Source organism: Rhizobium sp. BK619 (assembly GCF_014195245.1).
GTDB classification, from domain to species: domain Bacteria; phylum Pseudomonadota; class Alphaproteobacteria; order Rhizobiales; family Rhizobiaceae; genus Rhizobium; species Rhizobium acidisoli.
The window spans coordinates 57,672-114,267 of sequence record NZ_JACIBH010000014.1; the positions used below are offsets into that span (position 1 = coordinate 57,672).

Here is a 56,596-nt window from a genome sequence, read left to right on the forward strand (position 1 = left end):
GTCGCCGGCCGGTGCCGACGTCGCGCAGCAGCCGGCGGAAATCGGCCGCACCGCCATCCGCAACGTCGCCAAGCTGCTCGCCGGCCAGACGCTGCCGCGCGAGACCTATGTTCCCGCCCTTCTCGCCAACAAGGCCAATGTCGGCGAAGTCACCAAGAAGCTCGGTATCGGCTGAGCTTGTCTGGTGGGCGATCCGGCCTCGCTGGATCGCCCGGGCAAGATGACCGGAGAAATCCTATGACGGCCATTTCCTTGAAGCAGCCGGTGACGGCGCGCGACGACATCATCCGCTTCGAAGGCATCGTCAAGCGCTTCGGCGGCGCGCAGGCGCTGGCCGGTGCGTCGCTGATCGTCAGGCGCGGCACCATTCACGGTCTCGTCGGCCAGAACGGCGCCGGCAAATCGACGCTGATCAAGCTGCTGGCCGGCCTGCACCAGCCGGATGATGGCCGGATCGAAATCGAAGGGCAGATATTCGACAGGCTGACGCCGCATCTTGCCGAGGAACTCGGCATCCACTTCATTCACCAGGACCGGCTGCTGGTGCCGACATTCACCGTCGGCGAAGCTCTCTTCCTCGGCCGGGAACCGCGGATATCAGGCACGCCGTTCCTCGACCGGCGGCAGATGCAGCGCCGCGCATCCGATATTCTCAACGATTATTTCGGTCTTCGTCTGCCGAACACCGCCCTGATCGGCGAATTGTCGACTGCCGAAAAGCAGATCGTGCAAATCACCCGCGCTCTCCTCAATCAGCCGAAGGTGCTGGTCGTCGACGAACCGACGGCCGCCTTGGTGGCCCGCGAGGCCGAGATCCTCTTCCGGCTGATCCGCCGTCTGCGCGACGAAGGCGTCACCATCATCTATATCTCGCACTATCTGAATGAAATCGAGGAACTCTGCGACCAGGTCACCGTGCTGCGCAACGGGCTTGATGTCGCCTCCTTGCCGATCCGAGAGACGTCGGCCGCAGCGATCGCCCGGCTGATGGTCGAGCGCGATATCAAGGAAATGTTTCCGAAGCCTGAGGTGACGCCCGGTGAGGAGATCCTCAAGGTCGAGCAGCTGTCGGCGCCGGGAAAATACAGCGACATCAGCTTCACGCTTCGCCGCGGCGAGGTGCTCGGCCTCACCGGCCTGCTCGGCTCCGGCGCAAAGGAGCTGGTTCGCACCCTCTTCGGGCTGGAGACACCCATTTCCGGCCGCATCGAAATCAACGGCAAGCCTGCCCGTTTCGCCAATCCAACGCAGGCGGCCGGCCGCGAAATCGCGCTGGTGCCGGAAGATCGCCGCCGCCACGGGGTGGCGCTCGACCTCAGCGTCGCGGAAAATATCAGCCTTTCCAGCCTTGGCCGCTTCACGCGTTTCGGTTTTCTCGATCGCAGACGTGAGCAAAGCGAGGTCGAGATGCTGATTGCGCGGCTCCAGGTGAAAACCAATGGCCGCGATGCTTTGCTGCGCACGCTTTCGGGCGGCAACCAGCAGAAGATCGCCATCGCAAAATGGCTGAGCCGCCGCTCCGAGGTCTATCTCCTCGACGAGCCGACGGTCGGCGTCGATATCGGCTCCAAGGTCGAGATCTACAGGCTGATCGGCGAACTCACGGCGCGCGGCGCCGGCGTGATCGTGCTGTCTTCGGATCTGCCCGAACTCGTCGGCATCACCGATCGCATCCTCGTGCTTTTCCGCGGCCGCGTGGTGCGCGAATTCATCTCGTCAGAAACCAGCGCGGATGCCGTGCTGGCGCAATCGACCGGATCATCTAAGGGACAGCGCCATGTCGGCTGAAGTGGAATTCACGCCTTCCGGCTTTGCCGCTGCCGAGCCGCCTGCCCGGCCGGCCGGCAATCTTGCGGCAGCGGCTTTGCGCTTCGGATCGCTCATCGCTTTTGCCGCCATCCTGGTGATCTTCTCGCTGACCGCGCCCTATTTCCTCAGCATCGGCAATATCGGCAACGTGCTTGGCCAGTCGGCCATCTCGGGCGTGCTTGCCATCGGACTGACGGTCGTGCTGATCGCCGGCGGCTCCAATGTCGTCACCGGCGGCATCGACCTGTCGCTGGCGGCCAATATGGGCCTCAGCGCCGCCGTTTATGCCAGCCTGACGCAACTTGGCTATGGCGATGCGACAGCGATCGCGGCATCGCTCCTCACCGGCGCGCTGATCGGCTCGGTCAATGCCATTGCCGTCGTCTATGCCGGCATCGTGCCGCTGCTCGCAACGCTTGCCGTCATGAATATCGTCGCTGGCCTGGAACTGGTGCTGACGGGCAATACCGTCCTGCCGGCCTCGACGCCCTTCCTACCGGCGCTTTCGGCTTCGGATCCTTTCGGCATACCGGTTCTTGCCTATGTGCTCCTCGGCTTCACGGCGATTGCGGCGGCGATCGTGCAATATACGCCGCTCGGCCTGCGTCTCTATGCCGTCGGTGAGTTTCCGGATGCGGCACGTGCCGCCGGCCTGCCGCTTCGCCGCCTGCTCGCCGGCGCCTTCGTCGCCAGCGGCCTCTGCGGCGGCATCGCCGGCATCCTGTCCGTTTCCTATCTGAGCGGCAGCACCACCGGCGCCGGCGAAATGCTGCTGCCTGTTGTCGTGACGGCCCTGCTCGGCGCGGTGTTTTCGCGCCGGCTGGTTCCGACGGTCACAGGAACGCTGCTTTCGGCGCTGCTTCTCGGCTTCCTCACCAACGGCTTCCAGCTGCTGAACATATCGAGCACGCTCGTCAGCGGCGTCCAGGGCGTACTCATTCTCATCGTCGTTTCCGCGACCACGCTGCTGCGCCGGCAGGAGGCCTGACCATGTCGCTCCAAACCCCTACCCCCGCCACGACGACAGGCCTGCCGCGCCTTATCACCGGCGGCCTGCTGCGCTATGGGCTGATCCTGGCGCTGATTGCGGTCTTTGCCGCCTTTTCCGCGGCAACGCCGACATTCCTGACGCTTGCGAACCTGCAAAGCATCCTGGTCAACAATTTTACGCTGCTTGTCATCGTCTCGATTGCCATGACCTTCGCGGTCGCGTCGGGCGGCATCGATCTTTCGGTGGGCACGGCGATGGATTTTGCGAGCTTCGCCTTCGTCTCACTCGTGCTTGCCGGACAGCCGGTGGCGATCGCCGCGATCGCGGGGCTGGCGGCTGGGGCGTTCGTCGGCGCCTTCAACGCATTTCTGATCTCCGGGATCGGCGTGTCGCCGTTCCTGGCAACGCTCGGCACATTGTTCATCGGCCGCAGCGTCCAGCAATTGCTGACCAATGGCGGCAATCCGGTCTATCTGCCGCCGAACGGCGTGCCGGAAGCCTTCCGCTTCCTCGGCCACGGTGCGATCGGCGGCTTTCCCACGCCGCTTGCCATTGCCATTGTCGTCATCGCGGCCGCCGCGGTGGTTTTTGCCCGTACACGGTTCGGTCGCGTCATTCTGTCGATCGGCATCCAGCCGGACGTCGTGCGTTATTCCGGCATCGCGGCACCGGCCCATGTCGCGGTGACCTTCATTCTGGTCGGGATGATCGCGGCAATCGCCGGCCTGATCCTGACCGCGACCGTCACCACCTACATCCCCTCCTCGGGCAATGCCTTCCTGCTGAACGCCATCGGCGCGACCTTCATCGGCACGACGCTCAGCCCGCTCGGCCGGCCGAATGTCGGCGGCACCGTTCTCGGCGCATTGCTGCTCGGGATCGTCGCCAACGGCCTGCTGCTGACCGATCTGAATTTTTACTGGCAGCAGGTCGGCACGGGAACGCTGATCTTCGCCGTGCTGGCTCTCAGCTTCATCAACAGGAAAGCCGCCGGCAGCGTATAAGAGAAGTGTCACCCCACTGAGGCGTCCGAGATCATCCGCGAGACGGCATTCTTCCAGCCGATGATCTTGGCCTGCCGTTCGCCCTCCTCCATCGAGGGGTTGAAGCGGCGGTCGCAGGCCCAGGCCTGTGCAAAATCCCGTCTGCCGGGCCAGATGCCGGCTTTCGAGCCGGCAAGCCAGGCGGCACCCAGCGCCGTCGTCTCTCGGATCGCCGAGCGGTCGACGGGATTTCCGGTCATGTCGGCCAGGCACTGCATCGTCCAGTCCGAAGCCGCCATGCCGCCATCGACGCGCAGCACGGTTTCAAGCTGGTTGACGCCCCAGTCCTTCTTCATCGCCACCAGCAGGTCGAGTGTCTGGTAGGCGACGGATTCGAGCACGGCGCGGGCAAATTCCGCCGGTCCGCTGTTTCGCGTCAGGCCGAAGATCGCGCCGCGAGCGGCCGGATCCCAATAGGGCGCACCGAGGCCGGTGAAGGCGGGGACGATATAGACCTGCTGCCCAGGATCGGCCTTGGCCGCAAGCACGCCAGCCTCCGATGCCTGATCGATAATGCCGAGGCCATCTCGCAGCCATTGCACGGCGGCGCCAGCGATGAAGATCGAGCCTTCGAGCGCATAGGTCGTCTCGCCGTCCAGCCTGTAGGCGATCGTCGTCAGCATCCGGTTGGAGGAGGAAACGCGATCCCTGCCGGTGTTCAGCAGGGCAAAGCAGCCGGTACCATAAGTGGATTTCATCATGCCGGGTTCGAAGCAGGCATTGCCCACGGCCGCCGCCTGCTGGTCGCCGGCGACGCCGAGGATCGGAAGCTCCGCACCGAACAGCGCCTGGTCGACGCGGCCGAAATCGTCGGCGCATTCCCGGACTTCGGGAAGCATCGCGGCCGGGATGCCGAGAATGCCCAGAAGCTCCTCGTCCCAAACACCGTCGTCGATATTATAAAGCAGTGTTCGCGACGCGTTGGTCGCATCGGTGGCGTGCACACGCCCGCCCGTCAGATTGTAGATCAGCCAGCTGTCGATCGTGCCGAAGCAGACGTCGCCCGCCTCCGCCTTCCCCCGCAGGCCGTCGACATTATCGAGCAGCCAGCGCAGCTTGGTTCCGGAGAAATAGGGGTCGAGCAGCAGGCCGGTCTTGGCGCTGAACAGCTTCTCATATCCGTCGGCCTTCAGGCTCTCGCACATTTCGGCCGTGCGCCTGTCCTGCCAGACGATCGCCCGGTGAAGCGGCGCGCCCGACCGTCGGTCCCAGACGACCGCCGTCTCGCGCTGGTTGGTGATGCCGATCGCGGCAATGGCGGTGGCTTCAAGACCGGCATCGGCAATTGCCTTGCGCACGGTATCGATGACGGACTGCCAGATCTCAGTGGCGTCATGCTCCACCCAACCGGGCTGCGGGTAATATTGGGTGATCTCCGCCTGGGCCGAGCCGGCCATTTTCATGCGGCCATCGAAGATGATCGCGCGCGACGACGTCGTGCCCTGGTCGATTGAAAGAATATAGCCGCTCATATCCGTCTCCGGCTCGCACGAAACCGCGCCGCCCGGCAAAGAGGGCGGATGCGGAGATTTCATGAGAGAAAGATTGTGGGTGCCACCGGCCGTGGCCGGTGGCTAGATGTGATGGCCGGAAGCCTCGTCGCCTCCGGCCGAGGTCCGCCTTACTTCGACTGCCAGCTCTTGACGAGTTCGTCGTAGTTGACGGTGACCGGCTTTTCCTTCTCGTTCTCGATCTTCAGCTGCGGTGCAAGGTTGCCCTTCTTCACCGCATCCGCGTTCCAATAGGCGAGATCATGCTCTTCGGCCAGTTTCGGGCCGATATCGCCCTGGACGCCGGATTTCTCGATACGGCCCATGACCTTCTCCTGCTCGCCGCAAAGAGAATCCATGGCTTCCTGCGGTGTCTTCGCACCGGAAGACGCATCACCGATTGCCTGCCACCAAAGCTGAGCCAGCTTCGGATAGTCGGGAACGTTGGTGCCGGTTGGCGACCACTGAACACGCGCAGGCGAACGATAGAACTCGATCAGACCGCCGAGCTTCGGAGCACGCTCCGTAAAGCTCTTATCGCGAATGGTGGATTCACGAATGAAGGTGAGACCGAGCTGGCTCTTCTTCACGTCAATCGTCTTCGAGGTCACGAACTGTGCATAGAGCCAGGCGGCCTTCGCACGGTCCGTCGGGGTCGATTTCATCAGCGTCCAGGAGCCGACGTCCTGATAACCGAGCTTCATGCCGTCTTTCCAGTAAACGCCATGCGGGCTCGGTGCCATGCGCCATTTCGGCGTACCGTCTTCGTTCATGACAGGCAGGCCAGGCTTGACCATGTCTGCGGTAAAGGCCGTGTACCAGAAGATCTGCTGCGCGACGTTACCCTGTGCCGGAACCGGACCGGATTCCGAGAAGGTCATGCCCTGAGCTTCCGGCGGTGCGTAGGCCTTCAACCAATCGAGATACTTCTGGATCGAGTAGACGGACGCCGGGCCGTTGGTATCACCGCCGCGCGCGACGCATGAGCCGACGGGACGCGACTTTTCGTCGACCTTGATACCCCATTCGTCGACCGGAAGACCGTTCGGCAGACCCTTGTCACCGTTGCCGGCCATGGAAAGCCAGGCATCGGTGAAGCGCCAGCCGAGCGACGGGTCCTTCTTGCCGTAGTCCATGTGGCCGAAGACCTTCTTGCCGTTCTCGTCACGGCCGGTAAAGAATTCGGCGATGTCCTCATAGGCCGACCAGTTGACCGGAACGCCGAGGTCGTAGCCGTACTTCGCCTTGAAGTCGGCCTTGTTCTTCTCGTCGTTGAACCAGTCGTAGCGGAACCAATAGAGGTTGGCGAACTGCTGGTCGGGAAGCTGGTAGAGCTTCTTGTCAGGCGCGGTCGTGAACTTGGTGCCGATGAAGTCGTCGATATCGAGGCCGGGGTTGGTAACGTCCTTGCCTTCGCCGGCCATCCAGTCGGTCAGGTTGCGCACCTGCTGATAGCGCCAATGCGTACCGATCAAGTCGGAGTCATTGACCCAGCCGTCATAAAGGTTCTGACCGGTCTGCATCTGAGTCTGGATCTTCTCGACAACGTCACCCTCTTGAATGACGTCGTGAGTGACCTTGATGCCGGTGATCGCAGTAAAGGCCGGAGCCAGAACCTGGGACTCATACTGGTGAGTGGTCAAGGTTTCCGAAACGACCTTGATCTCCATGCCGGCGAAGGGCTTCGCAGCATCGACGAACCACTGCATTTCCTTTTCCTGGTCGGCGCGAGAGAGCGTCGACATGTCGCCGACCTCTTTATCCAGGAAAGTCTTTGCCTCGTCCATGCCGGCATAGGCCGACCCGGTCATGGCCAGCAGTACCGCTGCTGTCGTCGTCAATAAATGCCTTCGCATAATATCCTCCCAGGGTTTGCGATTGCAGTCTTCACGTCTCAGGCGGCCAGAAAAATCCCCCGGCCGTCTGCATCAGTTTGCCTCACACGTAACGGAATACGCCGACGGCGTAGACGACGGAGAGAGCGAGAGCCCACCAGAGGCTTGATCCCGCGAGACCAAGCCAGGCAAGATGGATAAAGGCGCTGCCGAGCAGCGAAAGGAAAAGCCGGTCACCGCGCGTCGTCTCGAAGCGCAGGATTCCGATCCGCGGGTTGCCGCCCGGCACGGCATATTCCCAGACACCCATGCCGATCAGCAGCAATACGATGACGATGAAGAAAGCGGCCGTCGGCCAGGTCCATGCCATCCATGAAAAATCGGGAAGCGAAAAGCTCATCAAACCCTCCCCAGGGCGAAGCCCTTGGCGATGTAATTGCGCACAAACCAGATCACCAGCGCCCCCGGGATCAAGGTCAGAACACCCGCGGCGGCGAGCAGGCCCCAATCCATGCCTGAGGCAGAGACGGTGCGGGTCATGGTGGCGGCGATCGGCTTTGCGTCGGTCGTCGTCAGCGTTCGTGCAATCAGCAGCTCGACCCAAGAGAACATGAAGCAGAAGAAACAGGCGACACCGATGCCGCTCGCAATCAGCGGCGTGAAGATCTTCAGGAAGAACCGCGGGAAGGAGTAGCCATCGATATAGGCCGTCTCGTCGATTTCCTTCGGCACGCCGGACATGAAGCCTTCAAGGATCCAGACCGCCAGCGGGACGTTGAAGAGGCAATGCGCCAATGCCACGGCGATATGCGTATCGATCAGCCCGAAGGCCGAGTAGAGCTGGAAGAATGGCAGGGCAAAGACTGCCGGCGGCGCCATCCGGTTGGTCAGCAACCAGAAGAACAGATGCTTGTCGCCGAGGAACCGATATCGGGAGAAGGCATAGGCTGCCGGCAGCGCGGCTGCCACCGAGATCACCATGTTCATGACGACATAGCTGATCGAATTGATATAGCCGGAATACCACGCCTTCTCGGTGAAGATCGTCACGTAATTGGCGATCGTCGGGTTATGAGGATAAAGCGTCAGAGAATTGACGATTTCCGCATTGGTCTTGAAGCTCATGTTGACGAGCCAATAGATCGGCAGCAGCAGCACGATGATATAGATGGTCGGAACCAGCCACCACCAGCGCGATTCCTCGCCGCGCCGGCGCATCAGACGGCTGACCTCATCGGCGGAGAGCCCGCTTGCGACACTGGTAACGCCTGGGACGTTTCGGCTCGCTGTCGTTTCGTTGGAGGCGCTCATATCAATTCTCCGCGTCGTGGCTGGTCATGACGGTGTAGAACACCCACGAAAGCAGCAGGATGATCAGGAAATAGATCAGCGACATGGCAGCTGCCGGACCGAGGTCAAACTGTCCCAGGGCGGTCTTGACCAGATCGATCGACAGGAAAGTGGTCGAATTGCCCGGACCGCCGCCCGTGACGACAAAAGGCTCGGTGTAGATCATGAAACTATCCATGAAACGCAGCAGCACGGCGATCAGAAGAACGCGCTTCATCTTCGGCAGCTGGATATAGCGGAACACTGCCCAACGGGACGCACCGTCGATCTTGGCTGCCTGATAGAAAGCATCCGGGATGGAAACGAGGCCGGCATAGCAGAGCAAAACGACCAGGCTCGTCCAGTGCCAGACATCCATGATGATGATCGTCACCCAGGCATCGAGCGGATCCTGCACATAGTTGTAATCGATGCCGAGGGCGTTGACGTAATAGCCGAACAAACCAATGTCGTTGCGGCCGAACACCTGCCAGATTGTGCCGACCACGTTCCACGGGATCAACAGCGGCAGTGCCATCAGAACCAGGCATACCGGCACGCCGATGCCTGATTTCGGCATGTTGAGCGCAATGAAGATACCGAGCGGAATCTCCAGAGCGAGGATGATCAGCGAAAAAATCAGGTTTCGCTGCAGGGCGGCCCAGAAACGGTCGGAATGCAGGATTTCGATAAACCAGTCGGTTCCGTTCCAGAAGAACTGGTTGTTTCCGAACGTGTCCTGGACGGAATAGTTCACAACCGTCATCAGAGGAATGACAGCCGAGAAAGCCACCAGCACGAGGACCGGCAGAACCAGAAACCAGGCTTTGTTGTTCCAGGTTTTTTCCATGATCAAGCCTCCCGTCCGGCGCGCCAAGAGTCGGCATAGATACTGATGCCCGATGGCTCGAAGGTCACTCGGGGATCAGCCGGAATTTCCTCGTCCTCAGGAACGACGATCGCGATCGGCTGGCCGGCAAACTGTGCGCGGACGATCTTCTGCCGGCCGATATCTTCCACCTTGCTGACCGTCACAGGCATGCCCTCGCGGCCGACCCGAATAAATTCGGGCCGGATTCCAAGCTCTACCTTGGCCGCTGACGAAATCTTTGGCGCATAGTCGAGCGTCAGCGCGTGCTCGCCGACCCGAACCGTACTGCCCTCCACCTTGGCCGGCATGAAGTTCATGCCCGGGGAACCGATGAAGTAGCCGACGAAGGTATGGCTCGGACGCTCGAAGAGTTCGGCCGGCGTGCCGATCTGCACGATCTCGCCGTCATACATCACCACGACTTTGTCGGCGAAGGTCAGCGCCTCCGTCTGGTCATGCGTGACATAGACCATGGTAAAACCAAACTGCTTATGCAGCCGCTTCAGCTGCGATCGCAGCACCCATTTCATATGCGGATCGATAACGGTGAGCGGCTCGTCAAAGAGAATGGCGTTCACATCCGAGCGAACGAGGCCGCGGCCGAGTGAAATCTTCTGCTTTTGGTCCGCCGTCAAGCCGCGCGCGCGCCGCTTGGCCCAGCCGGAAAGGTCGATCATTTCGAGGATTTCGCGGACACGCCGGTCGACATCCGCCTCGGCCACGCCGCGGTTGCGCAGGGGAAAGGCGAGGTTATCGTAGACCGTCATCGTGTCGTAGATGACCGGAAACTGGAAGACCTGCGCGATATTTCGCTGCTGCGTCGGCAGGTTCGTAACGTCCTGTCCGTCGAAGAGAATTCGCCCTTCGGACGGCTGAATGAGGCCCGAAATGATATTGAGCAGCGAGGTCTTTCCGCAGCCCGAAGGTCCGAGCAGCGCATAGGCGCCGCCGTCGTTCCACTCGTGATGCACTTCCTTGAGAGCGTAGTCCTTCTCGCTCTTCGGGTTCGGCCCATAGGCATGGCGAATATGATCGAGGGTGATACGTGCCATGATTTTCTCCTAGCCCCCTTGCCTGGCGGTGGTGATCGCCCGGCCGTCCGCGCCGAATGCCATCAGGTGGCGCGTATCGATGAAAACGGAGATGTCCGTGTCCGGCTCGATATTGTGGATGCCGTGCGCAAGCATCACCCAGCGGGTGTCGGCAAATTGCAGGTGGACAAAACTTTCCGACCCGGTGATCTCCGAAACCTGTGTTCGCGCCGTCATCCGCGCCGAACCAGCCGTCTGGGCGGTCGGTGCAAGATGATGCGGGTGAAACGCTATGGTTGCCGGCCCGTCCGGCACATTCTGAAGATGCGGCGGCACGGCAAATATCAGGGCGCCGTCGCGCAGGAAATTGCCTTCCGATTTGACCAGATCAATGAAATTCAGCGGCGGATCGGCAAAGGTTTTCGCCGTCGTCAGATCGAGCGGATGACGATAGACCTCGACCGTCGGGCCGAACTGGGTGACCCGGCCCTCGCTGAGCGCTGCGGTATTGCCGCCCAGCAACAAGGCTTCGGAGGGTTCCGTCGTGGCATAGACGAAGATTGCGCCGGACTGCGCGAAGATGCGCGGCAATTCCTGCCGCAGTTCCTCACGCAGCTTGTAGTCGAGGTTGGCAAGCGGCTCGTCCATCAAGACAAGGCTCGCATTCTTCACCAGTGCACGGGCAAGTGCGGTGCGCTGCTGCTGGCCGCCCGAGAGGTTGAGCGGCGTGCGATCGAGATAAGGCCCGAGTTTCAGAAGTTCGGCAGCCTTGCGCACCTCGAGATCGATGACCTTGGCATCCTTGCCGGCAATCCTCAGCGGCGAGGCAATATTCTCGTAGACCGTCAATGCCGGATAATTGATGAACTGCTGGTAGACCATGGCGATGTTGCGCTTCTGGACAGGCATACCTGTCACGTCGGCACCATCAAAATGGATCGTACCGGTTGTCGGCCGATCAAGGCCGGCCATCAGACGCATCAACGAAGTCTTGCCCGACAAGGTCGGCCCAAGCAGAACGTTCAGCGTTCCTCTTTCAAAAACAAGATCGGTCGGGTGGATATGATAGTCTCCTCCCACCATCTTTGCGGCCTTCCGCAGTTCCAGCATTCCTGTTCCCGTGCCTCCACGCAGCGGGGACCACACGCCGCCTATCCGACCATCGCCGGTATGGCAGCCATGTACTCCTCCAGTGACTGAGCCTGCTCCTTCGAAAGGCGCAGACCATCCTTTGTCCTTCTCCACAGCACGTCTTCGGCGTGCCGGGCCCATTCATATTCAACGAGATAGGTGACCTCGGCCTCGTAGAGATCGCCCCCGAACAGCCGTCCGAGATCGTCGAGGCCGCGGGCTTCACCGAGCAGCGTCTTGGTTCTCGTGCCGTAGCGGCGCACCAGCCGGCGGGCATGCCGATCGGCGAGGAACGGATAACGCCGTTTCAGATCGGCGACCTCGGCATCATACCCCCGGACCGGGAAGTCACCGCCGGGCAGATGGCTTTTGGCCGTCCACGGGGCGCCCTTGACGCCGATTGCAGTCCCGATCTTCTCCAGCGCATGTTCGGAAAGCCGGCGATAGGTGGTGAGTTTGCCGCCGAAGACGTTGAGCAGCGGCGCGGCATTTCCTTCGCCCTCCAGCTTCAGCACGTAGTCGCGCGTCGCTTCCTGCGCCTTCGAGGCGCCGTCGTCATAAAGCGGCCGGACCGCCGAATAGGTCCAGACGATATCCTCCGGTCTGACCGGCTCCTTGAAATATTCCGAGGCGGCATTGCAGAGATAGACGGTCTCCTCCTCGGAGATCCGGACATCCCTGGGATCGGCGGTGTAATCGCGGTCGGTGGTGCCGATCAGGGTAAAATCGCCCTCATAGGGAATGGCGAAAATGATGCGATTGTCGGGATTCTGGAAAAAATAGGCGCGAGCGTCGTCGAACTTCTTCTTGACGACGATATGGCTGCCCTGGACGAGACGGACGTGGTGAGCCTCGTTCTGGCCAAAGGCGGAGCGGATGACATGGTCGACCCAGGGGCCGGCGGCATTGATCAGCATGCGGGCTTGGTGGCTGTCATTGCGGCCGGTGACCGTATCGGTGGTCTCGATGTGCCAGAAGCCGTTCTCGCGCCTTGCCGACACCACCTTGGTGCGCGGCATGATGGCCGCCCCCTTGTCGGCGGCATCGCGGGCGTTCAGCACCACCATGCGGGCGTCATCGACCCAGCCGTCGGAATATTCGAAAGCCTTGGTAAACAGTGCCTTCAGCGGTTTGCCGGCCGGGTCACGGCGCATGTCGAGCACCGCGGTCGCCGGCAGCAGCTTGCGGCCGCCGAGATGGTCGTAAAGGAAGAGGCCGAGCCGGATCAGCCAGGCCGGCCGGATGCCGCCCTTGTGGTAAGGCAGCACGAAGCGCAGCGGCCAGATGATGTGCGGCGCCATCGCCCAGAGGATTTCGCGCTCCATCAGCGATTCACGCACCAGGCGGAACTCGTAATGCTCGAGATAACGCAACCCGCCATGAATGAGCTTGGTGGCGCCCGACGAGGTGCCGGAGGCGAAATCGTTCATCTCGGCCAGCGCCACGGAGTAACCGCGCCCGACGGCATCGCGCGCAATGCCGCAGCCGTTGATGCCGCCACCGATGACGAATATGTCGTAGATCTCCCGGCCCAATATCCCCTCCGAGCCCGCTGCGGATTTCGCATCGCACAAAACTTGCGCGATTGCGAAAGTGAGGGCAGTTAAAACGAAAGGAATACGAATGTCAAACGAATGTTTCGGGGATTTTCGTTTCGGAACGGCTCGCTACCTCGCCCTCAGCGAGGCCTGCCATTCGTTTCGATCAGCTTCACATTGTTTTCGAGGCAGAGATTGCGGATGGACGGCACCGGACAGTGGTCGGTGATGAAGGTGTGCACCTGGGAAAGCTGGCCGATCCTGACCGGCGCGGTGCGTTCGAACTTGGTGGAGTCGGCAACGAGAATGACATGCCGGGCATTGGCGATGATCGCCTGGGCGACCTTGACCTCGCGAAAATCATAGTCGAGAAGCGCGCCGTCCACGTCGATCGCCGACGCGCCGATGACAGCGTAATCGACCTTGAACTGGCGAATGAAATCGACAGCCGCTTCGCCGACGATCCCGCCATCCGAACCGCGCACGACGCCCCCGGCGATCACCACCTCGATCGCCGGGAGCAAGCGTAACCTGTTGGCGACGTTGATGTTATTGGTGATGACCATCAACTCGTGATGGTTGGCGAGCGCCTCGCCCACCGCCTCGGTCGTCGTTCCGATATTGATGAAAAGCGAGGCCCCGCTCGGAATCAGCTCGACCGCAGCCATGCCGATCGCCTGTTTCTCGGACGCGGCGATCTGCCGGCGCGCCTCGTATTTGACGTTCTCGGTTCCGCTCGGGAATGTGGCGCCGCCATGAATGCGCGTCAGCACTTGCGCATCGCAGAGATCATTCAGGTCCTTGCGGATTGTCTGCGGCGTTACGGAAAAGCGGGAAGCGAGTTCTTCGACCAGGACCCTGCCGCTCGACCTCGCTATTGCCACGATTTCAGTTTGCCGGTCGGTCAAGAACATGAGCGCGCCCTTTGGATCTACTTTCGTTTTAAAGAAAGTGAACGCCCGCGCAATGCCTATCTGTCACTAGGCACTCAGTCCAAGAGCAAAAGCCACCATTTTTGGCGGTGGGGAACTCTTGGCTGGGTGGATATCGTCACCAACCGAAATCACCTGAAACTTGGCATCTCGGACCCGCGATAGGGCAGCCAAGCCGCCATCCACGATTTTGAGATTGACGGATGGACCAACCCCGCCGGGCGCGTATCCGCTCAGGCAGAAGCCAATTCGCCTCACGACAATAGTGCGAAGGCTTGAGCCGCGACCTCAAGACGGCGACTCAAATCACACAGCGATACGAAGGACGCCGCTGTCGTGCGGCGTCCCAGCTTTCACGCAGCATTTGCAATATTAATCCCGCGGGCGGACTCGACCAAAACCCGCAGCCGGTCTGGCTCTTTCACTCCTTGGCGATAGAGCTGCACGACGATGGCGGCGATGCGCTCGCCCTCCTCAGATGTCGGCTCCACTCCCGCTTTCGAAGCGACGATATCGAAGACGCTCTGGCAGATACGCAGATCGGCAGCGCCGAAGTAGTCTGGCTTATCGAAACCGAATGTTTTCATTATTTTCCGCAGGCGACGCCAAGCGTCGCCTGCGCCTCCGTCGATCAACGCTTACGCGACCTGCTTTTCACCTTCGATCTGCAGCGGCACCTGTATCTGGGCGCCATCACCAATCGCGATCTTGCGTGGCTTCATCGCCTCCGGAATCTCGCGTTTCAGGTCGATGTGCAGCAGACCGTTTTTCAGCGAAGCGTTTTCCACGCTCACATGGTCGGCAAGCTCGAAGCGTCGCTCGAAGCCGCGCGTGGCGATACCACGGTGCAGATATTCAGCTTTGGCGTCATCGGCCTTCCCGCCCTTGACGAGAAGCACGTTGCGCTCCTGCGTGATGTCGAGATCGCCATCCTCGAAGCCGGCGACTGCCATGACAATTCGGTACTCATTGTCACCGACCTTAAGGATGTCGTAGGGCGGCCAGGCGTCGACGGCCTGCGGGCGCTGCGGATTGTTCAGCAGCGAAAAAACCCGGTCGAAGCCAATGCTGGAGCGGTAGAGCGGTGCGAAGTCAAATTCAGTTCTCATGACCAAAACCTCCTAGAAGCGAGATGGAAAGGAACGCGGCGGAAACCTGCGTCCCCGGCTGTCGACCCCCTTCTGGGCTGCCGACGGTATCGATTTGGTTTTCGGTATTTTCGGTTTCAAGATGCCCTTTTGAAAAAATTTGGACCCGCATATTGGACCACAGGACAGCTCGTGAAGACTGAAAATGTGGAATAATCTCACGGGCACCGCCTCGAAGGTTTCTATGATGCCAGAAAGCTCGGGCAGTTGTCGCAGGCCCCGGGCAGGACGCGAGTTCGTGGATGCAAAGGAGATGGCTTCTGGGCATTCGCAGGATCCTAGATCCTGAGGTCGCAGCAACCCCAGCCGACCGGAGCGGCCGTTACGGTTTGGTGAATTTTCTAACGTGAAGCGCGGCAATGCCTTGCGCCGGGCATGGCCGAGGAGCGCTACGCAAACATATTGGGACCGATCTCCTCGCTGACTTCTATGATCACATCCGCGGGAACATTGTTCCTCCGAGCCGCAGCGAGAATGGCTTCCGTACTAGGCGCCTCGTAAAGACAGTAGGTCTTTTTTCTGTCGGCGCTGAGGAAGGAAAAGATCCACTTCACTCCTTCCTGGTCATTGATCAGGTTGATTTGCTCGACCCCCTCTTTCGACAGATCGAGTTGTTCCGCGAAGTTTCTTTCAATGATGTAGCGTGGCATGACGAGACCTTCTTCCCACCAAAAGCAACGAACTGTTGGTTCTAATGAATCGTTGGCTTCAGTCGCTGTTGCAGCCGGACCATTCCCAGTTCGGCCGCGGTTGACCGGGCATTCTCGGATAGCAACATTGCTCTCTTTATCGCGGCCCGGCTACCCCTTTTCATTAGCAAGTCCGCATAATCTGCCTGTGTGTGCGCAAGCCACGGCCGCGAGCCGATCGCCGCGTTCATCTCGAGCGCGTGCTCAAAGTGCTTCGACGCTCTGTCGAATTCACCCAACGCCGCTGCCAACACGCCCAGATAGCGGCTTGCGGCACCGAAGCAAACGGTTGCCATCCCGATCGTGACGGTCATCTCCTTGTAGTCCAGCATAAGTTTATAGAGGGTCTGGGCAGCATCTGCGTCGCCAAGGCCGGCGGCAACTTCCGTCAGGAACGAGAGTGACGCACTTCGCTTTCCGTCAAGTGGAAGGGCGAAACGGGTGCGGGCAAGCTCGCTCAACCTCCGCTGGGCTGCATCCCGATAGCCGAGGTCAAAGGCAACCAACGCAAAACCCGGTAGCCAGGTGGTTCCCTCCGGGCTTTCCTCAATCAACAGTTTGATGACCGGCGCGACCTCCGAGAGGCGGCTCTGCTCCCGTCGGATCGCGAACATCTGCATGCCGTAAACGCCCTCCGGCGCAGCGCCAAGGATCCGCATGCCCAGCTTTAGCGCTTCTTCTGCAAATTCCTCCGCGGCGGTGAACCTTCCATCGAGGATGGCCATCATCGCTTTTGCGGTGCGAGCGTAGAACTGGACGTTGAGATGTTGCCGCTCGGTACCAAGTTCGTCCAGTGCGTCAACCGCCCGATCGGCTCGTGCGCGATCGCCGAGTTCCGTGGAGACATAGGCGTCAACGGAAAGCGCTCGGCTCCGCACATCGTCGTCATCGATCTCATCCGCGAGGCGCCTTATTTCATCGATGCGAGCGATTCGGTCGTTTCTTTCCGTGACGGATTTGACCGGCGCCGGCGTCAGGAATGGCAGAGCGGAAAGCTCCACGAGCGCGGTCTTGTCACCAACCCGTCGGGCCAGTTCTATTCCTTCATCATGGCATTTTGCAGCCTTCTTGCTGTCGCTCAGGTAGGTATATGCCCGCGCAAGGCGGCTGAGAAGCTGGCACCGTGAACTCATATCCGATGGTTGAACCATCTCGAGGGCTTCCTCGAGAAGCGGCACCGTTTCGGCAAGCGAATTCGAAGAGAGGAATTTGGTACCGTCTAGCCCAATCACTGCACGTATAAAGGCTTGCGTGTCGGCCGCTTTGCGGGCCAATGGCGCGGCCAGCCTGTATTTCGCCAGCGAATCCGTCATGCGACCCGCAGCGAACAGCGCGTCGCCGAGTTTGAGGATCGTAGTGAGTAGGTCTCTTTGCCGCGCGGGCCCTTCAGGCAACTGCTCTGCAATTGCCAAGGCGTTCTGGAAATTGTCAACCGCCTCGTAGTTGGCTGATCGTGCGAGGGCGCGTTCTCCAGCCTTCATCCAGTAGGGAAGCGCGAGCTCAATCCGTTGGGCTTTCTCGTAGTGCTGAGCGATGAGTTCGGGTTGCGTGGCAGCGACATCGTCATAATGTTCGACGAGAACCTTGGCGATCCTCTCGTGGAAATGCCGCCGGCGCCGGTTGAGGAGCGATTGGTAGGCCGCATCCTGAATGAGCGCATGTCGAAAAACCAGCGCATCATGCAAGACGCCGCCTTCGACGACGATCTGGCTGGTTTCGAGCTGGTTCAGTGCTGTCTCGAGCGCGCGGTCGTCGACGCCTGCGATCTTCGAAAGAAGGCCGCGATCGAATTCCCTGCCTATTACGGCGGCGATCTGCGCGATCTCCTTGGCCGTCGTCGCTAAACGATCGAGACGTGTCATCAGGGAACCCTGCAGACTGTCCGGGATTTCTGCGTTGAGCGACGACGGCTTCCCGCTCTCCACGACCGAGCGGGTCAACTCCTCGACGAACAGCGGCACCCCGTCCGTTCGCTCCGCAATCCTTTCGGCGAGCTGTTCGGGAATGTCGGACACCATGGATTCGATCAGTTCACGCATCTGCTGCCTGGTAAGGCGCCCAACGGAGAGCGTCGTCGCCTGCGCCAGTCCGCCTGCCCAGTTCGCGCTCCATTCCGGTCGGTGGGTCACAACGACAAGGGCGGCGGCGCCGTGCAGCCGGCTGACGAGTTCTCTCAGCACTTCGCTGGTGGATGGATCCATCCAGTGCGCGTCTTCGAAAACCATGAGCACCGGTGCGATCCTGGCGGCAAGCAGCAACCGGTTCACCAATGTGCGAACGAGAAGCTCCTTGCGCTGGTGGGCGGAGAGATCCGGCGGCCTGAACTCGTCGCCGACGTCGAGCGAAAGCAGCTCGGCATAGATGGCGCCAACGTCGGCAGGATTTTCGCCGTAGCGGCGCACAAGCGTGCGAAACTTTTCGATGCGCGTGTTGCGGTCATCTGCCGGCGTAAACGACGCAACCCGGCTCAGTCGCTCGACGATCGGGTAAAAGGCCGAGGTAGCGTGATAGGGTGAACACTGCAATCGGATGAGTTCATGCTGTGTCTCTTGCAGGCGTTCTTCGAAAGCCTCGACAAGCCGGGATTTCCCGATGCCGGCCTCCCCCGACAGGAAGACCGCCTGGCCTTGCCCGGCCTTCGCCAACTCCCACCGTTCGAGCAGCAGGCCGATCTCACTAACGCGCCCGACAAATTTCGAAAGCCCGCTGGCATGCGCGGCTTCGAAACGGCTATCCACCTCCCGCTGACCGCGGATTTCGAACAGTGCAACGGGCGAGGCGAAGCCTTTAAGCTCCTGCGCGCCGAGGCTCTCGATTTCAAACGACTGCCCGGCGAGGCGGCGAGTGCTGTCGGAGATCACGATCTGGCCTGGGGCGGCCGCAGCCTGCAGACGTGCCGCCAGGTTGGGAGTGTCTCCTGCGATCGATGCCCGCTCCTTCGCGCTGCCGTCAGTGTTGCCAACGACCACGCGCCCGGATGCGATGCCGATGCGGGCCTTCAATCGCTCTGCGTTGGGCGGCTGCAGGGCGTCGACGGCGGCCATCGCCGCGAGGCCGGCCCGGATTGAACGCTCGGCATGGTCCTCGTAAGCCATTGGCCACCCGAAATAGGCTAGCACCCCATCGCCGAGATATTTGGCGACGTAGCCTCCGAAGCGCGTGACGGCGCCGGCGACGCTATCCTGATAACGGCGGGTCAACTCGTGCATGTCTTCCGGGTCGAGCTCTGCTGACAGCGCTGTCGATCCGACCAGGTCGCAGAAGAGCACGCTCAGCAGTCGCCGGTCGGCCGCAGCTTCGGACACGGCCTCGGTGGCGGCCGAAGCAGGAGGCTGTTCGTCCGAACGTTGATCCGCAAGTTGGTTTATAGCAGCTAGAATAATCTTCCGATGCCCCAGCGAGACACCGAGCTCCTGGAGATCGGATTCGGCAAGATGAGGAAGCGCTCGCAGATCGACATCATTCTCGACGAAGGTGTCGGCGTACTTGCCGAGACCGAGTTGACCTAGCCAATCCTCAATCGTCTGCATCGACGTTGATCCTGCTCCAGCGTTCTTAAAAATACCACGAACGCCGGTGTCGTGCCACGCTGTGGCGCAGGAGCTGTTCGTCTTGGCGGGAAGCGAGGAGTCACTGTATCAATTGTGGTAATCGTTGACGGGGCCGCGCCTTGATCCCATCTGTGTGCGCATGGCGAGAAACAAGAGGAATGACACCCCAGCACTGCTCGAAACGTGGACGCTGCCGCCCGCGGCCACTCTAGGGTCTTCCGTGCGCGCCAAGGGAATCCTCTTGGAAATCCGTGCGCGCCTCCCATCGTCTGTGCGAAAATTGCTTGATATCAGCGGGAGGGCTTTGACGCTGGCAATGCCTGAAAGCGCAAGGAGCGAGTTTCGGCACGCCTCGGCGATCATTGCGAAGTCGCTCGAAGGCATTGAAAGCCTGCCGGTCATCCCGCGCGAAATCGAGGACATCCTTACAATATCAACGACCGAGAGACGTCGCTGGCTGGAGGACGGCCGCCTGCCCAGCGCGGGAACGCGAACGGTGAAGCTTCGGGGCCGCGCCAGGCAGATCACCTTCCACGTCTTCGAACCACGGATGGTGGAGGATCTGCTCGACCGGGGCGTTGTCGAAGAGTGGCGTGAAGAGGACGCCGCGACTGCCATGGAGAACAGGCGGAGGGCTGCCTACAAAGCGAAGCTGACACGCTCCCTGACGAAGGACAGCAAGGCGACTGCGGCATCGCAGGACCTCACCGACGACGCGTCCGCAAAGCTGCGGGGCTGGGAAGAATTTGGGCGGGACGGGCTGCTCCGCTAGGTCTAGACGAGACCCCGATCACCTTCCGGGGCAAATTGCGCCTATCGCTTGCGCATCACATTGACGACGAGCACACCGAGGATCGCCATGACGCCGCCAGCTGCACCGAGCGCCGTCGGCGTCTCGCCAAGCCAGAGGAAGCCGATCAGCGTGGCAACCGGCGGAACGCCATAGAGAAAGTTCGAAGCGCGGGCGGCCGTAAGCCGCTTCAGCGCGATCGCCCAGGTGAGGTAGCCGATCGCCGTCGGGAAGATGACGAGATAGGCAACGCCCCAGTTCACCTCCGCCGGGGCGGCGGCCAGCGCCTGGACCGTTGCCGGAACAGCCGGAAACAGCGGCACGGAACCGATCAGCAGGATCCAGGCGGTGACGGCAAGCGCCGGCAGCCGACCGAGCAGCGGCTTTTGCAATACGCTGGCGATCGCCGAGCAGAGCGCTGCGCCGAGAATGAGGACAGCATTCGGATCGAGCTTTAAGCCGCCGTCGGAGGCGACCGCAATCAGCGCCACGCCGCCGAAGGAAATGGCGGTGCCCGCCCAGCCCCAGCGGCCGAAGCGCTCGCCGAGCGCGAATGTGGCGATAAGGGCGGTGAAGACCGGCATGGTGTTGATGATGAAGCTCGCCGGCCCTGCCGCAACCGTCTGCTCGCCGGTGTTCAACAGTATCGCATAAGCGGCGATGAAGAGCACGGCGGCAATGGAAAGACGGACGACATCGCGTTTTTCCGGCAACGGTCGGTAGATCACGAGGTAGACCAGCGCGATGGCGCCGGCTGCGACATAACGCGCTGTCGCCAGCTCGACCGGTGTCAGCGGCCCGAGGCAGATGCGGATCACCACGAAGGAGGATGCCCAGAAGAGAATGGTGACGACGATCGCGGCAAAGGCCACCAGATCGAACCCGCCTTGTTCCTTCGCCGAAACCGGTGCGCTTGCCGCCATGCTCATTTTCGCCTCCATTTGTGCTTTGACCAAGGATTAAGCCGACGATGCGTGCTTGAAAAGCATCGCAATCGATGATCAAATGTGCGTATGGTTCACAGCTCACCGGTTCTGCCGCCGCTCGATACGCTCGAGACCTTTGCCCGCGCTGCCCGGCTCGGATCGTTTTCCGCTGCAGCCGAGGAAAGCGGTATCACTCATGGCGCGGTGTCGCGGCAGGTCTCGCGCCTCGAGCGCTGGATGGGGGTGCGGCTGTTTGCCCGCGAAGCCAGAGGTGTGCGCCTGACGCCGGAGGGCATGCGGTTTTTCGCGCGGGCTGAGGAAGCGCTTGCGCTGCTCGGCAATAGCGGCGAGCGCTGGCTGCCTCGCCGCAACAAGGCGGTGGTGCGTCTTTCGGTGACGCCGTCCGTCGCCTCGCTATGGCTGTTTCAGCGCCTGGCGAAGCTCGAAGGAAACGAGCTGCATGTCGAGCTGACGCTTGAGCACCGACTGGCGGATTTCGGCGAAGGCACGGATCTTGCCATCCGCTGCGGCAAAGGCCCGTGGGCCGGCGTGAGCGCCCTGCCGCTATGGCAGGAGAAATCCTTTCCGATCGCCGCCCCGGCGCTGGCAGACCGGCTCGGTAAGCGATCCGACGCTCTTTCGCTGCTCGACCTGCCGATCCTGCACGATTCGAATATCGAAGGCTGGCGCCGCTGGCTCGCCCGCGAGGCAGTCGACTATACTCCGCGCGGCCACGACCGCCGCTTTGAGGATTACAATCTGGTGATCGATGCCTGTGCGCAAGGGCTCGGCATCGCGCTCGCCCGGCCGCCGCTATCGGATGCCGCGCTGGCATCCGGGCGCGTCGTCGCCGTGTCGGCGCGCACGCTCGATTATCACGTGGCCTTTCATCTGATCCGACCGGACGATGCGCTCAGAAGCCCGGCCATCGAATTTGCCAGCCGCTTCCTGCGCGAGGCCGGCCATGATGAGGCGACGATCGCCGCCTTTGTCGCACCCGGCCGGGCGAAAACCTAGAGCAGGTCGCGCAAAAGTGTGTAGCGGTTTTGCGGCAACGACATGCGTAAAAACAAAGAGCTAAAGCGCGTCTCGTGAATCAAGTTTGATGCGACGCGCTTTAAGCGGAAGATCCTTCGTTACTCCGCCGGAAACTGCAGGCGCATTTCCTTGGCCAGTTCGAAACGGGCGGCCCGATAGACCGGCTCGCCAGCATCCGAGGCATGGATGACAGCTGTGGTGCAGCCGATCGATTTCAGATAGTCGGCGGCCTTGTTGGTCAGCGCCGATGCGATGCCGCGCCGGCGGAAGGCGTCGGCGACATAGACGGACCAGATGTAACCGTGCAGCCGCTGTTCTTCCCGGATGACCTCCGGAAATGGCGATTGGTGCAGCTGACAGGATGCGGAACCGGCGATTTCACCGTCGACAATGGCAAGGAACGATGTCAGACACCGCTCCTCGCGGCCGCTTCTGATGAAAGACAAGATCCGCGCCGCCGCATCGGGCCTGTAATGTTCCGGTGGCGTGCCGTAGCTGTCCCAGATTTTCAGATAATGCCTCACAAGGACCTCGTCCTCATCGGGCGTTGCCATTCGAACATCGATCATGTCGTGATCCGGCTGGGCTGCGAGGCGCGAAATCGGCCTCAATGACGTGACGCTCCCTGCCACGATACGACAGGGAGCGTCAAAAAGGCATATCAATTGTCGGCCGTCAACGTCATTGAGGCGCTGCCGGCGGCAACATTGAGGCCGAGCTGGCCGGTCAGGCTGACCGTCTGCAGATGGATCGAGCCGGAAGTGCCACCGACCAGCAGATTGGCGCCGACACCGGCGCCGAGCGTCGCCTCGGCGGTGGCGCCGACATAGAGGCCGGCAAGCGATCCGCGGTGATAACCGGCGGTCGGCGCGAACACCGCCCAGATCAGGCGGCTGCGCGTGGTGAAGCCAAGGTCGATCCCGAGCTTTCTCACTTCGCCAGTATAACGATCCGAAAGCTCATTGCCGACGGTCGACTGGAAGATGCAATCGGCCTCCTTGGAGGAACCGAGCACATACCCCGTACCGCCGCCGATATCGCAGGTGAGGTAACCGATCTTGACCCCATTGCGCAGGTCCGGCTCTTCATATGTCCTGGTGACGAGGTCGGCGGCATTGACCGCCCCTGCGCCGACAACCGTAAACGATACCGCGGCAAATGCCGTCGCAAGAATTTTATTCATAAGTCTCTCCTTCTCAAATCGTGACGGGAGCATACCCGGCTACTCGCCACCAGATTCGGCAACAGATAACGGACGGAACCCAAAAACGATCCGATCCCGCACCATTTTCGCATCGCAAGTCAAAGCGCCGGGGAGGCGCAAGCGACAAACAGGTTTACGGTTCAGCCCCCAATGGGACATTTCGAAGGCACTAATTCACGCCATCCGGTTATTTCATGATGTTGTCAGGAATGGTTGCCGGAAAGGCACGGTCCTGATTGCCGTCGACTGTGCGCGGACGGCATTCGTGCAGCGGCTCATGCGGATTTTTGCAGGGGCCGACTGCAACGGGGACGGAAACCGTCAGTGGTGGAGCGTCAAAGGTAACAACAAAGAAAAACCCGGCGATGTGTTCGCCGGGTTTTTATACTTGTTCGATCCACTTTATACTCTTCGCATAAAGCGCATGACGAGAGATACGACGAACAGCACCAGGAAAATAAAGAACAGAACCTGGGCAATAGAAGCTGAAGCCCCTGCAATACCGCCAAATCCGAGGACGCCGGCAATCAAGGCCACAACGAGAAACACCAGAGCGTAATAAAGCATCGCAATCTCCTTTTACGTTGCTGCGGAGATAACGGAAGCCGCCCCATTTGGTTCCCTGTCCCTCTCACGGCCGGCGTATGCAACGTCGCACCGGCCTGGCTTAGCCGAAATGGAAGGCGCCATTGAACATCCGGTCGCCTTCATTCGGCTCGGGAGGCTCGGCCGCATCGAGGTAGGCCTTGAGCGGCCCGGTCAGGACGAACCAGATGCTTGCCCCCAGCATGAAACAAGCTCCCGCCGGATCGTCGATGCGGGCGATGAAGGGAAGGCAGGCGGAGGAAAACAGGACGATGATCCGCACCGACCACTCCGCCTCGCGTTTGGCGATGGCGCGTGCTCTCAGCGACTTGTATTCCCGGGCGCCGTAACCGCCTCCGCTCGCCTTCACCGCCGAAAGCAGTTTTCGTGCTGACGGCAGCGCCAGCATGATCAGCGCGGCAACACCGAGCGCGAAAGGTTTGCCGGCCAGGAGCTGCCCGCTGGCGATCAGCAGAAAGGCGAGCACGACGAGATTCCATGTCGGCTCCAGCAGCTCCGGCGGTTGCCGTGTGCGAAGATGCCAGCTCCGCAGCAAGCCCGCCGCGCCGTGCAGTAGCGGCTGATCGATATAGCGATTGATCCAGTCCATGCCGATGCGCCCGTCCCCGATTGCATGAAGAGGGCTCCGAACACCACGGAATTTGGTCATCATCGTGGCAATAAGCACCGAATCCATCCTTCGCGTGAAGGAAGCGGCCTGCCAAGGCCTTGGATGCAACGTTTAGCGGAGTTCCTGCGCAACCTCCCAGACATGGCCGGACGGATCCGCAAAGGCGGCCGTGCGGCGGCCCCATGACGATTACTCGCCGGGAAAAAATCGTCAGCTCCTGAGACCGGGCGCCTCGTGACCGGTGCGCGCCACATATTCGGTGTAGCCGCCGCCATATTGATGGATGCCCTCGGGCGTCAGCTCCAGCACCCGGTTGGAGAGTGCGGCGAGGAAATGCCGGTCATGCGAGACGAACAGCATCGTGCCCTCATATTGCGACAGCGCCTTGATCAGCATCTCCTTGGTGTCGAGGTCGAGATGGTTCGTCGGCTCGTCGAGCACCAGCAGGTTCGGCGGGTCGAACAGCATTATCGCCATAACCAGCCGCGCCTTCTCACCGCCCGACAGCACGCGGCACCGCTTCTCGACATCGTCGCCGGAAAAGCCGAAACATCCGGCGAGCGCCCGCAATGGCCCCTGCCCCGCTTGCGGAAACCGGTCTTCCAGCGCTTGGAAGACGGTGTGCTCGCCGTCGAGAATATCCATGGCGTGCTGGGCGAAATAGCCCATCTTGACGCTGGCGCCGAGAGCGACGCTGCCTTCATCGGGCTCGGCGGTCCCCGTCACCAGCTTCAGCAGTGTCGACTTGCCGGCGCCGTTGATGCCCATGATGCACCAGCGTTCGCGCCGCCGCACCATGAAATCCAGCCCTTCGTAGATGCTTCGGCTGCCATATTTCTTGTGCACGTTCTTGAGGCTGACGACGTCCTCGCCGGATCGCGGCGCCGGCTGGAATTCGAAGGAAACGACCTGACGGCGCTTGGGCGGCTCCACCCGGTCGATCTTCTCCAGCTTCTTGACGCGACTCTGCACCTGCGAGGCATGCGAGGCCCGTGCCTTGAACCGCTCGATGAACTTGATCTCCTTGGCCAGCATCGCCTGCTGGCGTTCGAACTGGGCCAGCTGCTGCTTTTCGTTCTGCGCCCGCTGCTGCTCGTAGAATTCGTAATCGCCCGAATAGGTCGTCAATGCGCCGCCGTCGATTTCGATGATCTTGGTGATGATGCGGTTCATGAACTCGCGGTCGTGCGAGGTCATCAGCAGCGCACCTTCGTAGCCTTTCAGGAACTCCTCGAGCCAGATCAGGCTTTCGAGATCCAGATGGTTGCTCGGCTCATCGAGCAGCATGACATCGGGACGCATGAGCAGGATGCGGGCGAGCGCCACGCGCATCTTCCAGCCGCCCGAGAGCGCGCCGACATCGCCGTCCATCATCTCCTGGCTGAAGCTCAGGCCGGCGAGCACTTCGCGGGCGCGTCCTTCGAGCGCATAACCGTCCAGTTCCTCGTAACGCGCCTGCACCTCGCCATAACGCTCGATGATCTTGTCCATGTCGTCGGCCTGCTCGGGATCGGCCATGGCCGCCTCGAGCTCACGCAATTGCCCGGCAACGAGGCTGACCGGGCCGGCGCCGTTCATCACCTCGGCGACGGCACTGTGACCCGCCATCTCGCCGACGTCCTGGTTGAAGTAGCCGATTGTGACGCCCTTTTCGCAGGAGACCTGCCCTTCGTCGGGCTGCTCCTCACCGTTGATCATCCGGAAGATCGTCGTCTTGCCGGCGCCGTTCGGGCCGACGAGGCCGATCTTCTCGCCTCTGTTGAGCGCTGCAGACGCCTCGATGAAGAGGATCCGGTGACTGAGTTGTTTGCTGATATTCTCGATACGAATCATGATGTGCGCGGGACCTGGGGAAAGATTTCGGCGCCCTTATGCCATGCATGGATATGGCAGGATAGGCCCGTTCCCACCCCTCTCGACCTCCAGAGCCCGATGCCCGAGAAGTGCGGGCGGTTTCGCACGACATTGCTCGCTTCTTTAATTTGGAACAGGATTGGATAGTATCGTGGCTCGCGCCAAGGAGAAGCTGTGCCAATGAGCGTCCGTCCGCCGCAATCCTTCCGACAGTCGCAGCAGAATGCAAACGGCTTCAACGTCCTCGAATACGAGCTGATGTCGGAACGCGCCGATGCGCTCGGGCGTCACGGGCTGAAGGTGGAGTCAGCACTTGCCGCGCTGAAGGCTTGGACCGCCGACCGCCAGAGTGCCGAGGAACGCGAGACACTTCTCAATGCAGCGTCCGACGCCGTCTGGGCGTTCTTCATTCAGCGTGAGATCTGCGGGCTTAGAAACAACCGCGACGCCATTCAGCGCTACGGCATTCCCAACGAGGTAATCGCGAGATTGGGCGCGGTGCGGAAATAACGCGGTGCGACGGCGGAGGCCGCTCCCTTCCCTATTGAGTGGAAATCGACGGCGCAGAAAGATATGCCTTGGTGCCGAACCAGGCGAAAGGGAATTGCGATGCCAAGCTCAATCCGGATTGGAAACCAGCATCTCACCGTCGACGTCTCCTCCCTCGGGGCCGAGATGCAGGCGCTCGCCACCAGCGACGGGCGCTCATGGCTGTGGATGGGCGACGCAGCCTTCTGGAGCGGACGGTCGCCGATCCTTTTCCCGATCGTCGGCAAAGCGCCGGACGACAAGATAGCCATCGACGGCACGATCTATCCGATGGCTCAGCATGGTTTTGCCCGCCGCAGCGAATTTGCGCTTGCGGAATCCACCGCGACGATGTGCCGATACGAACTGCTCGCGTCGGCGGCCACCCAGGCGGTCTATCCATTCGATTTTCAGCTGGCAGTGACCCATGCGATCGAGGGACGCGCCCTGACGGTGACGGCAGAAGTTACCAACCGCGACCAAAAGCCGATGCCGTTTGGCCTCGGGTTCCATTCGGCCTTTGCCTGGCCGCTGCCGGGTGCTGCCGGGCAAGCCCATGTCGTTACGCTCGACAATAGAGGCGAGCCGCCGCTTGTGCGGCTGCAGGGTGGTCTCATCAATCCTGCGCCGCTGCCCTCGCCGTTCGAGGACGGCCGGCTGGTGCTCGATCACGCAATGTTCGATGAGGATGCGATGATCTTTCCGCAAGGGGCGGGCGAAGGCTTAAGTTATGGCGTCGAAGACGGGCCGACCATGCGATTCCGGTTCGAAAATCTGCCCAATCTTGCCCTGTGGACCAAACCGGGGGCGCCCTTCCTCTGCATCGAGCCCTGGCATGGAACCGCCGCGGAAGCTGGAAGCTCGGGCGAGCTTTCGAAGAGGCCATCGACGACGATCCTGGCACCGGGCGCGATCGCTCGCTTCGCCTTTACCGTCGAGATTTCATAATAAAAGGCCGCGCGCCCGACAGAGCGCGCGACGCAGGCTTTTCTCCGGCGGCAGTATTTGCAGCTGTCGCCGGAGACCATTGTCAGTGCGCGCCGGCGCCAGCGCCAGCCCGCGGCTTCTGGGTGAGCAGCAGGGCGACGGCGGCAATGGCAAGAACCACGCCGATGACGGCGAAGGTATCGGCAAAGCCCAGGATCAGGGCCTGGCGCCTGACGATCTGACCGAGAGCGACAACGGCCTTCTGCCCGGCAAGAGCGGGGTCGGAAATGCCGTGCTGCATGAAATAGGCGGTCGTTTGCGCAAGCCGGTCGCGGACCTCATCGCGGCCAAGCGTTACCGACTGGCCGATGATGTTGGAGTGGAACTGCTCGCGCTTGGTCAGCACCGTGCCGAGCGTTGCCGTGCCGACGGCGCCGCCGAGATTGCGCAGCATGTTGGTCAGGCCCGAGGCTGCGGCAGCATCCGTGGCCGCGATACCGGCGGTAGTGATGGCGGTGATCGGCGTCAGCACCAGCGCCTGGCCGATGGCGCGGACGATGTTCGGGATCCAGAACTGGTCGCCCGCGGTATCGGCCGAAAGCGTGACGTTCATGAAGCAGCTGATCGCGAAGATCGAGATGCCGAGAAAGCCGATGTAACGCGCATCGAAGCGCTTCATCATCATCGGAACGAGCGGGATCAGCAGCAGCTGCGGCAGACCGGTCCAAGCCAGCACCATGCCGATCTGCTCGGCATTGTAGCGCTGCACCTGGCCGAGATATTGCGGCAGGATATAGACGGTGCCGAAGAGGGCGACGCCGACCAGCACGTTGACGGCAACGCCGATGCCGAAATTGCGCTGTGTCAGCAGGCTGAGCTTGACCAGCGGCTTCTTGACGGTCAGCTCGATCCAGATGAAGGCGGCAAGAAAGACGAAGGCGAGGATGCTGAGCTTGACGATGAAGGGCGAGGAGAACCAATCCTCCTTGTTGCCTTCTTCGAGAACCGTCTGCAGCGCCGAGAGACCAATCGCCATGGTGAAAATTCCCGCCCAGTCGCCTTGCCTCAGCAGGTGGAGCTGCATCGGCTGCTTGTCGAGCGTCAGCGCAAGAGCCACGGCCATGACTGCACTCGGGATGGCGTTGATGAAGAAGATCGTCTGCCAGCCGTAGTTTTCGGTAAGATAACCGCCGATGGTCGGGCCGATTGCCGGCGCGAAGGTGACCGAGAGCGCGAAAATCGCCAGGCCGAGCGGCTGCTGCGGTTTCGGCAGCTTGGTCAGCACCATGGTGAAGGCCATCGGGATCAGCACGCCGCCGGCAAAACCCTGCAGGCCGCGCAGCGCGATCATCGTGCCGAGATCATGGGCGAAGGCGCAGGCGATCGAAAACAGCGGAAACAGGATGGAGTTGACGAGGATATAGCGGCGGAACGAAAACACGCTGCTGAAATAGGCCGTCAGCGGAATGACGACGATCTCGCCGATCAGGTAGGAGGTGGAGATCCAGGCGCCGTTGTCGACGCCTGTTCCGATACCGCCTTCGATATCGAGGAGGGAGGCATTGGTGATCTGGATGTTGAGGATCGCCATGAAAGCGCCGATCATGGCGGCGAGGACGGCGATCCACTCTCTGGTGCTGGCGCGCGGTTGCGGAATGGCCCCAGCGGTGGCTGCAATGCTGGACATGACACGATCTCCTGGTCCCTGCGCTTAGTTGCGGCTAGCATCGGCCTTGGTGTCGATGCTCGGTTGGACAGACATGCCGGGACGCAGGTCGGCGTCGGCAGTTTGCCCATCCAGGACGATCTTGACGGGGATGCGCTGCACGACCTTGGTGAAATTGCCGGTCGCATTGTCGGGAGGCAGCAGGGCGAATTCCTGGCCGCTTGCCGGAGCAAGACTGTCGACATGGCCGCGATAGGTGCGGCCCGGGAAGGTATCGACCTCGATATCGACCGGCTGGCCGGCCCGAACATCGGTGAGCTGCGTCTCCTTGTAGTTGGCGATCACATAGACCGCGCTCGTCGGCACGACCGACATCAGCTGGGTGCCGGCCTGGACATACTGGCCGACACGCAGTGTGCGGTTGCCGACGCTGCCGTCGACAGGCGCGACAATGGTTGCATAGGAGAGGTTCAGTTCAGCCTGATGCTGGACGGCCTGGCTGCGCGCAAGGGCCGCCTTTGCCTGGGCGAGTTCGGCATTCAGGAGATCGACCTGCTTGACGGCGGCATCGAGAGCAGCGCTGTCGCGAACGATCGTCGCCTGGGCGGCGGCGATAGCGGAAGCCGCCTGCTGCGCCGTCTGCACCGGCGCATAGCCGCTGGTCGCGAGGTTGGCATAACGCTTGTTGTTTTGTTCTGCAAAGGTCTCATTGGCCTTGTCGACGTCTACCGTGGCGCGGGCAGCGGCAATCGTCGACTGCTGTATATCGAGCGAAGCCTGCTCGGCGTTGACGGTCGCTTCGGCCGCAGCGACATCGGCCTTGGCCTGGTCGAGGGCAGCGCGGAAATCGCGATCGTCGATGCGGGCAAGCGGCTGTCCGGCCTTGACCACCTGGTTATCGCTGACCAGCACATCGGCGATATAGCCCGATACCTTCGGTGCGACGGTGCTATTGTCAGCCTTTACATAGGCATCGTCGGTCGCGATCTCGAAGCGGCCGACGGTCCAGTAGGTATGGCCGTAATAAGCTGTGGCGGCGATCAGGACGATGGCGGTTGCGCCGAGCAGCAATCCGCGGCCGGCGCGCCTGCGGACGGGAGGCTCTGAAACGACGACAGGTTCGACGATGTGCGGTGTGCCGCCGGCATCAAGGGTTGCGGGCGCGGCTTCCGCCGTGGTCTCCGCGACAGGTGCGTTGTTGTTCAAAGCCTGCAGCGTTTTGATGGACATTGTCTCTCTCCTTAGAGTGGTCGCTGTCGCTATCGGCCGCGGCCTTTGAATTCAGGTGGAATGCACTTTTGGAAACTTGATGTTTTCCAAAATATGTATTAGAAAATGGATGTCAACGAGAATTTGGAAAATTATCATGGTCCAAAATCACGAAATCGAGAAGAGACCACGAGGCCGACCGCAAGTCCGTTGCGACGACGATACGAGAAGCGTGATCATCGAAGCGGCCAACCGGCAGTTCCATGAGAGCGGCTACGCCGCCGCAAGCATCGCTGCAATCGCACAGGAGGCAGGGGTTTCGACCAAGACGCTCTACCGCCTGTTCCCGACGAAGGCGGATCTCTTTTCCGACATGATCACGGAACGCACGGGACGCTTCGTCACGGCCCTCGATCCCGGCACACTCGCCGTGGCGGATCTGAGGCAGGGATTGGAGCGCATGCTGACCGCCTATGGCATGCTGACGCTCTCGCTGGATACGATCACCGTGACCCGGCTCGTCATCAGCGAGTCGGACCGCTTTCCGGAAATCGCCACCAGCTTCTATGAGAAAGCCATCGTCAGAACCAACACGCTGATGGAGAACTGGCTTCGCAAGCAGATCGACCACGGGCTAATAACCCTCGAGGATCCGCATGCCGCCTGCGGCATGCTGCGCGGCATGATGATTTTGGAGCCGCAGCGCGCCGCGATGCTGCGTCAGCAACAGCCGCCTGGGATTGAAGAGATCGCCGCAAGGGCGAGGATGTGCACGGATCTGTTCTTGAAGGGCTGCGCGCTCTGAAGCACCGCTTGGCTTCAGAGCGCGACGATTTCCGCTAAAGGCGCGACGCGCCGTCCGGGTCGCCTCAGTTCGGCGGAGCGCCCAGCGCATGCAGGATGCCGCGCAGTTCGGCGAGGCCGCGCATGCGGCCGATCGCCGGGTAACCGGGGGTAACGGTCTTATCGAGATCGTCGAGCATGCGGTGGCCATGGTCCGACCGGAAGACAATGGTGTCCTCGGCACTGCGGCGCTTATCTTCTGCGACCAGTTCCCTGAGCACCGCCACCATGTCGACATCGCCTTCGAGATGCGCGCTTTCATGGAAGGTTCGGCCGTCGCCCTCACGGGTCGTGGCACGCAGATGGGCGAAATGAATGCGCGAGGCGAAGCGCCGGGCGATCGCCGGCAAGTCGTTCTCGGCGCGCACGCCGAGGCTGCCGGTGCAGTAACACATGCCGTTCGCCGGCGATGGCACGGCATCGAAGAGAGCGGCATAATCGTCTCCCGTCGACGCGATGCGGGGAAGGCCGAACAGCGAACGCGGCGGATCATCGGGATGCAGCGTCAGCTTGACGCCCCGCGCCTCGGCAGCCGGTGTAACCGCCTCCAGGAATTCAATCAGATGCCGGCGCAGCCGTGCGGCGTCGATGCCGCTATAGGCGACCAGCTTTTCGCGGAAGGCTGGAATGGTCAAAGGCTCGGTGGTCGAACCAGGCAAAGCCGAGGTGATGATACGAGTGATCTCGGTGATCTCCTCTTCCGACATCGCCTCGAAGACGACACGGGCCCGTTCCCGGTCTTCCGCGGAATATTGCTTTTCCGCATCCGGCCGTTCCAGAACGAAGAGGTCGAAGGCTGCGAAGCGTTCGTGATCGAAGCGCATGGCGGTGGCGCCCGTCGGCGTCACGAAGTCGAGATCGGTGCGGGTCCAGTCGACCACCGGCATGAAATTATAGCAGACGATCGGAATGCCGCAGGCAGCGACCGCTTCGAGGCTGGCGATCCACGCCTCGATTTCAGCCTTCGCCTCCCCGCCCTTGCGCTTGACGGCATCGGGGATCGGAATGCTTTCGACCACTGACCAGACCAGCGGCGAACGGTCGCCAGGCGTCGTCTCGATCAGAGACTGGCGCTCGCGCACCTCGTTTTCCGTCCAGGCCTTGCCGATCGGCACCTGATGCAGCGAAGAGACGATATTGGTCGCGCCCGTCTGGCGGACATCATCGAGCGTCACCGGCGCTTCCGGCCCAAACCATCTCCAACCTTGCCGCATCCTTCTTCCTTCCTTGCTTTTCGTTTCGTGTCTCAATCTGCCGTCAGCAGAAATAATCGGGGTAACGCGAGCGCAGCTCGTCGACATCGGGAATGACGGCGCTCAGGTGATGGATCATCGCATCACGTGCGGCCGCAGCGTCATGGGCGGCGAGCGCATCGCGGATGATGATATGTTCGTGCACCACATTGTCCATTCGACCGAGGACCGGCAGCGTCAGCCGCCGCGCCCGGTCGATCTGCACCTTGACCGTCTTCAGGATCACCCAGATGCCGGGATAACCTGATATCTGTGCGATCGCTTCGTGAAAGGCCTCGTCCTCTTCATGGAAGCCCGAGGCATTGCCGGTCGCCGCATGCGAGCGCTGCCGGGCTATGATGGCATCGAGACGGGCAATATCGGCAGCGGTGGCGGTCAGCGCAGCAGTCTCGACGGTCGTGCCTTCGAGCGCCTTGCGCACGACGACCGCTTCAGGGATCGCCGAGACCGGCACCCGCGACACGACAGTACCCGACTGCGGATAGATATCGACCAGCCCGCTTTCGGAAAGCCTCAGAAGAGCCTCGCGGACCGGTGTGCGGCTGACACCGAAATCCTTGGCGATGCGCTTTTCCTGCAGCGACATACCAGGTGGCATCCGCAGGGAGACGATATTGGCATGCAGGCGCTCATATATAGCGCCGGCGGTGGTGACCCGGCGCAGCCTGCCGCCGATCTCTTGCAACGGGCTGACCAAAACTTCGGTTTCTGACAGCTGCGGCATAACAATACCCGGACTGTGAAGCAGTTTGGCATACTAGTATACCAGTTATCCTGCCCTGCCAATCTATTCCCGAGAGGATGAGGATCCACGCGTCAAGACACTCTTTTTGGAACTTAGATCGACCGAGTTGGTTGAAATCCGCAAGGAGACGTTCATGAAAAACCCAGCACGACGCAAGACAAGCGAAACCAAGGCAGACGGCGCCCTGCCGGAATTGCCATCTGCCGCGGACGCACGCGGACGGAAGAAGGTTCGGCAAGCCGCAAACGAAATCGACAGGCAGAGTGGCGGATCGCCGTCAGCGACCCGCGAGGAGGAAGTTCGAAAAAGGGCATATTCCCTCTGGGAAGAAGAAGGCAGGCCGGAAGGCCAGCACCGGCATCATTGGACCCTGGCCGAGCATGAACTCGATGCACGGGGCGAAATCGGCAATCTTCCCAATCTCGCGGCACTGCGAGAGGCCGCGCGCGAACATACCGATGCTTTCCTCGTCAAAACGGATATCGAAGACGCGGATCAACGCGAAGCCTCCCCCGGCACGCGCGAGCAAAGTTGAACGTCTCCCTCCAGCTCATTTCAGGAAAGGTCCCGACATGGCCGACAAACAAAACTTGAACGCCGGATTCACCGGAACACCCGCCGAGCAGCCTGAGGGGTTGACCAAAGCCGCGATATCGGCCGCCGATGGGGTGAAGCGGGAGGCCTACGCCGTCGTCTCCGGCGCAAGGGCTCACCCGCAAACCGCAAGCGCCTTGGTGCTTGGCGCCGGCATTCTGGCATTCGGCCTCGGCTATCTCCTCGGTCGATCATCAACCGATAATATGACGCGCCGATATTGGCGATAGCCGTGACGGCCGCGAGGTCCAAGCCGACCGTACGACCGCGACCTTCGGATCATCTCCGTCGATGCATCGCGCCTGCCCTGCATCCTTGGGCGCGACGTCGGCTCGGCGATCTTGTGCGAAAATATGCCGACCAAACCTCGACCAACCTGCACCTCAAACGTGTTTCCTGCTGAAGCTGGCGATGTGTCGGATTCCGACATTTCATACAACCACCTTCGCCCATCGATCCTGTTGCCGGAATACAACGAGACTTAAAGCCATAGATTGCACGCAATCCCCCGCTTGACAGGCGTGATCACGATCCTTAGCGAAACGGCATCAGCGTGGTCACGATCGGCAAGTGAAATACCTCAGACAACTGAAGATAGAAGTGCTCTATCCCGAAAATGGGGCGGGAAGCGCACTCGATCGGAACAACCGCATTGCGGTGTTTCTGTTTGCAATCCTTCCCGGACTTTCGCCGAACTTTAACTCGTTCATTCTTCTCGGATCGATGGTGTGGGGCCTCTACTGTCTGACGACGGGTAGCCTGGCCTTGAACCTGTCGAAATCCGACCGGCTGGTTGCCATTGGCATGTCCATCTATCCACTGGTGATGATCGCGAGCATATTCGTCAATCCACCCTACTCCGAAGAACTGGACTGGATATTCCGGCTGCTGCCTTTCTTTTCGGTCTGGCTGTTGTTGCCGCGAATGCGCCAGTCCCCCGATGGCCGCCTTGTGCCGCTGTTTATTCTCGGCGCAGGTATCGGCATGATCGTTACCTTTCTTTTCAGTCTGCTGCAGATCATGTTCCTGATGGAAAGGGCGGAGGCCGGGACATCGAACGCTGCGCTGCTGGGCGTCATAGGCATTCTTTTCGGTGGCATCGCGCTTCTCAACGTTCAATCACCCAAGAGTGTCGAGCAACGAATTGCCATACTGGGATATGCCGCCGGTCTGGGCTGCGTCCTGCTTTCGGGAACGCGCTCGGCCTGGCTGGTCATTCCCGTTCATATCGTCATCTTTCTCTGGTATTTTCGCAAACACAGCTTCCATCTGAGCTTACGCAGCCTTGCCATCACAGGCTCTTTGCTGTTTGCGGGCCTTATCGCCCTGGGCAGCGGCCAAATCCTTCACCGCATCGAGGCGCTGCAGGAAAATATGGCATCGCTCGAACGCAGCGACGGCGAAGTCACGTCGCTCAGTGCACGGTTTGCGCTTTACAAAGGCGCAATATCGGCAATCAGCAAGGACCCGTTGACGGGGTATGGCCCACAAAATCGGATGGCCTCAGTGTTGGCAGAGCTGCCCGACAGCCTAAGGCCACAACTGACCTATTCCCATGTTCACAACGGTTTTCTGACCGCGGGGATCGACGCCGGTATTTTCGGCATTGCAGCGCTTTCGCTGATGCTCGCGACGCCGGTGATCGGCGCTTGGAGAAAGGAAGCCGGGCCGGGCCGGGATCTGGCCATTGCGCTGGCTCTGCTGCTCGTCAGCAGCTACGTCATAACCGGCAGCTTCGGCATCATGTTCAATCAGAAGGCCCTGGATCCGATCTTCGCCTATCTCGTCGCTCTTATTTGCGTCGATCGCGGCAGCACGGGCTTTGCGCCCGTCGTTCGAAACTGATGCCTGTCGCCCGCGGAAGTGGGCGGCGGTGCGTTGCATAAATCAAGTTTGGCGCGTGCTTTGACGTCCGTGATGGCTCAGGCGGCCGTATTGGTTTCGGCGCCGGTGAATGCCAGATCCGAGACCTCACCCGTCGACGAATAGCCCGAAACAAGCTCGGCCAATATCGCACGTGAAGCGGCCATATCGTTCCGATCCAATGCCGCGTTGAGCGAGTTGAGCCTTTTCAAAAGCTCCGGCCACAACAGGAAATCCTCACGCGCCTTCATGATCCGGGGATGTTCGGTTGTTTCCGGATTATCCCCGATCAGCAGTTCTTCATAGAGCTTCTCGCCGGGCCTGAGACCGGTCACGGAAAGCTCGATATCCCCTTCGGGGCTGTTGTCGTCGCGGACGCTCAGCCCGGACAGCTCCACCATCTTGCGGGCAAGGTCGGCGATGCGAACGGGTTCTCCCATATCGAGCAGGAAAACATCGCCGCCCTCGCCCATCGCGCCGGCCTGGATAACGAGCTGCGAGGCTTCCGAAATGGTCATGAAATAGCGGGTTATCTCACGATGCGTTAGCGTGACGGGGCCGCCTTCCTTGATCTGTTGCCTGAAAAGCGGTACGACGGATCCGGAGGAGCCGAGGACGTTTCCGAAGCGGACCATGGAAAAATTCGTTCGCAGTCTGTCGGTTGCCGATTCTGCGGCGAGCGCCTGCAGAACCATCTCCGCCAGCCTCTTGCTGGCGCCCATGACATTTGTCGGACGCACGGCCTTATCCGTACTGATCAGCACGAAATTCGAGACGCCGTATTTACGCGCCGCGCGCGCCGCAACAAGCGTACCCATGACGTTGTTCTTGATGCCTTCCACGGCATTATGTTCGACAAGCGGCACATGCTTGTAGGCGGCGGCATGATAGAGCGTCTGCGGCCGCCAGCTCTGGATGATATGCTCCATGCGGTCCTGATCGCGGACGGAACAGAGGATCGGAACGATCTGCAGATTTTCATGCTCGTAGAGTTCGGCGAGCTTCCGCAATTCGGCATCGATATTATAAAGCGCAAACTCGTTCTGATCGAGGAGGATCAGGCTGGAAGGCGCGTTGCGCAGAATCTGGCGGCATAACTCGCCGCCGATCGAGCCGCCGGCGCCCGTCACCATCACCACCTTGTTGCGCATCGCCTTGTCGAGCAATTCCTGCCGCGGCGCGACCGCTTCTCTCCCCAGCAGATCTTCGATCTCCAGCTCACGAATGTCGGAGACGGCGACTCGTCCCTGAGCGAGCGCCGTGAGATCCGGCAATGTACGAACATTCACCCTGGCTTTGCGGATATGCTCCAGGATTTCGTTGCGACGCTGCCGGGAGGCAGACGGCAAAGCAAGAAGCACATTGTGCACGCCAAGGGTTTCGGCAAGCACCGGAAGATCCGAGGGGTCATAGATCGGCAAGCCACCCATGACGCCACCCTTGAGGCGCGGATCATCATCCAGATAGCCGACGACGTTGAGTTCGGCGCTGTTCGTCAGGGCAGCCGCCAATTGCCGCCCGGCCTTACCAGCCCCATAGATGAGGACCTTGGCGAGCATATTCTTGTGAAGGATACGCTGGTAGGCATCGCCCAGCCAATAACGGATACCCAGCCGCGACAGCCCGATCCCAATCAGCAGCAGGAAAGGCTGGAGAATGCCGACGGTTCTCGGGACACCAGGCACGCTGAGAGCCGTAAATATCGTCATGAAGGCGAAGCCGTAGATCGCAATCGCCTTTAAAACGGTGATGAACGCGGCCAGATTGGCATAACGGAAGATCGCCCGATACATGCCCATGACGATGAAGATGGGAAGCGCCATGCACAGCGAAACGAAAACCGGCAACCACTGCACGCCGGTCAGCACCGTCCATTCATTCAGCCGGAAGCAATAGGCTAGCCAGATCGTCAGAACACAAAAGCTGGAATCCACCAGCAATGCCAGAGCGCGTTTGGCAACCCGCGGCATCGCCAGCAAAGGGGCGACGAGCGCTTGCATCGGCACCAACAACCATCGTGAGCGCGATGTCTCAGAGGGAGAATTTTCAGGCATCGCTCACCAGCGTCTCGCAGATCAACAGACAACCACCTTCTTGTCGCTTTCTGCAACGAGCGCAACTGAAATAATCGGAAACCAAGGTCTTCCGCACCGCTTATCTATCAGAAGTAGGTAGCCTAGTGCTGTATTCCCTTGCGGCGGATTACCTTGCCTGCGGTCAGAAACAGGATGCGCATGTCGAAGCCGAATGAACGCCGCTTAAGATATTCGACGTCGAATTTCACCTTCTCCGGAACAGGCAACTCGTCGCGGCCGTTGATCTGCGCCCACCCGGTCAATCCGGGCAGAAGCTGGTCGACACCATGGGCCGTCCGCAGCTCGATCAGATCATCCTGATTGTAAAGCGCCGGCCGTGGGCCCACGAAACTCATCCTGCCCCCCAGAATGCACCAGAGTTGCGGCAGTTCGTCGAGGCTCGATTTCCGCAGAAACGAGCCGATGGGTGTCAAGAACCGATCCGGATTTTCGAGCAGATGCGTAGCGACCGTTGGCGTGTCAACCCGCATGCTGCGGAATTTCGGCATCAGGAAGAGCCGATTGAAACGGCCGACACGTTTTGACCAATAGAGGATTGGTCCCGGCGAAGTGAGGCGAACACAAAGAGCGACGATAAGGATCGGAACGAACAGGATCATCGAAGCAATCACAGCCAGGAAAAAATCCACCGCCCGTTTCAAACCCATGTTCCGCAGCTCTTCCTTGCTCACCGGCGCTTACCGCTCTTTGCGCTATGGCTTTGCCGTATCGTCAAAAAGCCTTTCGCGTCAACTGCGAGACATCGTGATTCACCCGACATATTGGCTACCCGGCCTCTCTCGCTTGGCGGCACGCTCTCGCTCGGAGGAATTGGCCATCAGACGATGCCGTCGTGCCATTGCCTTATAGTTGGGCGTAGGGATGGCGGGAACGGGTATCGGCAATACAGGCCTGGGCCATCACCTCCACTCGTAGGACTTAAGCGAGCGGTACGGCCGCTCCGCCACCAAGTCAGACGGATCGTCGATTGTCGACAGACGCTGCAAAGCATCCGCCTCATCATTAAACCCGATGAACACCATCAGCATGGACCGAGCCACCGGCTGGCCCTTCTTGCGATAGGAAAAATTGACTGCACAATGGGGGTATTGGCCGTCCACCGCCTGTGCAGACGCGCTGTCGCTTCCGGCGCGGTTATCAATCCCGCCGGCCAATGCCACGAACTGACCAAGAGCGAAAAACCGGTCGATTGCGGAAAAAGCCGTGGACTGCGATATCTGATGGTTGGACGAGGTTTCGGCCGAGTGGCCGTAATAGATGCTGTCCGTCAGCCCTTTGCGCCGTTTCGTCTCGTAGACGATCAGGCCGCCCGCCGCCACCAACTCCAGACGAACGTTAAAAGTCTGAAATCGTTCAGATGCCTATCCAATTCCGCAAACAAGGTCCTGAGGTCGGCAATGTAGTCCGCGTATAGAGCAACGTTCATGGGGCCTCACCCGTGGATCTTTCGTCTTCAGTTCGGGCTTCCTATCACACGCCCGTCAAACGCAACACGTCTTTCCAGGTTGGGGGTGACGAAGATAAGCAGAGCGGCTATTAGCAAACTCACAGACAAAACCACGCGTGGCCGTCGCTCGGAGATCATCGGCCTGGACTGCGGCCGCGGCTGGCTCAAGGTCGAGACCCAGATCAAGTTCCCGAATTGCGACGGCCCCTCTTCCGCCTCGTCCGCAGCGCGTCTAACTCCATGATCCAAAAGCAAGAAGCTCCCAATCAGAAGTTATCTTCGCTTTCATTTCCGTCACATTTCGTTAACCATAAAAGCTGCGCCGCGCAGGTCGTGAAGCGAACCTTCATCCTGTCTTCCCTCTGATCGGCGAATTGCTGCGGGCAAGGGCCATCAGCATCGGACCGATGGCGAATTCGCCTCTCTCGGCGCGGCGTGTCAGATCGCGCAGATAGCCGCCGGCCGAGTTGATATGCCCTGCCCTTTCGAGGACACAGGCCATGACGGTCGCGGCATTTTCAGCTCCCATGATCTCGCAGGCCTCTTCATAGGCCGAGGGGCTGACGCCGAGCATCGAACGAACGACGACAGCCGCCGCCATCAGATCGCGCCACGTGCCGACCGACCCCTGGGGCCCATAGGCTGCGATCTCCGGGCAGGCCTGCAGCACCAGCCCCAGGGGGAAGGATTTGAGCCCCCCATTGGTAGCGGAGGCAACGCGTGCCCCGGACACATGCTCGTTCTTCCCTTCATCTTTGTGTATTTGGGCTATCGGTTCGGCCCAACCTGGCGATCGATCATCCGAAGTCGCGCCCTGCTTCGGTTCGAAGCTTGGTTCAAGTTCAGAAATGGAATGTGGATTTGAATTCTGTATGTGCCGCTCAGTATGTTGGGCATTGCCGCTTTGATTGTAGGTTTTAACTTGCATTTCCAACTGATTGACGATCTCTTCGCGCAACAACTCCAATTCGTCGAGCGCGGCGGCGACCTGTTCGGCGGATGGCGACCGTGGCAGGCGCTCGACGGCATTGCGAAAATGCAGGTGAACCGCACTCCAATCGCCGGCAGCCCCCTCCTCCAACGCCATCTCGATAAGCTTGGCGACGTCGCGCCGGCAGAGCGTCAAGCGTTCTCTGAGCCGCTGCAGGTGCAATCGTTCCGCAACCACCTCCGCCGCCAGCCGCTCGATCTCCTCGGCGCGTGCGAGCAGCGGCGCCAGCGAGAAGCCGAATGCCTCGCGCAGCTCCCCTCCCTGCTCCTTGCGGGCGTAACGCTTGCCGTTGGGGCTATCCTTGCGGATCAGCAAGCCGGCCTCGATCAAGCTCGCCAGATGCCGGCGGATTGTCTGCTCCGCCATGCCATGCGCGCGCAGGGAGAGCTGTGCATTGGAAGGAAACACGACAAGCCCGTTGTCTTCGGAGATCTCTCCCTTGGGATAGAAGCTCAGCAAGGCGTTCAGAATAGCCAGCGCCCGGTCGGTGACGCCGAGCAGCGGCCGCGCCTCGCACAGCGCACGATAGAGTTTCCACTTATCAATTGATTGGCCGGGCTCGATTTTGCGAGCAGCCGTTTGGCTTGCCAGCATGCCAAACGTCATCGGCCGCCGCCCGAAGGGCGTCGTCACACTTCTGCTTTCCATTGTCTTCGCCTTCTTCAAGGCAAAAGATCGCAGCTCACCAAATTCGGTGCCAAAGACTCTTGACTATGATTCGCGGAAATGTGATTCTCTGGGTGTCTAGATCAGAGAGGGCTTCCGCGACGGCAACGTTCGGGGGCCTTTTCTTTTGCTTATTGATCTCCGTTTTTCATCGAATCCTGTGTCTTCTCGAACGCCTCGTAAAGACGATCCAGATTGCTGGCGATATAGGCTCCAAAGGCAGAAGCCTTTTCCGCCTTCAGCGCAATGGTGAACTGTTTCCCGTCATCCTTGATCTTCGCCTTGACCGCGCCGTCCTTGCGCTGCCAGGCATGAGCCGCGGGCTGAAGCGTCGCTGTCGATGATGCCGGCTGTTGCCTTCTGCTGATGAAGGCAACCAGCATATCGAAGCGGACATCAGGCTCCGCTGTCTCGAATTCCGCCGACCTGCTGAACGCGATCGCCCGGGTCGAGATGTTTTCGGTCTCGAATTTTACCGACAGATCGTGCCAGCGGTCACGGCCGGTGGTCTTTGCCGCACCGATCGCGGCCAGGACTTCGGTTGGGATCCGCTTGGTGACGGACAGCATCTTGGAAACCGTCGTCTTATCGGCGCTGAGCGCCGACATGATCGTTTCCCTGTCGAAACCCAACGAGTCGAGCTTGTCGGCGAACATCGTCCTCTCGATGAACGAGAGATCGGCGCGCGCCGAATTCTCCTGGCCCTGCGCGATGACATGGTCGCGATCGTCAAGTTTCTTGACGACGGCGCGGACAGGTCTGCCGAGTTCTTTGGCAGCCCGGGCGCGACGGTGGCCGAAAGCAATCTGATACCGTCCGTCCTTGTCGGGATGCGGGCGGACGAGGATCGGCGAATCCTGACCACGTTGGCGGATCGCCTCGACCAATTCGCGAAACTGTTCGTCGGCATGGGCCAGCCGGTCGGTCACGAACGAATCTTCGATCAGGGCAGGGTCGAGATCGATCACCGTCTCGCCGGTCGCCAGCTTCTCCTCGATCGCTTTGGCCGCGTCGGCCTTGGCAGCCAGCGCATCAATACTGCGCGTGACCGCTCCAAGCGCGCCGATTCCCTTGTAGGTAATCTGCTGCTTCTCGTCCCTCTGAAGCGGCTCGTCCTCGTTGTTTACCGCAGTAAACTTCTTGGAATCGTCCATCAGCCCCGAGAGGAGATTCTTACGTGCCATCAGCCCGCTCCTCGCCCCTGTTTACCGCGGTAAACTTTCCGGTCATTTCCGCCCCCAGGCCTTGTGAATGAGATCGCCGATCTCATTGTTGACGGCATCCATTGCCTCCATGGCGCGGTCATAGGTCGCGCGGGTGAACTGGCTCCGCTCGACCTCGTAAAGCGTCTGGTTGGTCATCGCCGCATCCGAGATCGCGACGCTGCGCAACATCGGATTGGTCAGCACGTGGTTCTTGAACATCGAACGCATGAAGGCGACCATCTGCGTCTGCGGCCCGTCCTGCGGGTCGTAGCGGGTCACGAGATAACGCAACCAGTCGAGGTTCATATCGCCGCCGGCGCCTTTCAGCGTATTCAGCACTTCGCCGAGCATCTGCAGGAACTGGCACATCGACATGACATCGAGCATCTGAGGATGCACGGTGATCAAAACCGCCGTTGCGCCGCAAATGGCGCTCATCGTCAAAAAGCCGAGCTGGGGAGGGCAGTCGATGATGACGACATCGTAATCATCGGCAACCGAAGACAGCGCCTCGTCCAGCCGCGCGAAGAAGACGCGCCCATAGTCGCCGGCCTTGCCCTGAGCGAGCACGCGCGGCGTATCATGCTCGAATTCCATCAGCTCGAGATTGCCGGGCACCAAATGCAAGTTGGGGAAATTCGTCGGCCGGATGATCTCCCTCAGCGGCCGTCGCTGATCGTCATAGCGAATGGCGGCGTAGAGCGTCTCATTCTCGTTGACGTCGAACTCAGGCTGAAAGCCGTGGATGGCCGAGAGAGATGCCTGCGGGTCGAGGTCGACGGCAAGCACACGGTGACCGGTCAGGGCAAGGTGCTGGGCAAGATGCGCGGCACTCGTGGTCTTGCCGCTGCCGCCCTTAAAATTGACGACGGCAACGACCTGGAGATGTTCGCTGCCTTGGCGGTGACGCAAATAATGCGTTCCGGCGCGAGCATTGTGCTCCAGGAAGCTGCGCATCTCTTCCATCTGCTCGGCCGTATAAGACCGGCGGCCCGATGGCGTGACCTGGGGAAGGGCGCCCTTACCTTCCAACGACAGATTGCGAAGATAGCCGCTGGTCACGCCGAGAAAACGCGCCACTTCAGCCAGCTGAAACTCCCTGAGCCCTTTCAGCGCACGCGGCGGAAACATTTCAAGCCGATGCTGCTTCAGCTTGTCGGACAGTTCCTGCGCCTGACCAATAATCAGTTGGTCGACATCGGAAATTGCTTTTTCTATCTGCGGTGCCATATTCATGGAAATCTCGAAAATGCGATTTAAAAGCCCTGCGAGCTTTGAAACCGCATTTAGCGCCGATTCTGGAGGGGTGGCAAGGCAAATAGGGTTAACAAGACCCTACCGCGAGGTTGTCCAATCTTTTTCAAAGGCTTGGACATGGCGCCCGCCGGCGCTGCCCGCGCAGCTGCCGCGTGTTTATAGGCCGAATCGCCGGAGCAAACACCGTATCGCTATGATAGCCGATTGGCACAAGCGGGAATCGAAATATGAATGCGTGGAGTTCTCCAGGCAAGCCTGCAACGGCTCGTCAGCCGGACCGTGACCGCCGCTCAGTGCCGCGTGCCGAAAAGACTACCGTCCTGACCGCTTTCGTGGGAAAGCGATACGCCGCTTCTGTCGAGGTCCTGGATCAGGGCGCCAAACGCAAGGTCGAGGCAATAGGCGGAGAATTCGGCGTTGAGGTCTCTGGCGTTCTCTCGGGCATAGGCAACGAGGCGGGCGAGCGATACCAGCTCCTTGAGCTCGTCGTCACTTTTCGGCGTCGTGGCTGCTTCGGTTGCATCGTGCATCTGAGAATTCTCCAGCTTCCTTGCCGGCGCATGCCGGCAGAGCAAAGGCAGCTTAATCCTCTTGGACGAAAGACGCGCGTGACACAGGCGTGACAGGAATTGCCGGCTTACACTTTTCGACCCCAGACTTCAGAAGCCGGCCCTGCGTAATGCCTCGCGATACTGTTCCTTCTGCCATTGCTCCTTGAAGGGAACGACCGAAAGCCATTTGTCGACATCGAAATCCGGATAAATCTCGCGCACCTTGCGCATATAAATACGCGCGTTTTTCATATCACCGAGCATCGCCCAGCAGGCGGCCGAAAGCCGATCGGCCGGTGTGCGATCGTCCATGATAGAAATCTGCTCAAGCGCCTCGGCATAATGCCCAAGGGCGAAATTCGCGCCGGCCGCCGTCCATAGATAGTCGGTCGGACTCAACGGATTGAGCGAGATGGCCCGCTCGATCTTGGCCAATGCATCGGCAGGGCGCGACGCATGGACGAGCGTATCGGCATAACTTGCAATGCCGTCTGCATAATGCGGGCTCAGCTCTTCCGCGAGCTTCAGCGCCACGACGCTTTCATCAAGCTCCCCGAGATAAAGTTTGGCAACGCCGAGTTCTCGAAAGCCGGCCGCAAACGACGGATCGGCAACGATCGCGCGGTTCGCATAGTCTTCCGCGAGCCCGAGCAACTCGCTGTCGCCGCGCGCCGTCAGCAACCATTCGACAAGAAACGTGCGCGACAATCCGCTGAGCGCAGGGGCAAAATGTGCGCTGTGCTGAAGCGCTTCGCGGAAAGCCTTCCGGGAGCGGCGCACGTCGGGCAAGGCAAGCCGCTTGATATCCCGCAGACCGAGAAGGTAGCTATGATAGGCGGCCGAATTGCCCTCGAAGGCATCGCGCATGGTTTCATGCCGGCGGACCTGCCCGGCAAGCTCTTTGGCAATCTGCCGCGCGATGTCGCGCCGGTGGCTTATCAATTCGTATTTCTCGAGGCTGAAACGCTCGGCCCAGATGACTTCATCGCTGCCGGCATAAATCAGCTGGACAAAGAGCGCAGGGCTGCCCGCACGATTGGTCAGCCTCGTGTCGAGAACATAGGAAATCGAATGGCGCAGGATCAGCTGGGCCTTGTCGGCATTGTGTGCGATGCGAGCGGCCGTATGGGGTGCGACCACCGAAACCGTATTCAGTGCGCAAAGGCCGATGGTCACATCCTCGATCAGAGCATCGGAGAGCATCGGCAAGGCACCGATGGCATCCGTCCCGCGCGGCGGCAGCAGCACCAGACGGGGGAGGGGACCGGGAACTCGAACGCCGCCATCGATGAGCGGTACCGCAGCGCTCTGCGGTGGTCGACTACCGGCGAAGATCTTGCGGACCTCTCCCAGCGCCTGCACGTCAAGGCCGATATCGACTGCGCTTTCCAGCTGATGCCTGCTCGTCTCGAAAAGGCGGCGCGCTTTCTCCAGCTGACCTTCGGACTCATAGGCCTCCAGAAGGATGCGACGAATGTTCTCGTCATCCGGTGCCTCGCGGAAAATCCTGAGCGCCGCCTCCTTGATCAGGCTGACATCCTCTCGCGACCGGGCAGCGGGCAGCGCCGTCTTCAGCGCATCCACCAGAACTGCCATGTGCCGGTCACGCTGGCCGGCGATCCACTGCCGCGTAGTGGCGCTTTGGTCGGCGAGCCCCGCCAGGAAATCCTGGCGAAGGATGGCAACCAGCCGCCGCAGCCTGCCAAGCGCGTCGTCGCCTTCGGGGTCGGCAAGTTCGAAGAGATCACCTGAAAATGCATCCGACCTGACCCGCACGCCGGTCGCCGTGAAGGCCAGAAGCTCGGCACCGAGTTCGGTCTGACGCTTCTGAATGCGCGATATGGTTTTGCGCAGGTTGGCCATGATGTCAGAATTGTCGTGGCTGTCCCACAAGAACCGCGCCAGCGCCGAGCGCGGATATTCGCTCCCGGCTCCGTCGCGCAAATCACGGTCCCGCAGATAACAAATCGCCAGCAGGCCTTTTTCCGGGAACGCCGCCGGTCGCCCGGCGGGGTCGATCAGCCGCAACTCACCAAATGATTCGAGCCTGAGCTTCATGCGGATAATGCCTGCCGATATGTCCGACTATTCTCCGAGCGGAAGGGTGATATCCGCGACAGGGGCGCCTAATGTTACACCGCTGCTTTCCGCCTGCGCCATCGCCTTCACCAATGCGATGATCGTTTCCCGGATATTCCGGTCGGCGATCTTCAGAAAGGCGCGGTTGAGCACCAACCCTTCTTTCGTTTGCAGGAATTCGGCAACCGGGTCGCTATTTGCCGGCAGATCAAGCCCTTGCAACGTCAACGGCTCGGAATTTTCCTGTTCAAAGAAAAAGCTCGGCGAGGTGTGAAGCACGTCGGCTATTCGCTGCAGACGGCTCGCGCCGATGCGGTTGATGCCCTTCTCGTATTTCTGAACCTGCTGAAAGGTCACGCCGATCTGCTCGGCAAGCCGTTCCTGGCTCATTCCGAGCAACTGCCGGCGCATTCTTATGCGCGCTCCGACATAGCCGTCTATTGCATTCGGTGTCTTGACATTCATCGCGTATTTTCAGCCTCGATCGCATTTCAATCGACGCAGCTGTAGTATCCCCCGTCCCGGTTTTCCATGGTTGTTTTCACATCGCATACGATATGTGCGATGATCGCAACCGAGTGTGGTAGGAAAGCCCCCGTCCGGCAAGGGGTAAAGCAGCGCAGGATAGGCTGCAAAAGGGAAAATCGAACAAAAGCCGTACCGATCCTGATGAAACTGGGCTGTTGCCGCCCCCCGGCTTACGCTAAATGCACTTAAGCGACCGCCGCTCGATCATCTTTCCCAGCCCCGATCGCGCGAAATCCATCGAATAAAGCGACGCGGCACAGCAACCAACCGGGCCGTCCAGGAGGAATTCCATGGCAACTGTTGCCGAGAGCGCGCCCCGTTTCGAAAAAACAACGATGTCGATCCTGATGGCGGTCAGCTTCTGTCATATGCTGAACGACATCATGCAGTCGCTGCTCGCCTCGCTCTATCCGCTGTTCAAGGCGAATTACGATCTCGATTTCGTGCAGATCGGCCTGCTCACCATGACGTTCCAGGTCACGGCGTCGCTGTTGCAGCCGCTGGTCGGCATCGTCACCGACCGCTGGCCGATGCCCTATTCGCTGCCGGTCGGCATGGCGAGCACCTTTTGCGGCCTCATCCTGCTCGGCAATGCCGGCAGCTTCGCCATGCTGCTCGTCGCTGCCAGCCTGATCGGCTTCGGCTCGGCGGTCTTCCACCCGGAATCCTCGCGCGTCGCCCGTCTTGCCTCCGGCGGCCGCCACGGTTTCGCGCAGTCCTTCTTTCAGGTCGGCGGCAATGCCGGCCAGGCGATCGGTCCGCTGCTCGCCGCCTTCATCGTGCTACCGCTCGGCCAGCACAGCGTCTCCTGGTTTGCCGCCATCGCCATGGTCGGCATGGTCGTGCTGAGCTGGGTCGGCAACTGGTATATTGGCCATCGTCGCCAGAACGCCAGCAAGCCTGCGGTAAGCCGCGCCCTGCCGCTGCCGCAGAACAGGGTGGTCTGGGCGCTGCTGATCCTCGTGCTGCTGACGGCGACGAAAAATGTCTACATGGCCAGCGTGTCGAGCTACTTCACCTTCTATGTCATCGACAGGTTTGCGCTCAGCGTCCAGCAGGCGCAGCTGATGCTCTTCCTCTTCCTCGGCTCGGTCGCCGTCGGCACGTTTCTCGGCGGGCCGATCGGCGATCGCTTCGGCGCTCGTTTCGTCATCTGGTTCTCGATCCTCGGCGTCATTCCTTTCGCGCTGCTCCTACCCTATGCAAACCTGTTCTGGACGGGCGTGCTCAGCGTCGCCATCGGCCTGATTTTCGCTTCGGCCTTCTCGGCAATCGTCGTCTTCGCGCAGGAACTAGTGCCCGGACGCGTCGGGCTGATTGCCGGCGTCTTCTTCGGTTTTGCGTTCGGGGCAGGGGGGCTGGGTGCAGCACTGCTCGGCAGCTTCGCCGATACCCACGGCATCGACTTCGTCTACCGCATCTGCTCCTACCTGCCGCTTCTCGGTCTGCTGACGATCTTCCTGCCGCGCATCCCGAAGCCAAAACCAGTCTGAGGCGATATCGCGCTTCGACACCGCATCGACCCGGAATATCCGCCATATTCCGGGCTCCATGACTGATGCGGTGTCGCAAGCAGGCGATCACCCGCAGATGAGAATGTATTTTTCTCCTCATCACGAGGAAGAGGGATAGGCTTCCTTTAATCCACTATTTTTATAGATAATATCTGTCCAATAATCGGTCGCGGCACGATATCGGAAGGAAATGGCATGTCTGCTTACAAACTGGTCGGTCTGGCTGGTAGCTTCAACCGTCCCTCGAAGACCTTCACGCTGGTCGAAAACGTCGCCGGCCTTGCCGGTGAAAAATACGGCTTCGACAACACCCTCTACGATCTGACCGATGTCGGGCCCTCGCTCGGCCAGGCGCTGCGCCGCGATGATCTCGACAGTCGCGCCAGGGAAGTCATCGACGATATCGTCAATGCCGATCTGCTGGTCATTGGCGCGCCGACCTACAAGGGCAGCTATCCCGGCCTGTTCAAGCACCTGATCGATCTGATCGACCCGCATGAGCTGCGCGCCAAGCCGGTCATCATCACCGCAACCGGCGGCGGCGACCGGCATGCGCTGATGGTCGAGCATCAGCTGCGCCCGCTGTTCGGCTTCTTCATGTCTCACACGCTGCCGACGGCCGTCTACGCCTCCGATCGCGACTTCACCGATTACCGCGTCTCATCCGAACCGCTTTCCAAGCGGATCGGCGAGGTCATCGGCGAGCTTTCGGCCTTCTTTCCTGCCCAAAAGCAGGCTCTTATCGCTGCCGAGTAAAAAGGTTCCGACACCGACTTGCAACGGCGCCCTTGAGGCGCCGTTTCTCGTTCGGGCCATTCTTGCAAGCCATTATAATCCATAAATTTGGTGGAAATTTATCCTGCTGATATCGATGGCGGGGCAAGAGTTTTTCCAAGCCTTCCTCGACATCGGACATTCGTGCTTCGCTCGCGACGGGCGCATTTGTCATGATCGCTCTGCTCGGGGCGCGCTTGGCCTCATTCAGTCAGACGGGATATAACAATGACCAAGAACAACAATCTTCACGGCTTCCCCCTTTCGCGCCGCGCGGCTCTTGCCGCCGTCGCCGTTTCCGCTGCCACGCTCTTTGCCTTTGCAGCACCGGCTCCTTCCTTTGCCGCGGACAAGTCGATCAAGGTCGGCATCATGGCCGGCGAGGAGGAGGATATCTGGCGCGTGGTCACTAGCGAGGCGGCCAAGAAGGGCCTCAAGATCGAAACGATCACTTTCAACGATTATACGCAGCCGAACGAAGCGCTGGAGCGCGGCGAACTTGACGCCAACGCCTTCCAGCATCAGCCCTATCTCGACAACCAGATCAAGCAGCACGGCTACCACATCACGCGCGTCGGTTATACCGGCGTCTGGCCGATCGGCCTTTACACCAAGAAGTACAAATCGGTCGCAGAGATCCCGGAAGGCGCCGTCATCGGCGTGCCGAACGATCCCTCGAACGAAGGCCGCGCGCTGCGCGTTCTTCAGAGCGAAGGGCTGATCAAACTGAAGGACGGCACCGGCATTCTCGCAACTGTCGCCGACGTCACCGACAATCCGAAGAAGATCGACATCAAGGAGCTCGACGCAGGCATCGTCGGCCGTTCGATCGACGATCTGGACGCCGGTGTCGTCAACACCGACTGGGCGCTGAAAAGCGGCCTTTCTCCGGCCGAGCGCATTGCGCAGGAGCCGATCGCCGACAATCCGTATCGCAACTTCATCGCCGTCAAGGACGACAATAAGGATGCCGACTGGGTCAAGACGCTCGTGTCTTCCTATCAGAACGACACCGTCAAGGCCGAGTTCGACAAGGTCTACAAGGGGACGGGTCTCAGCGCCTATTGATCGGAAACAGGGCCGGGGTTAAGGCCCGCCGAGAGGCGGTCCGGGCGTTTCTTGCCCGGGCCGCCTTCAGTCTTTGTAAGGAAAAGCACATGAATTCCTTTGTTTCCACCGCAGCGATCGAGGCACGGCCGCAAGTAGCGACAGGCGAAGAGGTGGTGAGGCTGACCGACGTGAAGCGGCGATTCGGAACCACGCCCGCCCTTGATGGTATTTCGCTGACGGTGACGAGGGGCGAGGTCCTTGGCATCATCGGCCGCAGCGGCGCCGGCAAATCGACGCTGATCCGCTGCCTGAACGGCCTGGAGCGCGCCGACAGCGGCAAGATCCTGATCGAAGGCCGCGACATCACGGCGCTTGCCGAACAGGAATTGCAGCCGCTGCGCCGCAGCATCGGCATGATCTTCCAGCATTTCAACCTGCTGTCCGCCAAATCAGTCGAAGAGAACGTCGCGCTGCCGCTGAAGATCGAGGGCATCGCCAGGAACGAACGTTTGCGAAGGGCACATGAGCTGCTCGATCTCGTCGGGCTTGCCGACAAGGCGAAGGCCTACCCCTCATCGCTCTCCGGCGGCCAGAAACAGCGAGTCGGCATCGCCCGCGCGCTCGCGGCGCGCCCGGCGCTCCTCTTGTCCGACGAGGCGACATCGGCGCTCGACCCTGAGACGACCCGGTCGATCCTGGCATTGCTCAAGGACATCAACCGCAAGCTCGGCCTGACCATTCTGCTGATCACCCATGAAATGGAAGTAGTGCGCGGCATTGCCGATCGCGTGGCCGTCATCGATGCCGGGCGGATCGTCGAGGAGGGGCAGGTCTGGTCGGTCTTTGCCGATCCGCAGCAAACCATCACCAGGAGCCTGCTCGGCGGCATCCGCCCCCAGCTTCCCGATCACATCGCCGGCCGGCTATCTGCGATGGCGGGCAGCGAAGCGATCCTCAGCGTCGATCTCGCCGGGCCGCAAGCGCAGGGTGCTCTGTTTGCCGAACTCTCGGCGGCGCTGCCGCATTCCTTCCGCCTCGTCCATGGCGGCATCGACCATATCCAGAACCAGCCCGTGGCGCGGTTCTTCATCGCCGTTCCCGCACGCGACCCCGCGCTTGCCGGAAAGGTCGAACAATTTCTGACGGCCCGGTCCGCCCGGGTGGAGGTGCTTGGTTATGACACCGATCATGCTTGAACTGCTTCTTCGCTCGCTGTGGGAGACGGTCCTGATGACCGTCGCCTCGGGCGTGATCTCGCTCGTTGCCGGCCTGCCGCTCGGCCTTGCCCTTGTCGTTACGGCACGTGGCGGCATTGCCGAGAACCTCTGGATCAACCGCGGGCTCGGCGCCGTCATCAACGGCTTCCGGTCTGTGCCCTTCATCATCCTGCTGGTGGCGCTGATCCCGCTGACGCGGCTGATCGTCGGCACGGCGCTCGGCACCTGGGCGGCCATCGTGCCGCTCGCCATCGCAGCGACGCCCTATTATGCCCGCATCGCCGAAGTGTCGCTGCGCGAAGTCGACCGCGGGCTGATCGATGCCGTGCGCGCCATGGGCGGCAACCGCTGGACGATCATCAGCGAAGTGCTGGTGCCCGAAGCGCTGCCCGGCATCGTCGCCGGTTTCACCGTCACGTTGGTGACGCTGATCGGCGCCTCGGCGATGGCCGGGGCGATCGGCGCCGGCGGCCTTGGCGACCTCGCCATCCGCTATGGCTATCAGCGCTTTGAAACCAGCGTGATGATCGCGGTGGTGGCCGTCCTCATCGTTCTCGTCTGCGGCATCCAGTGGTTTGGCGACCGGCTCGTCGCCAAGCTGGACCGCAGATAAGTCAAGGGCGGAAGCGCGCGGCGGGATGAGCGGCGGGCAATCTGCCGTTCCCGCCGCCGAAGAGCTTCTGCCGCAACGGCCCTTCGGCATAGTCCGCTTTGAAGATGCCGCGCTCCTGCAGCACCGGCACCACCAGTTCGACGAAATCGCGCAGGCTCTCCGGCGCCACCGTCCGCGCCAGGTTGAAACCGTCAATGTCGCCTTCCTCGATCCATGCCTGCAGACGATCGGCGATCTGCTCCGGCGAGCCCACCATCGGCTTCATCCGGCTGCCGAGCACCATCTGGTCGACGATCTCTCGTTTCGTCACCGGCTTTGCCGCCTGCTTGGTGATGGCGGCAAGCGCCGATTGATTGGCATTGGTCGAACTCTGGTCGATGACCTCATCCAATTCATACTTCGACAAGTCGATGCCGATGGAGGCGGAGTAATGCGCAAGCGAGGCTTCGACGCTCGCATGGCGGCGATAATCCTCCAATCGGTCCCGCGCTTGGCTCTCCGTGTGCCCCACGACAACGGTGATCAGGTTCAGGATCTTCAATGCGGCTCTGCCGCGGCCGAACATCTCCGCCTTCGCCCGGAGCGCATCGACGGTCGGCCGGGCCGCCCCCGGGTTGGGGCTCGCGATGAAGACACATTCGGCGTGGCGGGCGGCGAAATCCTGCCCGCGGGCCGAAGCGCCGGCCTGGAAGAGCAGGGGCGTGCGCTGCGGCGAAGGCTCAGCAAGATGAATGCCCTTCATCCGGTAATATTTGCCCTCGTGATTGACAGCGCGCACCTTCGACGGATCGGCATAGATGCCTGATGCCTTGTCGCGCAAAACCGCATCGTCGTCCCAGCTGCCCTCCCAGAGCTTGTAGAGGATCTCGAGATATTCCTCGGCTGCATCGTAACGCGCATCATGTTCCGGCAGCTTGTCGAAACCCATGCTGCGGGCGGCGCTGTCGAGATAACCGGTGACGATGTTCCAGCCGATCCGCCCCTTGGTCAGGTGATCGAGCGTCGACATGCGCCGCGCCAGCAGGAAGGGCGGCTCGTAAGTGGTGTTGACGGTGACGCCGAAACCCAAATGTCTGGTGACATAGGCCATCGCCGAAATCGGGATCAGCGGATCGTTGACGGGGACCTGCGCCGCCGTCTCGATCACCGGCACCGGACTGCCCTTGTAGACATCATAGATGCCGACGATATCGGCGAGGAAGATGCCGTCGAGCTTGCCTTGCTCGGCTGTCCTGGCGAATTCCGTCCAGTAGTCGAGATCGGTATAGCACACCGATTGGTCGCGCGGATGCGTCCACAGGCCGTGGTTGATATGCCCGACGCAATTCATGTCGAAAGCATAGATCTGCATTGTCTTCATCAGACGAGTCCCAAGCCCGGAATAAAAAACAAGGATTGGTATCGCACGGCGATCCGGTGAAATGGTAGGGTGCTAGTGAAAAAGCCGGAGGAAAGGCATGACGAAGAAGACATTGTCGGATTGGGCGGAGCTGGCGCAAAAGGAGTTGCGCACCGCGCCTGAGACGCTGACCTGGCAGACGCCCGAGGGTATTGCCGTCAAGCCGCTCTATACGGCCGAGGATCTCGAGGGCGCCGAGCATCTTGGCTCGCTTCCCGGTTTTTCGCCTTTCACCCGCGGCCCGCGCGCGACCATGTATGCCGGCCGGCCCTGGACGATCCGCCAATATGCCGGCTTTTCGACGGCAGAAGCGTCGAACGCTTTTTACAGGAAGAATCTTGCCGCCGGCCAGAAGGGACTTTCGGTGGCCTTCGATCTTGCCACCCATCGCGGTTATGACAGCGATCATCCGCGCGTCGAGGGTGATGTCGGCAAAGCCGGTGTTGCGATCGACAGCGTTGAGGACATGAAGATCCTGTTCGACGGCATTCCGCTCGGCGATATGTCGGTGTCGATGACCATGAACGGCGCCGTCATCCCGATCCTCGCCTCCTTCATCGTCGCCGGCGAGGAGCAGGGCGTTTCGAAGGCCGATCTATCAGGAACCATCCAGAACGACATCCTCAAGGAGTTCATGGTCCGCAACACCTATATCTATCCGCCCGAACCCTCGATGCGGATCGTTGCCGACATCATCGAATATACGGCAAGGGAGATGCCGAAATTCAACTCGATTTCGATCTCCGGCTACCACATGCAGGAAGCCGGGGCGACGCTGGTGCAGGAACTCGCCTTCACACTGGCCGACGGACGCGAATATGTGCGGGCCGCGATCGCCAAGGGCCTGAACGTCGACGACTTCGCCGGAAGGCTCTCCTTCTTCTTTGCCATCGGCATGAACTTCTTCATGGAGGCGGCGAAACTGCGCGCTGCCCGGCTACTCTGGAGCCGGATCATGGAGGAGTTCCAGCCGAAAAAGGCATCCTCGCTGATGCTGCGCACCCATTGCCAGACCTCCGGCGTCTCGCTGCAGGAGCAGGATCCCTATAACAACATCATCCGCACCGCCTTCGAGGCGATGTCGGCCGTGCTCGGCGGCACGCAATCGTTGCACACCAATTCCTTCGACGAGGCGATCGCGCTGCCGACGGAATTTTCCGCCCGCATCGCCCGCAACACGCAGCTGATCCTGCAGCATGAAACCGGCGTCACCAAGGTGGTCGATCCGCTGGCCGGCTCTTACTACGTCGAGAGCCTGACGAAAGAGCTTGCCGACACAGCCTGGGCGCTGATCGAAGAGGTAGAGGCGCTCGGCGGCATGACCAAGGCCGTCAATGACGGTCTGCCGAAACGGCTGATCGAAGAGGCCGCCGCGCGCCGCCAGGCCGCCGTCGACAAGGGCGAAGAAGTCATCGTCGGCGTCAATCGCTACAGGCTCGACAGCGAGCAGCCGATCGACATTCTGCAGATCGACAACAGCGCGGTCCGCACCGCGCAGATCAAACGCATCGAGGAAACCAAGCGCCGCCGCGACGGCAGCGCCGTGCGCGAGACGCTGGCGGCCCTCGCCGAGACCGCCCGCAGCGGCCGCGGCAACCTGCTCGAAGCCGCGATCGAAGCGGCGCGGGCCCGCGCCACCGTCGGCGAAATATCCGACGCCATGCGCGAGGCCTTCGGCGATCATGCCGCAACGCCTGAGGTCATCGCAGGCGTCTACGGCGAGGCCTATAATGACGAGCCGGAACTCGCCGTTCTCAAGGAGCGCATGACGGAGGTCACGGAAGCGATGGGGCGCCGGCCTAAAATCATGGTCGCCAAGCTCGGTCAGGACGGGCACGACCGAGGCGCCAAGGTGATCGCCTCGGCATTCGGCGATATCGGCTTCGATGTGCTCGCCGGCCCGCTGTTCCAGACGCCTGACGAGGCTGTCGAGTTGGCGTTTGCTGAAAAGGTCAATGTCGTCGGTGTCTCGTCGCTGGCGGCAGGCCACAGGACGCTGTTGCCGCAGCTGATCGACAGGCTGAGGGAAAAGGGCGGTGACGATATCATCGTCGTCTGCGGCGGCGTCATCCCGCGGCAGGACTATGAATTCCTGCACGAACACGGCGTTGCGGCCGTGTTCGGTCCAGGCACCAACGTCCTCGAGGCGGCAAACTCCGTCCTCGACCTGCTGCAGGGCAGGCGGCGAAACCAGTAGCTTAAGCATTTCAGGAAAAGTGCGAAGCGGTTTTCCGCCCGGAAATGCGCAAAATCAAAGAGTCAGAGCAATCCACGCTTTGCGAGGTTGCGCATCAACGCCGAAATGCCGAAGGTCCAGGGTGGGCATTCGGTGGAAAGCCGTACGGTATTGACCAGCGCGCCGAGCCCGGCCGAGGAAATTTCGACGACATCGCCGAGCTTATGGGTGAAGCCCTGCTTCGGCGCGTCGCGATCCTGGGTCGGCGCAAACAGCGTGCCGAGAAAGAGCATGAAACCGTCGGGATATTGATGATGGGGCCCAAGCGTCTGTTTGACGAGATCGGTCGGATCGCGGCTGATCTTTGACATCGAGCTCTTGCCGTTGAGCACGAAACCGTCCTGGCCGGTGACTTTCAGGTCCAGTTCGGCCTTGCGAACGTCGTCCAGACCGTAACCGGCATCGAACAGACGGATGAAAGGACCGATCGAGCAGGAGGCGTTGTTGTCCTTGGCCTTGCCGAGCAGCAGCGCCGAACGACCCTCGACGTCGCGCAGATTGACGTCGTTGCCGAGCGTCGCTCCCTTGATTTCACCGCGGCTGTTGACCGCGAGCACGATTTCCGGCTCGGGATTGTTCCAGGTCGAGATCGGATGCAGGCCGACATCCGCACCCCAGCCGACCGAGGAGAGCACCGGCGCCTTGGTGAAGACTTCTGCATCGGGGCCGATGCCGACTTCGAGATATTGCGACCACATGCCTTCGTCGATCAGGGCCTGCTTGACCTTGGCGGCCTCCGGCGAACCGGCCTTCAGATTGGTGAGGCTGCCGCCGATCAGCGTGCTGACGCGCTCGCGGATCGAAGCGGCGCGATCCGGATTGCCGGCGGCCTTCTCCTCGATGACTCGCTCGATCATCGACTGGGCGAAGGTGACGCCGCAGGCCTTGACCGCCTGCAGGTCGACAGGTGCAAGCAGAAAAGGGCGTGT

General features: G+C 60.9%; 52 protein-coding genes and 1 pseudogene (2 of these 53 only partly in view). 18 read left to right on the top strand and 35 right to left on the bottom strand.

What is annotated here, in order from left to right; genetic code table 11:
- From FHX14_RS25220 to FHX14_RS25235, 4 genes are all read left to right on the top strand, one after another.
- On the top strand, positions 1 to 175 hold the 3' end of the coding sequence (locus tag FHX14_RS25220) for a sugar ABC transporter substrate-binding protein (protein ID WP_184379456.1). The gene continues 839 nt to the left of window position 1, outside the view; the window shows 175 of its 1,014 coding nt (coding positions 840-1,014); its start codon lies off the left edge, out of view; it ends in the stop codon at positions 173 to 175.
- Positions 176 to 237: 62 nt separating this feature from the next.
- On the top strand, positions 238 to 1,788 hold the full coding sequence (locus tag FHX14_RS25225) for a sugar ABC transporter ATP-binding protein (RefSeq protein ID WP_184379458.1): 1,551 nt from the start codon (positions 238 to 240) through the stop codon (positions 1,786 to 1,788).
- The gene (locus tag FHX14_RS25230; RefSeq protein ID WP_184379460.1) at positions 1,778 to 2,797 is read left to right on the top strand and encodes an ABC transporter permease; all 1,020 of its coding nucleotides are present in this window, start codon (positions 1,778 to 1,780) and stop codon (positions 2,795 to 2,797) included. The genes FHX14_RS25225 and FHX14_RS25230 overlap by 11 nt, the downstream gene beginning before the upstream one ends.
- Before the next feature lie 2 nt (positions 2,798 to 2,799).
- Positions 2,800 to 3,804, top strand: coding sequence for an ABC transporter permease (locus FHX14_RS25235; protein ID WP_184379462.1), 1,005 nt, complete (start codon positions 2,800 to 2,802; stop codon positions 3,802 to 3,804).
- Between the two features lie 8 nt (positions 3,805 to 3,812).
- On the opposite strand, the gene glpK is transcribed toward FHX14_RS25235, so the two are convergent.
- The 13 genes from glpK to FHX14_RS25300 form a co-directional block, all read right to left on the bottom strand.
- Entirely contained in the window at positions 3,813 to 5,315 is a 1,503-nt protein-coding gene (glpK, locus tag FHX14_RS25240) for a glycerol kinase GlpK (RefSeq protein ID WP_184379464.1), read from the bottom strand.
- A gap of 149 nt (positions 5,316 to 5,464) precedes the next feature.
- Positions 5,465 to 7,189: an ABC transporter substrate-binding protein gene (locus FHX14_RS25245; RefSeq protein ID WP_012560081.1), complete on the bottom strand. Its 1,725-nt coding sequence runs from the start codon at positions 7,187 to 7,189 to the stop codon at positions 5,465 to 5,467.
- An 82-nt stretch (positions 7,190 to 7,271) separates the two neighbouring features.
- On the bottom strand, positions 7,272 to 7,568 hold the full coding sequence (locus tag FHX14_RS25250; protein WP_003595821.1) for a DUF2160 domain-containing protein: 297 nt from the start codon (positions 7,566 to 7,568) through the stop codon (positions 7,272 to 7,274).
- Positions 7,568 to 8,479 (bottom strand): carbohydrate ABC transporter permease, encoded by a 912-nt coding sequence (locus tag FHX14_RS25255; protein WP_003595819.1) that lies wholly within the window; start codon positions 8,477 to 8,479, stop codon positions 7,568 to 7,570. Before FHX14_RS25255 ends, FHX14_RS25250 begins: the two co-directional genes overlap by 1 nt.
- 1 nt (position 8,480) lies before the next feature.
- Positions 8,481 to 9,347, bottom strand: a complete 867-nt coding sequence (locus FHX14_RS25260) for a sugar ABC transporter permease (RefSeq protein WP_003595818.1) — start codon at positions 9,345 to 9,347, stop codon at positions 8,481 to 8,483.
- Between the two features lie 2 nt (positions 9,348 to 9,349).
- The gene (locus FHX14_RS25265) at positions 9,350 to 10,420 is read right to left on the bottom strand and encodes an ABC transporter ATP-binding protein (RefSeq protein WP_184379466.1); all 1,071 of its coding nucleotides are present in this window, start codon (positions 10,418 to 10,420) and stop codon (positions 9,350 to 9,352) included.
- Between the two features lie 9 nt (positions 10,421 to 10,429).
- A complete protein-coding gene (locus FHX14_RS25270; RefSeq protein ID WP_184379468.1) occupies positions 10,430 to 11,509 on the bottom strand; it encodes an ABC transporter ATP-binding protein in 1,080 nt (359 codons plus the stop codon).
- A 41-nt stretch (positions 11,510 to 11,550) separates the two neighbouring features.
- A complete protein-coding gene (gene glpD / locus FHX14_RS25275; protein ID WP_184379470.1) occupies positions 11,551 to 13,065 on the bottom strand; it encodes a glycerol-3-phosphate dehydrogenase in 1,515 nt (504 codons plus the stop codon).
- 143 nt (positions 13,066 to 13,208) lie between these two features.
- Positions 13,209 to 13,982 (bottom strand): DeoR/GlpR family DNA-binding transcription regulator, encoded by a 774-nt coding sequence (locus FHX14_RS25280; RefSeq protein ID WP_012560087.1) that lies wholly within the window; start codon positions 13,980 to 13,982, stop codon positions 13,209 to 13,211.
- A gap of 371 nt (positions 13,983 to 14,353) precedes the next feature.
- Entirely contained in the window at positions 14,354 to 14,587 is a 234-nt protein-coding gene (locus FHX14_RS25285; protein ID WP_003595808.1) for a hypothetical protein, read from the bottom strand.
- Between the two features lie 51 nt (positions 14,588 to 14,638).
- Positions 14,639 to 15,109, bottom strand: a complete 471-nt coding sequence (locus FHX14_RS25290; protein ID WP_184379472.1) for an Hsp20 family protein — start codon at positions 15,107 to 15,109, stop codon at positions 14,639 to 14,641.
- A gap of 428 nt (positions 15,110 to 15,537) precedes the next feature.
- Entirely contained in the window at positions 15,538 to 15,798 is a 261-nt protein-coding gene (locus FHX14_RS25295) for a DUF4242 domain-containing protein (RefSeq protein ID WP_003595804.1), read from the bottom strand.
- A gap of 41 nt (positions 15,799 to 15,839) precedes the next feature.
- Entirely contained in the window at positions 15,840 to 19,367 is a 3,528-nt protein-coding gene (locus FHX14_RS25300; protein ID WP_184379474.1) for an adenylate/guanylate cyclase domain-containing protein, read from the bottom strand.
- A gap of 160 nt (positions 19,368 to 19,527) precedes the next feature.
- Between FHX14_RS25300 and FHX14_RS25305 the strand changes: the two genes are divergently transcribed.
- Positions 19,528 to 20,160 (top strand): hypothetical protein, encoded by a 633-nt coding sequence (locus tag FHX14_RS25305; RefSeq protein ID WP_012560089.1) that lies wholly within the window; start codon positions 19,528 to 19,530, stop codon positions 20,158 to 20,160.
- Positions 20,161 to 20,201: 41 nt separating this feature from the next.
- On the opposite strand, the gene FHX14_RS25310 is transcribed toward FHX14_RS25305, so the two are convergent.
- Positions 20,202 to 21,119, bottom strand: a complete 918-nt coding sequence (locus FHX14_RS25310) for a DMT family transporter (protein WP_184379695.1) — start codon at positions 21,117 to 21,119, stop codon at positions 20,202 to 20,204.
- Positions 21,120 to 21,191: 72 nt separating this feature from the next.
- Here FHX14_RS25310 and FHX14_RS25315 point away from each other — a divergent pair, with 72 nt between their 5' ends.
- Positions 21,192 to 22,121: a LysR family transcriptional regulator gene (locus tag FHX14_RS25315; RefSeq protein WP_184379476.1), complete on the top strand. Its 930-nt coding sequence runs from the start codon at positions 21,192 to 21,194 to the stop codon at positions 22,119 to 22,121.
- Between the two features lie 119 nt (positions 22,122 to 22,240).
- Here the strand turns inward: FHX14_RS25315 and FHX14_RS25320 are convergent, their stop codons facing one another.
- The 6 genes and pseudogenes from FHX14_RS25320 to FHX14_RS25340 all read right to left on the bottom strand — a co-directional run bounded on the left by FHX14_RS25320 (position 22,241) and on the right by FHX14_RS25340 (position 26,395).
- Positions 22,241 to 22,711 carry a GNAT family N-acetyltransferase gene (locus tag FHX14_RS25320; RefSeq protein WP_184379478.1) on the bottom strand — a complete coding sequence of 157 codons (471 nt, stop codon included), beginning with the start codon at positions 22,709 to 22,711 and terminating at the stop codon, positions 22,241 to 22,243.
- Between the two features lie 92 nt (positions 22,712 to 22,803).
- Positions 22,804 to 23,325: a DUF992 domain-containing protein gene (locus FHX14_RS25325; protein ID WP_184379480.1), complete on the bottom strand. Its 522-nt coding sequence runs from the start codon at positions 23,323 to 23,325 to the stop codon at positions 22,804 to 22,806.
- A gap of 423 nt (positions 23,326 to 23,748) precedes the next feature.
- Entirely contained in the window at positions 23,749 to 23,913 is a 165-nt protein-coding gene (locus FHX14_RS25330) for a DUF1328 domain-containing protein (RefSeq protein WP_003571841.1), read from the bottom strand.
- A gap of 100 nt (positions 23,914 to 24,013) precedes the next feature.
- Complete coding sequence (locus FHX14_RS25335; protein WP_184379697.1) at positions 24,014 to 24,604, bottom strand: hypothetical protein; 591 nt, start codon at positions 24,602 to 24,604, stop codon at positions 24,014 to 24,016.
- A gap of 69 nt (positions 24,605 to 24,673) precedes the next feature.
- Positions 24,674 to 24,745: pseudogene (locus FHX14_RS33140) on the bottom strand (VOC family protein); the annotation flags it as partial.
- A 27-nt stretch (positions 24,746 to 24,772) separates the two neighbouring features.
- The gene (locus FHX14_RS25340) at positions 24,773 to 26,395 is read right to left on the bottom strand and encodes an ABC-F family ATP-binding cassette domain-containing protein (protein WP_184379482.1); all 1,623 of its coding nucleotides are present in this window, start codon (positions 26,393 to 26,395) and stop codon (positions 24,773 to 24,775) included.
- A 201-nt stretch (positions 26,396 to 26,596) separates the two neighbouring features.
- Between FHX14_RS25340 and FHX14_RS25345 the strand changes: the two genes are divergently transcribed.
- Positions 26,597 to 26,926: a DUF6665 family protein gene (locus tag FHX14_RS25345; RefSeq protein WP_041672286.1), complete on the top strand. Its 330-nt coding sequence runs from the start codon at positions 26,597 to 26,599 to the stop codon at positions 26,924 to 26,926.
- Positions 26,927 to 27,025: 99 nt separating this feature from the next.
- Positions 27,026 to 27,892 carry an aldose 1-epimerase family protein gene (locus FHX14_RS25350; RefSeq protein WP_003595780.1) on the top strand — a complete coding sequence of 289 codons (867 nt, stop codon included), beginning with the start codon at positions 27,026 to 27,028 and terminating at the stop codon, positions 27,890 to 27,892.
- An 82-nt stretch (positions 27,893 to 27,974) separates the two neighbouring features.
- On the opposite strand, the gene FHX14_RS25355 is transcribed toward FHX14_RS25350, so the two are convergent.
- The gene (locus FHX14_RS25355) at positions 27,975 to 29,558 is read right to left on the bottom strand and encodes a DHA2 family efflux MFS transporter permease subunit (RefSeq protein ID WP_184379484.1); all 1,584 of its coding nucleotides are present in this window, start codon (positions 29,556 to 29,558) and stop codon (positions 27,975 to 27,977) included.
- A 24-nt stretch (positions 29,559 to 29,582) separates the two neighbouring features.
- The gene (locus FHX14_RS25360) at positions 29,583 to 30,767 is read right to left on the bottom strand and encodes an HlyD family secretion protein (protein ID WP_184379486.1); all 1,185 of its coding nucleotides are present in this window, start codon (positions 30,765 to 30,767) and stop codon (positions 29,583 to 29,585) included.
- A gap of 136 nt (positions 30,768 to 30,903) precedes the next feature.
- Between FHX14_RS25360 and FHX14_RS25365 the strand changes: the two genes are divergently transcribed.
- Entirely contained in the window at positions 30,904 to 31,551 is a 648-nt protein-coding gene (locus FHX14_RS25365; protein WP_003595775.1) for a TetR/AcrR family transcriptional regulator, read from the top strand.
- Positions 31,552 to 31,615: 64 nt separating this feature from the next.
- Here the strand turns inward: FHX14_RS25365 and uxuA are convergent, their stop codons facing one another.
- Positions 31,616 to 32,803, bottom strand: a complete 1,188-nt coding sequence (gene uxuA, locus FHX14_RS25370; protein ID WP_183694945.1) for a mannonate dehydratase — start codon at positions 32,801 to 32,803, stop codon at positions 31,616 to 31,618.
- A gap of 43 nt (positions 32,804 to 32,846) precedes the next feature.
- Positions 32,847 to 33,566, bottom strand: a complete 720-nt coding sequence (locus FHX14_RS25375; protein WP_183694943.1) for a GntR family transcriptional regulator — start codon at positions 33,564 to 33,566, stop codon at positions 32,847 to 32,849.
- Positions 33,567 to 33,720: 154 nt separating this feature from the next.
- Between FHX14_RS25375 and FHX14_RS25380 the strand changes: the two genes are divergently transcribed.
- The 3 genes from FHX14_RS25380 (at position 33,721) to FHX14_RS25390 (ending at position 36,026) form a co-directional block, all read left to right on the top strand.
- Positions 33,721 to 34,122 (top strand): DUF2934 domain-containing protein, encoded by a 402-nt coding sequence (locus tag FHX14_RS25380; protein ID WP_184379699.1) that lies wholly within the window; start codon positions 33,721 to 33,723, stop codon positions 34,120 to 34,122.
- Positions 34,123 to 34,159: 37 nt separating this feature from the next.
- Positions 34,160 to 34,411, top strand: a complete 252-nt coding sequence (locus FHX14_RS25385; RefSeq protein ID WP_003595767.1) for a hypothetical protein — start codon at positions 34,160 to 34,162, stop codon at positions 34,409 to 34,411.
- A gap of 340 nt (positions 34,412 to 34,751) precedes the next feature.
- On the top strand, positions 34,752 to 36,026 hold the full coding sequence (locus tag FHX14_RS25390) for an O-antigen ligase family protein (RefSeq protein WP_179612959.1): 1,275 nt from the start codon (positions 34,752 to 34,754) through the stop codon (positions 36,024 to 36,026).
- A gap of 77 nt (positions 36,027 to 36,103) precedes the next feature.
- Here FHX14_RS25390 and FHX14_RS25395 read toward each other — a convergent pair whose 3' ends face one another.
- The 9 genes from FHX14_RS25395 to FHX14_RS25435 form a co-directional block, all read right to left on the bottom strand.
- A complete protein-coding gene (locus FHX14_RS25395) occupies positions 36,104 to 38,098 on the bottom strand; it encodes a nucleoside-diphosphate sugar epimerase/dehydratase (RefSeq protein WP_184379488.1) in 1,995 nt (664 codons plus the stop codon).
- 122 nt (positions 38,099 to 38,220) lie between these two features.
- Positions 38,221 to 38,787: a sugar transferase gene (locus FHX14_RS25400; protein WP_184379490.1), complete on the bottom strand. Its 567-nt coding sequence runs from the start codon at positions 38,785 to 38,787 to the stop codon at positions 38,221 to 38,223.
- Positions 38,788 to 39,039: 252 nt separating this feature from the next.
- Positions 39,040 to 39,459, bottom strand: a complete 420-nt coding sequence (locus tag FHX14_RS25405) for a hypothetical protein (protein ID WP_184379492.1) — start codon at positions 39,457 to 39,459, stop codon at positions 39,040 to 39,042.
- Positions 39,460 to 39,933: 474 nt separating this feature from the next.
- Positions 39,934 to 41,226: a plasmid replication protein RepC gene (gene repC / locus FHX14_RS25410; protein ID WP_184379700.1), complete on the bottom strand. Its 1,293-nt coding sequence runs from the start codon at positions 41,224 to 41,226 to the stop codon at positions 39,934 to 39,936.
- A gap of 149 nt (positions 41,227 to 41,375) precedes the next feature.
- Positions 41,376 to 42,428 (bottom strand): plasmid partitioning protein RepB, encoded by a 1,053-nt coding sequence (gene repB / locus FHX14_RS25415; protein ID WP_184379494.1) that lies wholly within the window; start codon positions 42,426 to 42,428, stop codon positions 41,376 to 41,378.
- Between the two features lie 42 nt (positions 42,429 to 42,470).
- Positions 42,471 to 43,685: a plasmid partitioning protein RepA gene (gene repA, locus FHX14_RS25420; protein ID WP_184379496.1), complete on the bottom strand. Its 1,215-nt coding sequence runs from the start codon at positions 43,683 to 43,685 to the stop codon at positions 42,471 to 42,473.
- Positions 43,686 to 43,996: 311 nt separating this feature from the next.
- A complete protein-coding gene (locus tag FHX14_RS25425) occupies positions 43,997 to 44,236 on the bottom strand; it encodes a hypothetical protein (RefSeq protein ID WP_184379499.1) in 240 nt (79 codons plus the stop codon).
- A 129-nt stretch (positions 44,237 to 44,365) separates the two neighbouring features.
- Positions 44,366 to 46,315 carry an SARP family transcriptional regulator gene (locus FHX14_RS25430; protein ID WP_184379501.1) on the bottom strand — a complete coding sequence of 650 codons (1,950 nt, stop codon included), beginning with the start codon at positions 46,313 to 46,315 and terminating at the stop codon, positions 44,366 to 44,368.
- A gap of 27 nt (positions 46,316 to 46,342) precedes the next feature.
- Positions 46,343 to 46,801 (bottom strand): helix-turn-helix domain-containing protein, encoded by a 459-nt coding sequence (locus tag FHX14_RS25435; RefSeq protein WP_012560111.1) that lies wholly within the window; start codon positions 46,799 to 46,801, stop codon positions 46,343 to 46,345.
- Positions 46,802 to 47,154: 353 nt separating this feature from the next.
- Between FHX14_RS25435 and FHX14_RS25440 the strand changes: the two genes are divergently transcribed.
- From FHX14_RS25440 to FHX14_RS25460, 5 genes are all read left to right on the top strand, one after another.
- Positions 47,155 to 48,357, top strand: a complete 1,203-nt coding sequence (locus FHX14_RS25440) for an MFS transporter (protein ID WP_003595744.1) — start codon at positions 47,155 to 47,157, stop codon at positions 48,355 to 48,357.
- Between the two features lie 216 nt (positions 48,358 to 48,573).
- A complete protein-coding gene (gene msuE, locus FHX14_RS25445) occupies positions 48,574 to 49,134 on the top strand; it encodes an FMN reductase (RefSeq protein WP_184379503.1) in 561 nt (186 codons plus the stop codon).
- Between the two features lie 246 nt (positions 49,135 to 49,380).
- Complete coding sequence (locus tag FHX14_RS25450; protein WP_003595740.1) at positions 49,381 to 50,220, top strand: MetQ/NlpA family lipoprotein; 840 nt, start codon at positions 49,381 to 49,383, stop codon at positions 50,218 to 50,220.
- A gap of 89 nt (positions 50,221 to 50,309) precedes the next feature.
- Positions 50,310 to 51,398: a methionine ABC transporter ATP-binding protein gene (locus tag FHX14_RS25455; protein WP_184379505.1), complete on the top strand. Its 1,089-nt coding sequence runs from the start codon at positions 50,310 to 50,312 to the stop codon at positions 51,396 to 51,398.
- Positions 51,379 to 52,032, top strand: a complete 654-nt coding sequence (locus FHX14_RS25460) for a methionine ABC transporter permease (RefSeq protein WP_184379507.1) — start codon at positions 51,379 to 51,381, stop codon at positions 52,030 to 52,032. The genes FHX14_RS25455 and FHX14_RS25460 overlap by 20 nt, the downstream gene beginning before the upstream one ends.
- 1 nt (position 52,033) lies before the next feature.
- On the opposite strand, the gene FHX14_RS25465 is transcribed toward FHX14_RS25460, so the two are convergent.
- Entirely contained in the window at positions 52,034 to 53,392 is a 1,359-nt protein-coding gene (locus FHX14_RS25465; RefSeq protein ID WP_184379508.1) for an LLM class flavin-dependent oxidoreductase, read from the bottom strand.
- A gap of 97 nt (positions 53,393 to 53,489) precedes the next feature.
- Between FHX14_RS25465 and scpA the strand changes: the two genes are divergently transcribed.
- A complete protein-coding gene (scpA, locus tag FHX14_RS25470) occupies positions 53,490 to 55,628 on the top strand; it encodes a methylmalonyl-CoA mutase (protein ID WP_184379510.1) in 2,139 nt (712 codons plus the stop codon).
- Positions 55,629 to 55,690: 62 nt separating this feature from the next.
- On the opposite strand, the gene FHX14_RS25475 is transcribed toward scpA, so the two are convergent.
- Positions 55,691 to 56,596, bottom strand: partial view of a fumarylacetoacetate hydrolase family protein gene (locus FHX14_RS25475; RefSeq protein ID WP_184379512.1) — the 3' portion only. It continues 255 nt past the right edge of the window; 906 of the gene's 1,161 nt are visible here — the last part of the coding sequence; its start codon lies off the right edge, out of view — the gene reads right to left on this strand; the stop codon is at positions 55,691 to 55,693.

Excerpts from the sequence above, each read along its gene's own strand:
- glpK (WP_184379464.1), bottom strand. The coding sequence starts at position 5,315 with ATGAGCGGCTATATTCTTTCAATCGACCAGGGCACGACGTCGTCGCGC.
- FHX14_RS25295 (WP_003595804.1), bottom strand. The coding sequence starts at position 15,798 with ATGCCACGCTACATCATTGAAAGAAACTTCGCGGAACAACTCGATCTG.
- FHX14_RS25270 (WP_184379468.1), bottom strand. The coding sequence starts at position 11,509 with ATGCTGGAACTGCGGAAGGCCGCAAAGATGGTGGGAGGAGACTATCAT.
- FHX14_RS25290 (WP_184379472.1), bottom strand. The coding sequence starts at position 15,109 with ATGAGAACTGAATTTGACTTCGCACCGCTCTACCGCTCCAGCATTGGC.
- FHX14_RS25250 (WP_003595821.1), bottom strand. The coding sequence starts at position 7,568 with ATGAGCTTTTCGCTTCCCGATTTTTCATGGATGGCATGGACCTGGCCG.
- scpA (WP_184379510.1), top strand. The coding sequence starts at position 53,490 with ATGACGAAGAAGACATTGTCGGATTGGGCGGAGCTGGCGCAAAAGGAG.
- FHX14_RS25465 (WP_184379508.1), bottom strand. The coding sequence starts at position 53,392 with ATGAAGACAATGCAGATCTATGCTTTCGACATGAATTGCGTCGGGCAT.
- FHX14_RS25440 (WP_003595744.1), top strand. The coding sequence starts at position 47,155 with ATGGCAACTGTTGCCGAGAGCGCGCCCCGTTTCGAAAAAACAACGATG.
- FHX14_RS25335 (WP_184379697.1), bottom strand. The coding sequence starts at position 24,604 with ATGATGACCAAATTCCGTGGTGTTCGGAGCCCTCTTCATGCAATCGGG.
- FHX14_RS25235 (WP_184379462.1), top strand. The coding sequence starts at position 2,800 with ATGTCGCTCCAAACCCCTACCCCCGCCACGACGACAGGCCTGCCGCGC.
- FHX14_RS25395 (WP_184379488.1), bottom strand. The coding sequence starts at position 38,098 with ATGCCTGAAAATTCTCCCTCTGAGACATCGCGCTCACGATGGTTGTTG.
- repA (WP_184379496.1), bottom strand. The coding sequence starts at position 43,685 with ATGAATATGGCACCGCAGATAGAAAAAGCAATTTCCGATGTCGACCAA.
- uxuA (WP_183694945.1), bottom strand. The coding sequence starts at position 32,803 with ATGCGGCAAGGTTGGAGATGGTTTGGGCCGGAAGCGCCGGTGACGCTC.
- FHX14_RS25255 (WP_003595819.1), bottom strand. The coding sequence starts at position 8,479 with ATGAGCGCCTCCAACGAAACGACAGCGAGCCGAAACGTCCCAGGCGTT.
- FHX14_RS25330 (WP_003571841.1), bottom strand. The coding sequence starts at position 23,913 with ATGCTTTATTACGCTCTGGTGTTTCTCGTTGTGGCCTTGATTGCCGGC.
- FHX14_RS25320 (WP_184379478.1), bottom strand. The coding sequence starts at position 22,711 with ATGATCGATGTTCGAATGGCAACGCCCGATGAGGACGAGGTCCTTGTG.
- repB (WP_184379494.1), bottom strand. The coding sequence starts at position 42,428 with ATGGCACGTAAGAATCTCCTCTCGGGGCTGATGGACGATTCCAAGAAG.
- FHX14_RS25285 (WP_003595808.1), bottom strand. The coding sequence starts at position 14,587 with ATGAAAACATTCGGTTTCGATAAGCCAGACTACTTCGGCGCTGCCGAT.
- FHX14_RS25435 (WP_012560111.1), bottom strand. The coding sequence starts at position 46,801 with ATGAATGTCAAGACACCGAATGCAATAGACGGCTATGTCGGAGCGCGC.
- FHX14_RS25430 (WP_184379501.1), bottom strand. The coding sequence starts at position 46,315 with ATGAAGCTCAGGCTCGAATCATTTGGTGAGTTGCGGCTGATCGACCCC.
- FHX14_RS25365 (WP_003595775.1), top strand. The coding sequence starts at position 30,904 with ATGGTCCAAAATCACGAAATCGAGAAGAGACCACGAGGCCGACCGCAA.
- FHX14_RS25280 (WP_012560087.1), bottom strand. The coding sequence starts at position 13,982 with ATGTTCTTGACCGACCGGCAAACTGAAATCGTGGCAATAGCGAGGTCG.
- FHX14_RS25310 (WP_184379695.1), bottom strand. The coding sequence starts at position 21,119 with ATGGAGGCGAAAATGAGCATGGCGGCAAGCGCACCGGTTTCGGCGAAG.
- FHX14_RS25265 (WP_184379466.1), bottom strand. The coding sequence starts at position 10,420 with ATGGCACGTATCACCCTCGATCATATTCGCCATGCCTATGGGCCGAAC.
- msuE (WP_184379503.1), top strand. The coding sequence starts at position 48,574 with ATGTCTGCTTACAAACTGGTCGGTCTGGCTGGTAGCTTCAACCGTCCC.
- FHX14_RS25360 (WP_184379486.1), bottom strand. The coding sequence starts at position 30,767 with ATGTCCATCAAAACGCTGCAGGCTTTGAACAACAACGCACCTGTCGCG.
- FHX14_RS25225 (WP_184379458.1), top strand. The coding sequence starts at position 238 with ATGACGGCCATTTCCTTGAAGCAGCCGGTGACGGCGCGCGACGACATC.
- FHX14_RS25355 (WP_184379484.1), bottom strand. The coding sequence starts at position 29,558 with ATGTCCAGCATTGCAGCCACCGCTGGGGCCATTCCGCAACCGCGCGCC.
- FHX14_RS25315 (WP_184379476.1), top strand. The coding sequence starts at position 21,192 with ATGGTTCACAGCTCACCGGTTCTGCCGCCGCTCGATACGCTCGAGACC.
- FHX14_RS25385 (WP_003595767.1), top strand. The coding sequence starts at position 34,160 with ATGGCCGACAAACAAAACTTGAACGCCGGATTCACCGGAACACCCGCC.
- FHX14_RS25350 (WP_003595780.1), top strand. The coding sequence starts at position 27,026 with ATGCCAAGCTCAATCCGGATTGGAAACCAGCATCTCACCGTCGACGTC.
- FHX14_RS25425 (WP_184379499.1), bottom strand. The coding sequence starts at position 44,236 with ATGCACGATGCAACCGAAGCAGCCACGACGCCGAAAAGTGACGACGAG.
- FHX14_RS25375 (WP_183694943.1), bottom strand. The coding sequence starts at position 33,566 with ATGCCGCAGCTGTCAGAAACCGAAGTTTTGGTCAGCCCGTTGCAAGAG.
- FHX14_RS25230 (WP_184379460.1), top strand. The coding sequence starts at position 1,778 with ATGTCGGCTGAAGTGGAATTCACGCCTTCCGGCTTTGCCGCTGCCGAG.
- FHX14_RS25260 (WP_003595818.1), bottom strand. The coding sequence starts at position 9,347 with ATGGAAAAAACCTGGAACAACAAAGCCTGGTTTCTGGTTCTGCCGGTC.
- FHX14_RS25455 (WP_184379505.1), top strand. The coding sequence starts at position 50,310 with ATGAATTCCTTTGTTTCCACCGCAGCGATCGAGGCACGGCCGCAAGTA.
- FHX14_RS25450 (WP_003595740.1), top strand. The coding sequence starts at position 49,381 with ATGACCAAGAACAACAATCTTCACGGCTTCCCCCTTTCGCGCCGCGCG.
- FHX14_RS25380 (WP_184379699.1), top strand. The coding sequence starts at position 33,721 with ATGAAAAACCCAGCACGACGCAAGACAAGCGAAACCAAGGCAGACGGC.
- repC (WP_184379700.1), bottom strand. The coding sequence starts at position 41,226 with ATGGAAAGCAGAAGTGTGACGACGCCCTTCGGGCGGCGGCCGATGACG.
- FHX14_RS25300 (WP_184379474.1), bottom strand. The coding sequence starts at position 19,367 with ATGCAGACGATTGAGGATTGGCTAGGTCAACTCGGTCTCGGCAAGTAC.
- FHX14_RS25460 (WP_184379507.1), top strand. The coding sequence starts at position 51,379 with ATGACACCGATCATGCTTGAACTGCTTCTTCGCTCGCTGTGGGAGACG.
- FHX14_RS25245 (WP_012560081.1), bottom strand. The coding sequence starts at position 7,189 with ATGCGAAGGCATTTATTGACGACGACAGCAGCGGTACTGCTGGCCATG.
- FHX14_RS25305 (WP_012560089.1), top strand. The coding sequence starts at position 19,528 with ATGGCGAGAAACAAGAGGAATGACACCCCAGCACTGCTCGAAACGTGG.
- FHX14_RS25325 (WP_184379480.1), bottom strand. The coding sequence starts at position 23,325 with ATGAATAAAATTCTTGCGACGGCATTTGCCGCGGTATCGTTTACGGTT.
- FHX14_RS25345 (WP_041672286.1), top strand. The coding sequence starts at position 26,597 with ATGAGCGTCCGTCCGCCGCAATCCTTCCGACAGTCGCAGCAGAATGCA.
- FHX14_RS25340 (WP_184379482.1), bottom strand. The coding sequence starts at position 26,395 with ATGATTCGTATCGAGAATATCAGCAAACAACTCAGTCACCGGATCCTC.
- FHX14_RS25400 (WP_184379490.1), bottom strand. The coding sequence starts at position 38,787 with ATGGGTTTGAAACGGGCGGTGGATTTTTTCCTGGCTGTGATTGCTTCG.